Origin of the sequence: Novosphingobium sp. (assembly GCF_049240505.1) — a bacterium.
Lineage (GTDB): Bacteria > Pseudomonadota > Alphaproteobacteria > Sphingomonadales > Sphingomonadaceae > Novosphingobium.
Window position 1 is genome coordinate 1 of sequence record NZ_JBMLSM010000012.1, and the last position, 57,671, is coordinate 57,671.

Here is a 57,671-nt window from a genome sequence, read left to right on the forward strand (position 1 = left end):
GATCCGGTCTTCGTGCGGCGACAGATCAGCCTGCGTGCCAACGGACATGGAACTTGCTGTCATCGCTCGATTTCGCCCCGCATGTGGTTGCTTTTGCAGCCTTGAACCTTTGCCCAAGACCCACGCCTGCGGCAAGCGATGCACCATGCCAAGCGCAGCGCAAGCGGCTTGGCCGCTGCGCCGAATATCCGCCAGCCGGAAATTCAATCCGTTACCGCGCGTCCTCAAGGATCAGCGCGCCTGCGCGGTAGCCCAGCGCCATTGCGGGCGCATTGGTGTTGCCGGTGACGTGGCCCGGCATGACCGAGCAATCGACGACGCGCAACGCCTCCACGCCGCGCACCCGCAGCCGGGGATCGACCACGGCATCGGCATCGCTGCCCATGCGGCAAGACCCGAGGGCGTGCAGGCCGCAACTGGCGAGACGGCGGAAGGCATCGAGCAGCGCCTCATCGCTTTCCACGCCTGCGCCGGGGATCATCTCTTCGCCCACCACATCTGCCAGCGGGGCCGCGCGCACGAATTCGCGCATCTTGCGCGCCATCGCCACGGCGGATTTGCGATCGTGTTCGGTCGAAAGCCAGTTCGGCAGGATGACGGGCGCTGTGGCTGCATCCGGCCCGCCCGCGCGCACCGAAGCCTCGCTCGTCAGCCGCAGGAGCTGGCCATAGATCGTCATGCCGGGCTGGCGCGAAATCTTGTCGAGCGGCACCGGGTTGCCATCGTCAGCCACTTCGAATGTATAGCCGCCCAGATAGAGCTGCGCATCGACGCGGCCATCGGGATGCGCCACGTTGCAGAACGCGCCCACTTCGAATGGTCCGGTGGCCATGATGCCCCCGCGCGTGATGAAATAGCGCGCGACTGCGGCGGCAAGGCCGGGGCCACGCAACAGCCCGCCGGTGCCGCGTTCACCCACCAGCCGGTGCGGCATGGAAAAGCCCAGATGCTCCACCATGCGTTCGCCCACGTCGGGCGATTGCACGAGGGGATCGATGCCCACCGCCTTCAGCCGCGCGCCATCGCCAATGCCCGAACGCTGCAACAGCAGCGGGCTTTCCATCGCGCCGCCGCTGACGATAACCTCGCCCGCGCAGGCAAAGCGGCGCAGCGCGCCATTCACCCGTGCCTCAACAGCCACGGCGCGGCCCTGTTCGATCACCACACGTTCGGCAATCGCGCCGGTCACCACTTCCACATTCGCCCGCTTGCGCGCGGCAGCAAGGAACGTGCGCCCCGAACTCTGCCGTCGCCCCTTGCGGATGTTGTGGCTGTAAAGCCCCACGCGCTCACCACCGCGTTCATTCAGGTCGGCCACGCGCGCCATGCCGCACACCTCGCCCGCTGCGATCATGCGTTCGGCCAGCGGATAGGTGTAGATCGCCGGATCGACATGGACCAGTCCGCCGCTGCCGCGCATCGGCCCCGGCCCTGCCGCGTGATCTTCCAGCGCAAGGAACGCCTTGGTCATCGCCGCGCCGTTCCACCCGGTCGCGCCCAACGCTTCCCATGCGTCATAGTCTGCCGGTTCGCCCCGGCTCCAGATCATGCCGTTCACGGCTGACGATCCGCCCAGCCCTTTGCCCCTGATCCACACTTCGTTGGCAGGCATTCCTTCGGCACGAGGCTGGCTGACAGGATAGGCCCAGATATGATCGGGATTGGTCACCAGTTTGGCCACGCCTTTGGGCAAGGTCACCCAGAAGCCATCGTTTTCGCCGCCCGCTTCCAGCACCAGCACTTTGTGCTTTCCGTCCGCGCTCAATCGTTCGGCCACCACGCAGCCTGCCGATCCTGCACCGACAACGATATAGTCCCACGCTTCTGCCATATCACATCCCTCTCTTTTCGCGCGTTCTGGCACACTGGCAAAAGGGACAACCCTAGCGTTTTGCAGAGTCGGCAAACCGCTCGTCCGCGCGTCTAGTGGCAAAAACCGGAATCGGACGGATCGGGAGAGAAATGCGCGTTATTGCCGAAGGGCTTGTTACCGAAGACACCCCGCCCAGCCTGATCGGCGGGCGTGAGCGCGAGACTGGCCGCGTGGTATTCCCCTGCCCTCCCGGTGAACGGTACGAACCTGTTGCCCTTTCGCGCACCGGCACGCTGTGGTCCTATACCATCCAGCGTTACCGCCCCAAATCGCCGCCCTATGCCGGGCCGGAAGCCTTCCGTCCGTGGGCCGTTGCCTATGTCGAACTGCCGGGTGAAGTGATTGTGGAATCGCGGCTCACTGATGTGGCTTTCGAAGACATCCGCATTGGAATGCCGCTGGAACTGACGATGATCCCGCTCGATCCCGATGCTGTGGATTCCGTGCTGATCCCCGCCTTCAAGCCCGCAGGAGAAAGCGCATGAGCGGCGACGTTTGCATCGTAGGCGTCGGCATCCATCCCTTTGGCCGCACCGATGGGCTTTCGGGCCTTGAACAGGGCGTATTCGCCGTGCGCGAAGCGCTGGCCGATGCCGGGATCGACTGGCCGCAAGTGCAATTTGCCTATGGCAGTTCGGATTCGGCGGGCAATCCCGATACGATGGTGGACCGCCTTGGCCTGACGGGCGTGCAGTTCATCAACGTGCGCAATGGCTGCGCGGCGGGCGGATCGGCGCTGTTTTCGGCGCAGATGGCGATCAAGAGCGGCGAGTTTGACATCGGCCTTGCCGTGGGCTTCGACAAGCATCCGCGCGGCGCGTTCAACGCTCTGCCATCGGAATACAACCTGCCCGACTGGTACGGTGATGCGGGCTACATGATCACAACGCAGTTCTTTGCGGCCAAGATCATGCGGTACATGCACGAACACGGCATCAGCAAAACCACGCTAGCGCGCGTGGCCAACAAGGCATTCCGCAACGCCGTTCACGCCCCCCACGCTTGGCGGCGCGAACCGGTGGACATCAAGACGATCCTCGACGCGCCGCTGGTTTCGGACCCCTATACCAAATACATGTTCTGCTCTCCGGCAGAGGGCGGCGTGGCGCTGATCCTTGCCAGCGAAAAGAAGGCGCGCGAACTGGGCAAGCCGCTGGTCCGGCTGAAAGCTGCGACCATGCGCACCCGTCCGCCCAAATCGTTCGAGGTCTTTGCCCCTTCGATCGATATCGGCGGTGGCACCGCCACGGCCACGCGCATTGCCAGCGCCGATGCCTTCCGCATGGCCGGGATCGGACCTGAGGACATCGCGCTGGCGCAGTTGCAGGATACCGAATGCGGCGCTGAAATCATGCACATGGCCGAAAACGGGTTCTGCCAGAACGGTGATCAGGAAGCGTGGCTGGCCGAAGGCCGGACCGAAATCGGCGGCGCGCTGCCGGTCAACACCGATGGCGGCTGCCTGGCCTGTGGTGAGCCGATTGGCGCATCGGGCCTGCGGCAGGTCTATGAAAACGTCATCCAGCTCCGTGGGCATGGCGGCGGTCGGCAGGTTCAGGGCAATCCCAAGACCGCCTACAGCCATGTCTATGGCGCACCGGGCGTCTCTGCTGTTACGATCCTTGAGCGTTGAGTTACGATGGATATTGATCTCTCCCCCGAAGAACTGGCCTTTCGCGACGAAGTGCGCGCCTTTCTGGCCGAAAACCTGCCTGCCGAGGTAAAGGACGGCGCGGCCTCTTCGCCCACCGTCTTTGTCGAACCCGACATCGGCCAGCGCTGGAACGCGGTTCTGGCTGAAAAGGGCTGGCTGGGGTATCAGTGGCCCAAGGATGTTGGCGGCACGGGCTGGACGCCGACGCAGCGCTATATCTTTGAAAAGGAATGCGCGCTTGCGGGTGCGCCAAACCTTACGGTGCTGGGCCTCAAGCTCGTTGCTCCGGTGATCTACACGTTCGGCACGCCCGAACAGAAGGCCAAGTACTTGCCCCGCATCCTTTCGGGCGAGGATTACTGGTGCCAGGGCTTTTCCGAACCCGGCAGTGGATCGGACCTTGCCAGCCTGCAATGCCGCGCGGTGCTGTCTGCCGATGGCACGCATTATGTGCTGAACGGATCGAAGATCTGGACGACGCACGCGCACTGGGCGAACCGGATGTTCGCGCTGGTCCGCACCAACCCGGAAGTGAAGAAGCAGGCCGGGATCACGTTCCTGCTGGTCGACATGAACCAGCCCGGCGTCACCGTTTCGCCGCTGCTGACGCTGGCGGGCGATCACGAGGTCAATCAGGTCTTCCTTGAAGACGTGATCGTGCCGGTGGAAGATCGCGTGGCCGAAGAGGGCGATGGCTGGAAGCTGGCCAAGTTCCTGCTGGAAAACGAACGCGGCGGATCATGCCATTCGCCCAAGCTGGAATACGATCTGACCCAGATCGAACGCGCTGCCGCTGACGAACCTGACGGGCGCGGTGGCAAGCTGGCCGACGATACCGACTGGAAGCGCCGCGTTGCCAAGGTGCGCCTCGGCATCCAGAGCCTTGAGATGATCGAGCTGAAGATCCTGTCGGAAGTGGCCAAGGGCCGCCCGCCGGGACCGCAGACATCGCTGTGCAAGCTGCTGGCATCGAACCTGCGGCAGGATGTCGATCTGCTGGCGGTTGATCTCTATGGCGCGGCGGGCCTGCAGCTTGATTTCGCACGGCCGTTCTATGGCGACAACGCGCCAGAAGCGATCCATTCAAAGGCTGCGCAAGTTGCTTCGGCACGCTATCTCAACAGCCGTGCCTGGACCATTTTCGGCGGAACCAACGAAGTGCAGATGGGCATCATCGCCCGCACTGTGCTTGGTCTATAAAGGGAAAGAAGGATGCAACTGAGCCGCGAGGCGCTACTGCGCGCCTATCGCCAGATGAAGGTGATCCGCGAATTCGAGGAACGCCTCCACGTCGATATCCAGACCGGTGAAATCGCCGGGTTCACGCACCTTTACTGCGGGCAGGAAGCCGTTGCAGTGGGCGTGTGCGAACATCTTTCGGTCGAGGACAAGATCGTCTCCACCCATCGCGGCCACGGCCACTGCCTTGCCAAGGGCTGTGACGTGAACGGCATGATGAAGGAAATCTGGGGCAGCCGCGAAGGCCTGTGCAAGGGCAAGGGCGGTTCCATGCACATTGCCGATATCGACAAGGGCATGTTGGGCGCCAACGGCATCGTCGGCGCGGGCGCGCCAATCGCCGTGGGCGCGGGCATTTCGTGCAAGATCGATGGCAAGGGCCACGTCGCCATCACCTTTTCGGGCGACGGCGCGTGCAACCAGGGCACGACGTTCGAAGCCATGAACATGGCCGTGGTGACCAAGGCCGCCACGATCTTCGTGTTTGAAAACAACCACTATTCCGAACACACCGGGTTCGAATACGCGGTCGGCACAAACAAGGACATCGCCAGCCGCGCCGAAGCCTTCGGCATGAAGGTGTGGCGCGGTGACGGCACCGATTTCTTCAGCGTGTTCGAAACCATGCGCGAAGTGCTGGAATACGTGCGCGTGCCCGGCAACGGTCCGGCTGCGGTCGAGTTCGACACCGAACGCTTCTTCGGCCACTTCGAAGGCGATCCGCAGCGCTATCGCGGCCCCGGCGAACTTGATCGCATCCGGGCAGAGCGTGACTGCCTGAAGAAGTTCCGCGACAGCGTGACGCAGGCAAAGCTGCTGACCCATGAAGACCTCGACGCGCTCGACGCCGAAGTGCTGGAAGCCATCGAGGAATCCGTGCGGCAGGCAAAGGCCGCTGACCGACCCACCGCCGAAGACGTCCTGACCGACGTCTACATTTCGTATTGAGCGGGAGCGACACGACAATGGCAAAGATGATGTATCGCGACGCCGTCGTATCGACGATCGCAGAAGAAATGGAGCGCGACGAGAACGTCGTGTGCCTGGGCGAAGATATCGTTGGCGGCATGGGCACGCCCGGCGGGCCTGAAGCCATCGGCGGCATCTGGTCCACCTCCACCGGCTTGTTCGGCAAGTTCGGCGCGGATCGCGTGATCGACACCCCGATTTCGGAAAGCGCCATCATGGGCGCGGCAGCAGGCCTTGCGCTTTCGGGCAAACGGCCGATTGCCGAACTGATGTTTGCCGACTTTATCGGCGTGTCGCTGGACCAGATCTGGAACCAGTTGGCCAAGTTCCGCTATATGTTCGGCGGCAAGACCAAGTGCCCTGCGGTCATCCGCATGGCCTATGGCGCAGGGTATAACGCGGCGGCACAGCACAGCCAGGCCGTCCACCAGATCCTCACCGGGATGCCCGGCCTCAAAGTGGTCATGCCCACCACGCCGGCTGACGTGAAGGGCCTGCTGCGCACCGCGATCCGCGATGACGATCCGGTGATTTTCCTTGAACACAAGGCACTTTACGGCGTTTCGGGCGAAGTGCCGGATGACCCGGACTACATGATCCCCTTCGGCCACGCCCGCCTTTCGCGCGCAGGGCAGGATGTGACGATCGTGTCCACCGGCCTGCTGCTGGGCTTTTGTGAAGCGGTGGCCGACAAGCTGGCCGCAGAGGGCATCGGCTGCGACGTTATCGACCTGCGCACCACCAGCCCGATTGACGAGGAAACCATCCTCGATTCCGTGGAAGTGACCGGACGCCTGATCGTGGTCGATGAAGCGCCGCCGCGTTGCAGCCTTGGCGCCGATATCTGCGCGATGGTCGCCGAAAAGGCCTTTGCCAGCCTCAAGGCTCCGCCGCTGTCGGTCAACCCGCCGCACACCCCCATCCCGTTCGCGCGTGAGCTGGAATCTGCCTACCTCCCCTCGGTCGACAAGATCGAAGCGGCGGTGCGCAAGGTTCTAGGTTATCGCTGAGGAGCCGGAACATGGCCAATATCCGCCCGTTCTGTATGCCCAAGTGGGGCATCGAAATGACCGAGGGCACCATCGCCGAATGGATGGTCAAGGAAGGCGACGCCTTTACCAAGGGGCAAGTCCTGTGCCTGATCGAAACCGCCAAGATCACCAACGAGGTCGAAGCGGAATACGATGCGGTCCTGAAGCGCCTGCTGACGCCTGCCAGCGATGAAGCCCACCCGGTTGGCGCGCTGCTGGGCGTCTTTGCCGATGCCGACACCACCGATGCCGAAGTCGACGAGTTCATCGCAGGGTTCAAGCCCGCCGAAACCTCGGTCGCGGCCAAGGGTGGCGGCGGTTCTGCTCCCGCCCCGGCGCCAGCCGCAGCCCCCGCTGCGGCGCCAGCCCGCACGCCCACCAAAATCGTCACCAACCGCGCGATCAGCCCGGAAGCGCTGAAGCTGGCCGAAGCCGAAGGCGTGGACATCGAACCCATCGCCGGATCGGGTCGCAACGGGCGCATCACCTATCAGGATGTGGTGCAGGCGCTCCGCCCGGAACGCGCCGTGTCGTACAAGGGCAGCGCGCAACTGGTGGAGGACACGGCGGAAGCCTTCGCATCCCCCCTCGCCCGCCGCATCGCCGCCCAACACGGCATTGCGCTTGGCACGATCAAGGGCACCGGGGCGCGTGGCCGCATCTCGAAAGCTGACGTTCTGGCGCTGGTCAAGCCGACCACGGCGGCGGCACCCGTCTTCGGCGCAGCGTTCGAACTGGTGGCAAACCAGCCCACGGTTCAGCCGTTCGACAAGGTGCGCAAGGTTGTGGCCAAGCGCCTGACCGAAGCAAAGCAGACCATCCCGCACTTCTACCTGCGCGTTTCGGCGGCGGTCGATGAACTGGTGGCCCTGCGCAAGACCGCCAATCTGGTGCTCGGCACGAAAGCGTCGATCAACGATTACATCGTCAAGGCGGTGGCGCTGGCACTGGTGAAGCACCCGGACGTCAACGTGCAGGTGCATGGCGACAGCGTCCACAGCTTCCCTCATGCCGACGTGGCGATTGCAGTGGCCAGCCCCAAGGGCCTTGTCACCCCGATCGTGCGGCAGGCTGACCGGATGCACATTGCCCAGATCGCGGCCACCACCCGCGCGCTGATCGACAAGGCGCAGGCCGGCAAGCTGGGGTATGAGGATATGGACGGCGGCACTTTCTCCGTCTCAAACCTCGGCATGTTCGGGATCGAGAATTTCGACGCGATCATCAACCCGCCGCAGGGTGCGATCCTTGCCGTGGGCGGCGTGAACCGCGTAGCCGTGGAAGCGGATAACGGCGATATCGCCTTCGAAAGCCGCATCCAGCTTACCATGTCGGTCGATCACCGCGCCATCGACGGCGCATTGGGCGCGCAGTTCCTGCAAACGCTGAAAGGCCTGCTCGAAGCGCCGGAAGGACTGTTCGCATGACCCGCGCCATTACCAAACTCGGCCCCGTCGGCCAGCTCGCCTATCTGCCCACCGATTTCGATGCGGCAGTTCGCTACTGGACCGAAACGATGGGCGTCGGCCCGTTCTACCTGATGGAGAACGTGGCCCTCGGGCATTGCAAATACAAAGGCGTGCCGACGGCTGCGGTCTTCTCCATCGCCATCGCCTATTGGGGTGACGTGCAGATCGAACTGATCCGCGCGGAAAACGCCGAACCTTCGATCTACACCGGCGAGTATGCCGTGACAGACCGCCTGCACCACATCTGCATCTTCGTCGATTCCATCGCCGAAGCCCGCGCGGCCTGTGCCGAAGCGGGCGCAGAGATACTCGTCGAAGGCACCGTGGGCGCCGATGGCGAAGTGATCTATGTGGACGCAGGGGAAGGCCCCGGCCACGTGATCGAACTGCTCCAGAACATGACCGGCGCCGATGCCATCTTCCAGATGATCAAGGACGCTTCGCTGGACTGGGACGGTTCGGAACCGCTGCGGAAATTGGGTTGATCGACTTCACGGCATCGCACCGCGCGATGCCGTGACCGTATTGGACAGCAGACAGGCAATCGTCATCGGCCCCACGCCGCCAGGCACGGGCGTTACTGCCGCAGCATGGGCCATCTCGTCTATCGCGGCATCGCCTACCAGGCGGTCTTTCCGGCCATCCTGCCCCGGAACGCGGGTAATGCCCACGTCGATCACGATGGCACCTTCGCGTATCCAGAACCCGCGCACCAACCGGGGCGAACCTGCCGCCGCGATGACGATATCGGCCTGCCGCGCGATTTCGGGCAGCCCCCGCGTTTCGATGTGCGTCACCGTTACGGTCGCCTCACGCTCAAGCAGCAACATCGCTATCGGCTTGCCCACGATATTGGATTTGCCGATCACGACCGCGTTCAAGCCGCGATAGTCATCCACCACGGTATCCAGCAGTTTCATCACACCCAGCGGCGTACAGGGAACCAGCCCGCCAGTGCCGGTTGAAAGCCGCCCGACATTCACCGGGTGGAAGCCATCGACGTCCTTGGCCGGATCGATGGCGCCCAGCACGCGCGCAGGATCGATCTGCGGCGGCAACGGAACCTGCACAAGGATGCCGTGGATCGCGCGATCGCCGTTCAGCGCCGCAATCAATGCCAGCACTTCGGCTTCCGAACAATCGTGCGGCAGGCGATGTTCAAAGCTGGTGATGCCGACACGCGCGCACCCCTTGATCTTGCGCGCAACATAGACCTCGCTCGCCGGATCGTTGCCGACGAGGATCACCGCAAGCCCCGGCACAATGCCGTGGCGTGATTTCAGCTCCGCAGCCTCCGCCGCCGTCTGCGCATCAAGACTGCGGGCGAGCGCCGAGCCATCAATGATCCTTGCCATCTGCCTTGCCCCGCGCCTCAGCCACCGAAGACGACTGTGCGGTGCCCGTTCAGGAACACGCGGTCTTCCAGATGCGCCTTCACCGCACGCGCCAGCACGCGGCGTTCGACATCGCGCCCCTTGGCAACAAGGTCTTCCGGCATGGCGCGGTGGGATACCACTTCGACATCCTGCGCGATGATCGGGCCTTCATCGAGATCGGCGGTAACGTAATGGCCGGTTGCCCCGATCATCTTCACGCCACGATCGAACGCCTGATGATACGGCTTGGCTCCTTTGAAGCCCGGCAGGAAGCTGTGATGAATGTTGATGCAGCGCCCTGAAAGAAAGCGGGCCATATCATCGGACAAAATCTGCATATAGCGCGCCAGCACCACCAGTTCGGCACCGCTTGCCGTGACGATGCGCTTTACATCGGCCTCTTGCGCGGCTTTCGTATCGCGGGTGATCGGGCAGTGGTGGAACGGGATGCGATCCAGCATCCGGGGATGATCGCCATCGCGCGGATGGTTGGATACGATGCCGACCACGTCCATCGCCATTTCGCCAATGCGCTTGCGATAGAGCAGATCGACAAGACAGTGGTCGAACTTCGAAACCATGATCAGCACCTTGGGCGCAATCGCGGTATCACGCAGCTTCCATTCCATGCCATATTGCGTGGCGACCGGGCCGAAGCCTTCGCGCAGGCTTTCGCAGGCGTGCCCCGCCGGATCGAACACGATGCGCATGAAAAAGCGCTGGTTCGAACGATCATCGAACTGCTCCGCATCAAGGATGTTGCAACCCGCAGCGGCAAGATTGCCGGTTACGGCAGCCACAATGCCGGGCTGGTCGTTGCACGAGAGGCTAAGGATGAACTCGCGGTTCATGCGGGAATACCTTCTTTTCTGGCATAGTCGGCAATCCAGTCGGCAGTCGCATCAAGGCCGCCGAAAGGATAGAAATGGAGGGCAAGGTTGGCCGCACTATCGCGGGAAAGGCCCTGCTCCAGTTCGGAAACGAGGCGATCCGGCCCCGCCAGCCCCATCAGTTTGCCCAGCGAAATGCCGTATTTCCTGAGCACGGCTGTCGTCGCGCCAACGCCGCAGAATGCGGCATAGCGCATCAGGCGGCGGACGCCCGCAGGCCCCGGCACGCCAAGGCGGACGGGGATGGCAATCCCGCGTTCGCGCAAGCCGCCGTACCAGCCAAGCAAGGCCTGCGCATCGAACGAAAACTGCGTGACCAGCGCAGGAGCCATCCCCCGCGTGCCGATGTCATCGATTTTCCGGTCCATGAACGCGGCCAGTTGGCTGGCGTCCAGCACGGGATGGCCTTCGGGATGGCCCGCAATGCCGACAGATTCGATCCCGTTGCGTTCGAAAATGCCCGTGCGCAACATCGAAAGCGTATCTTCGAACGGTCCTTCGGGCCGGGCGGGATCGCCCGCCACAAGAAACACGCGCTTTACGCCTGCATCGCGGGCGCAGCGTTCCACCATGCCGGACAGTTCGGCCATGCTGCGGATACGGCGTGCCGAGATATGGGGCATCGGTTCGAAACCCAGTGACCGGACATGACATGCTGCGGCGATGCGGCCTTCCATGTCCTCGTTGGGCAGAAACGCTACGGCAATCTGCGTGCCCGGCGCAATGCGGCCAGCCGCATTGTCCAGTTCGGGGCGTTCTTTCGCCGTCATTTCCAGCGAGTAGTCTTGAAGTATAGGCACGTGTCTGCTCCCTCCCCAGGCGCTGCCGCCGGGGTGCACGGAAACGAACCGATGCGCGCGGGGGAGCGGTCAGGCCCGCTGCCCCGCTCTGGCGCGATCAGTCCTTACGGTATGCGCTGCGCGCGTGATCGTTGAACGGCGATGCCGCGATGGTCGCCTTGATCCTCTTGAAGCCGAAGTCTCCATCGGGATCATGTCCGGCGCCGGGATGTTCGCCGATGACGATTTCCACTTCGGTTCCGGGGGTTGCCTGCGCATGATTTACCAGACCCAGCGAAAGCAGATTTTCGATCGGGCCGATCATGCCGGTCTGGAAGGTCATGCCAACCATCTCGCCACCTGCCTCAACGCGATAGCGGGCGTAGTTGTTGAGATAATCGAAATCGCCCAGCGCATCGCGCACCGCGGCCTGGTCATATACGAAGGTCACGCGCTGGCGCGGGGTATTGCCCTGCGCGGCTTCCAGCGCATCGCGACCGTAGAAATCATGGTTGAAGGCGATGGATTTGCCATAGCCCAGTTCGAACGGCGAAACGTAGTAGTCCTCGATATTGGGTGAAAAGAAGCTGCCATGCAGCGGCTTCTGCCCTTCATAGGAAAAGACGTTCAGCCATTCGCGGTAACCCTGAAGTTCGGGATCGGTAAAGATGCCGGGCGTCGGCGTGGGTATCCAACCGCTTTCGATGCCGTTGGTGTAATAGGCCTTGCCGCCAACGTGGGCGATGCCGAACTCCTCACCAGCTTTGAGCATGGCCGCCTTGACGTGCGCCGCATCTTCCCACCGACCGATGAATTCATAGCCCGGCATCCCCGCCATGCCGTGCCGGAAAGCGCGGAAGTGGCGGCCGTCCAGTTCGACCGGCGTCGAATGGAAGAACTTCGTCTTGGGCAGCGGACCGCCGAACAGCTTTTCCGTCAGCGCCAGTGCGTGTGGCCCCTGAAGTTGGAAGCGGAAGATCATCGGATCGCCTTGCTTGCGCAGCCCGGAATCGGGATCGACCGTCAATTCGACATCGTAGCGGCCCTTTTCCGCATGATAGCGCAGCCAGCTTTGCGAAGCGGGAACGCCGCTCAGATTATAGCGCTCTTCGCCATCGCGCATGATGATGCCATCGGTCACGATGTGGCCCTCGCGCGTTACCGGCACGAATTGCTTGGCCTGACCGATCACGAAATTTTCGTAATTGTTGGCACTGTAGTCCATAAGCAGACGCAGCGCATCGGGGCCTTCGATCCACAGATCCCACATATGATGGGACAGATCGCTGAGCGCCACGGCATTGCGCCATGCGAGCTGCTCTGCGCGCCAGCCGATATATTCAGGCTCGATCACCGGCACACGCCATGCGGCGGCATTCGGCTTCCAGACGAGGTTTACCGGCGATCCGGCTTCGTCGATGGCGGCTTGCAGACTTTTCGGTTGCATCTTGTGATCCTCATCCGGTGGTTATGAGGATCGTCATAAGGCGTCCACTGTCGCCGATAGAGAGGCAATACCGCAATCTCTTGGTGCGGAATCCGCACCAATCAATCAGGTCTTTTCTGGAACCAGTCATCCAGCCAGCCGATGAAGGCGCGGATGCGGCGCGGCATCTGGCCGCCGGGGGCAGAGGCGACATAAAGCGGGCGCTGCGCTATTTTCTCGTCAGAAAGGATCGGCACAACCGTCCCTTCGCCAAGGAAGCGCGCTGCAACGGTCTGCGGCACAAGTGCGATGCCAAGCCCGGCCGTGGCGGCGCTGCACAGCGCAAACACGCTGTTGGTGGTGCAGCGCACGTTATGACGCGAGGATACTTTCAGACCGCTGGCGAACTCCCAGTCCGCTTCACCCGATTTGACCAGCAGATCGTGTTCCCGCAGCGCTTCGGGCGATGCCGGTATGCCCCGGCGTGCAATGTAATCCTGCGATGCGATCAGGCAGAATCCGATCTCCCCGATCTTCTTCACCCTGATTTCGGAATCGCGCAGGGCATTCGGCTGGATGCACAGGTCGTATCCCTGCTCGAGAAAGGCATGGGGATTGGTCGAAGGCTCTTCGAACTGCACGCGGATGCGCACGTCGGGATGTTCGACGCAGAAACTTGCCGCGGCTTCCGAAAGACCGAAGCTGCCGAGCCAGATGGGGCAGAGGATGGCAATTTCGCCGCGCACCTGGTTGCGGCTTGCGGCGATTTCATCCTCGCCTGTGGCGATATCGGCCAGCACTCTGGAACAGAGCGCCATGTAATCGTAACCGATGGGCGTGAGCGTGACCGCCCGCGTCGTGCGGTGCAGCAGGCGGCCGCCAAGGTAGCCTTCAAGGTCGGCAATGTGCCGCGAAACCAGCGTGCGGGAAAGGCCCAGCTCATCGGCTGCCGCGCTGAAGCTGGACAGGCGGGCCACGGCAAGAAAGCTCTTCATCGTCAGCAAACGATCCATGATCGACTGGCTACACCAGACTTCATGCCCACACCACGGCGCAGAGGTGCTCGCATTGCATTCCAATCGCCCAAGGTGGGATTTGAATAGGCGGACGCTTCACGCCATGCCTTAAGACGGCAGGCAAGGAGAGAGGCGTGACCGCGCAGGCTTTGCATTTCTATATCGGAACCCAGGGCGATGGTCCGGGCCTTGGCGTCTTCCACGGCACGCTCCACCCCGAAACCGGCGACATGGCGTTGCTGGGCCTTGCGGCGCAAGTGCGCCGCCCCACATGGCTCGAACCCGATCACGCACGGGGCCTGCTTTTCGCGGTGAGCGAGATCGGCAACAAGGGCGAATGCGAAGGCGAAGTGTTCAGCTTCGCCCTTGGCGAATCCGATGCGCCGCTGAGGCAGATCGGGCACCAGTCCGCGATTGGCGGGGGCACCACACACTTGTGCATCGACCCGTCAGGCGAGGTGCTGTTTTCGGCAAATTTCGGCGGCGGGCAGGCTTCACGCATCACCATCGGCACGGACGGAACGCTCGGCCCGACTACATTATCGGCACCGCATTCCGGCTCTGGCCCGCACCTACGCCAGAACAAGCCGCACCCGCATGGCGTGGCACTCAGCCCCGATCGCAAGTTCCTGCTGGTGCCTGACATGGGCAACGACCGGATCATGATCCACGCGTTGTCGCCCTCCGGCTTTGCCGATACTGCCCCGACCGAACACCCCCTGCCCGCAGGCTCCGGCCCCAGACTGGCACTGTTCGGGCCGGGCGGGCGATACCTCTATCTGCTCAGCGAACTGTCGGCCGAAGTGTTCGTGCTGGAATGGAACAGCGCCACCGGCACCCTGCGCGATGTGGCGCGCGTGGCGCTGGACCACCCCGATGCCGAAGGAGGGGCGAGCGCAGCAGCCTTCGTCCTGTCAGCCGATGGCCGAAATCTCTACGCTTCCAACCGGCGCAGCCACACGATCTGCACTTTTGCGATAGACCCGCAATCCCGCCTGCCAACGCTGATCCAATCCATCTCCTGCGGCGGTGAACGCCCTTGGGGCGCGGCGCTTTCGCCAGACCAGCGCTGGCTTCTGGTGGCCAATCAGGCGAGCGATACGGTCTGCGCATTCCAGCGATCACCCGAATATGGAACGCTCGAACCCGTAGGCGGCGCAACGATCAGCGTGCCTATGCCCACGCACATCGCATTTGCAGCAGCCTGAAGAGATTGCTTGCTAAAACCATTTTTAGATATATCTTAGACACATCTTAATTCACAGAGAGTCGAGCCATGCGGTTCGAACAGGAGAATATGAAATGACGCAGATTGCAGGACAGCAAGGCGCTGCCGGATCGGGCACGACCGAAAAGAAGGGCGTGTTCCTGATGAACCGCATCGGGCCGTCCAATTCGGCGCTGTGGATCGCGGATGCAGTGACAGGTGAAGAACGCCCGCTTCTGGCCGAACCCCGGTTCGACTATCACGGTTCAATCTCGCCGGATGGACAGTGGGTGTCTTTCACGTCGGAACGCAACGGCGATGGCAACGCCGATATCTTCCGCTGCCGGATGGATGGCAGCGACCTGCAACCGGTGGTGGAAACGCCATCGGTCGAAGACGTTCTCGTGCTCTCGCCCGATGGCACCAAGGGCGCCTATGTTTCCACCGCGAACGGTTATGTCGCCAATATCTGGGTGATCGACCTTGCCAGCGGCGTGCGCACGCAGCTCACGTTCGGCGAAGCAAAGACCGCCGCCAGCCTGCATGACAGCCCCGAAGGCAGCTTCCGCCCGGCGTGGTCGCCCGATGGCCAATGGATCGCTTTTGCATCGGATCGCGAAACCGACTGGTATGGCCATTCCGACGGTCATGGCTGGGAGCATACGCAGGAACTCGGCATCTGGATCATGCGCGCCGATGGCAGCGAACAGCGCCGCATCGTGCACCAGAAGGACTGGACTTATGGTTCGCCCAAGTGGTCACCCGATGGCACGCGCCTCGTCTTCTATTCGATGCACCGCGAACACACCTGGGGTTCGCGCCGCCCGGAATGGATCGGGCGGGTAAAGTCCGAAATCGTTTCGGTCGATGCGTTTACCGGTGAAAACATGGTCCACCACACCGATGGGCCGGACCTGAAGCTGTGTCCCCAGTTCCATCCGAACGGCAAGGATGTTTTCTATTACATCAAGGCTGGCGGCGGCGCGCCCGGCAACATGCGCGGCACCGATCAGGCATGGATTCAGGCCGACGTGCCAACCGGCCTCTATTGCACCGATGGCCGCGAGCCGATCCTGCGCCAATTGCGTTCACCGTGCTGGTCCGCCAATGGCACGAAAGTGGTCTACGAAAAGGTGGACTTCAAGTTTCGTGGGCAGGGCGATGCCCTGTTCAGTTGGGACGAAGAATGGGATTACCGCAACACCGACGTTTATCCCGTGCTTTCGCGCCAGGGCCGCGTGGCCATTACCGAAAAGCAGCAGGGCTGTTCGTCCATTGTCACCTGCAAGCCCGATGGCACTGACAAGTTCCTTGTCTTTGACGCATCGAAGGCAGGCCTTGATCCGCTGCAAAACAAGAAGGGCCTTGCCGGTGCCTTCCAGCCCGCATGGTCACCCGATGGCCAATGGATCGCGTTCGGCATCGGGCCGTGGTTCGATGCCCGCGCCACTGGCAAATCAAAGATCATGCGCGCCCGCGCCGATGGCTCCTTTGCCGAAGCGCTGACCGATGGGTCCACCCATGTCGGCTTCCCCAGCTATTCCGCCGATGGCCGTTATGTGGTGTTCCGGCAGTGGGAAAAGGACGATTGGGGCCTGCGCATCATCGATGTGGAAACGCGCGAAATCCGCGTGCTGACCACCGAAATCGACAACATGCCCGGCTGGTCGCCCGATGGCGAACGTATCGTGTTCACCCGCCAGTTCGGCCCGGCGCACTATCACGTCTGCACCATCCGCCCGGACGGCACCGACTTTCAGCAGTTGACCGAAACCCGCGCCAGCGACGGGCACGGCGTGTGGATGTACGATGGGCGCATCGGCTATTCCACGGGCCTGTATGGCTTCCGCGATGAAGCGGCGATCTATGACTTCACCTTCCAGCCCTATGGCCAGATCATGGTGATGGATGCTGATGGATCGAACAAGCGGCTGGTTTCGGACAGCCTGTGGGAAGATTCGATGCCCTGTTATGTGCCGAAGGAATTCCTCTAGGACAGAAGGCATTGCGGAGTCGGCCTTCCCCGGTTCCGCAATGCTGCACAGGGGTTCGCCGGTGAATGACGCGCCACACCCACCTGGCGCAGCGGGTATCCACGCGCTGCACAAGGTTCATCACGATCAGAGCGAAGCGGCACGGCACCGGCTGCAGGAAAGGCTGGAACAGGCCGCGCGATCAGATGGCTTCATCCTTGCCACAGCCATCAAGCTGACGCTGATCGATGGCGACTATCTGGCTTCACACATCGCCTTTGCCAGCGCGCCGCACCGTGATGCCTGGAGAGCCGAAGCCGCGCGGGGTGATGTGCTTGGCGAAAGGATTACGGACGGACCGGTCGCATGGATCGACTTTACCGGCATTGGACCCGCGATCGCCAAGCCTGCGCCTCCGCCCAAGTGGAAAATGGCCATCCTGTCATGGCTCACGATTTTCCCGACGCTTACGACCTTTCTGATACTGACCTCGCCCTACCTGCACAGTCTCCATCTCGTCGGCCGGATATTCATCAACACTGTCCTGATTGCCCCGCTGATGACGTGGGTGCTGATGCCGACGATGACCCGCATTTTCCGCCCTTGGCTCCACGCCAGCCGATAATGTCAGCGCGGCGGATCATCCCATCCACTGGCTGACCGGCACGGCGGATTCCTCCAGCGGTTGGGCAATCACATCCACCAGCGCTGGCCCATCGTGCCGCACGGCAGCGCGGATCGCAGCATCCACTTCAGCCGGATCGGAAACCATCCACGCCTTCATGCCATAGGCCCGCGCGATGGCAGCATGATCGGTGCGGGTGAAATTGACAGAGAAATAGCGCTGGTCATAGCCGCTTTTCTGGCTGGCCTTGATCCAGCCATAGGATGCGTTGGAAAACACGATGATCGCCACCGGGATGCCATAGCGGACCAGCGTTTCCAGTTCGCCCACGCAAAAGCCGAAGCTGCCATCGCCCATCGCGGCGACCACCTGCGAAGACGGGCTGCCGTGCCATGCCCCGATTGCCGCCGCCAACGAAAAGCCCAGCGCCCCGTGCGCGCGATTGGTGATGAAGCGTCGGCCAGCGCCGTTGAATTCGAAATGGCCGGAGAAATAGGGACAGGGCGTGCCCGGGTCGGCCACGATGATCGCATCGTCGGCCAAGGCGGACTGCAACGCGGCAATGACCCGCTCTGGCCGGATCGGGCGCTCTTCGGAACGGGCCAGCCGAAGGAAATTTTCGCGTTTGCGCTGACGCAGGACCAGCAACCGCTCTGCCGCACCTGTATTGCGCACCTTGCCGGAAAGCTGCCGTGAAAGCTCGGCATAAAGCGCATCGAGGCACAACCGCGCATCGCCTACCAGCGCCGCCTCGCACCGATAGTTCGCGCCTATGACCATCGGATCGACATCGATATGCACGATGCGCACGTCCCTGCCCGGCACGACGCCGTGTTCGGTGGTGGTCGAACCCGCCCGACAGCCGATGAACACCACCAGATCGGCCGCCGCAACGATTTCGCGCGTCTCCGGTGTGCCGCCATTGGTGCCCACGACGCCCACGGACAGCGGATGACTGTCCGCAATCGCGCCGTGCCCGCTGACAGTCGATGCCACCGGCGCATCCAGCAGTTCGGCAATCGTTGCAAGCTGTGCGCAAGCGCCTGAAATGATTACGCCCCCACCCGCGATGAACACCGGTTTTTGTGCGGAAAGCAGCGCTTCTGCTGCGGCTTGCACGCAAGCAACATTCGGCCCGGTGCGATACGCCGGAAAGCGCGCATGTTCGGCCTGCGCCCATACCGTACTTTCATCCACCAGTTGCTTCTGCAGATCATAAGGCAGGCCGATATGCGCCGCGCCGGGGCGGCCCGTGGTGATCGTGCGGAAGGCCTTGCGGAACATGTCGGGGATGTGGCCCACGTGATCTGCCACACCGTTCCATTTGGTCAGCGGCGCAAACAACCCCTTCTGATCGAGTTCCGTCAGCGGATAGCGTCCACGCGCCGTAACCGGCACGTCCGACGTGATAGAAAGCAGCGCGACCGAGCTTTCGTTCGCCTCGATCACACCGGGCAGGATATAGGTCGCGCCGCCTCCACTCGGCCCTTCGCACACGCCGGGTTTGCCGGTTATCCGGGCATAGGCATCGGCCATATAGGCGGCATGGCGTTCATCGCGCGTCAGCACATGGGTGATGCCGTGATCCAGCCGGGCGAGCGCATCGTAAAAAGGCAGGCTGGTATCGCCGCACAGGCCAAAGACATGCGTCACGCCATGCGCCTGCAGCATCCGAACTGCGGCTTCTGCACCGGTTATCTGGGTCATAAAACTCGCGTCCTTGCCTGCCTCGGGCCTGCCCCGATCAAGCACTGTCAATTCACTGCTGGCGCATGTTTCAGGATATTCATTTTGTGCTTTGGGTGAACATTATTGCAAGCCTCCGGCTGGTTAGTGGCGAAGGAAACGGTCATTCAATCCGACATAAGGTGCGCAAAGTCGCAGCAAGTCTGGGGAGAAGATCAATGAAGCGGACTTCATTCATGAATGCATCGGCGTGGGTCGTGATGGGCTATGCGCTGGTTGCAGGCGCAGGTGCCGCACAGGCACAGGCACAGGCGCAGAGCGACGAAGGCAATGCTGCGGCATCCGGTGTCAACGAAATCATCGTGACGGCACAAAAGCGCGCGCAGAACGCACAGGACGTTCCGATCGCAATCACCGCATTGGGCGGCGACGATATCGCCGCAGCAGGCATCACCGGCACCGAGGATCTGCGCTTTGCCGTGCCCGCACTTAACGTGACGCGCGGCGCAGGCGGTTTCGGCCTGCCGCGCATTCGCGGCGTGGGTGCAACCGGCCAGGGCAACGGCATTGAAAACCCCGTCGCGCTCTATGTCGATGGCGTTTACTATTCGGCTTCGACCGGCGTACTACAATCGCTGTTCGATACTGAACAGGTTGCCGTCATCAAGGGCCCGCAAGGCACGCTGTTTGGCCGTAACGCAACCGGGGGCCTGATCCAGATCAGCACGCTCAACCCCAGCCTGACCGAAGCCAAGGGCAAGGCCGAAGTCGGCTATGGCAATTACGACACGGTCCGCGCGGCGGCCTTTGTATCGGTGCCACTGTCCAGCACGGTCGGCGTCAGCCTATCGGGCCAGTATGAAAAACGGGGCGACGGTTTTGGCACCAACGTTTTTACCGGCAACGATGTTCAGGATGCGCGGACATATGCGATGCGCGCCAAGCTGCTGTTCGAACCGACCGATGCCACCCGCATCGTGCTGTCCGGCGATTTCAACGGCACGGACGACAGCAGCCCCGCATTTACAGCGTTTGGCCTGAACTCTCTGGGCCAGTCGGTTCCGGCCGAAGTCATCAGCCGTGGCGGCGATCCGCGCTATGACATCTTTGCCGATGTCGATCCGCAACTGAAAGCGCGGCAGGCAGGTGGCAGCCTCACGATCTCCCATGATTTCAGCGGCGTATCGCTGAAATCCATTACCGCCTATCGCAAGACCGACCTTTTCGTTGCCTTCGATCCCGATGGCACCACAACGCCAACTTTGCGCATCCTGAACGACAATGTGGACAAGAACTTCACGCAGGAAATCAACCTGATTTCCGAAGGCGATGGCCCGTTCAAATGGGTGATCGGCGGGTTCTACATGAACAACAAGGCCGGCCAGTTGCCGGGCCGCACCACCGGCCTGTCGCAGTTCGGCGGCAATGGCTACAACGACGAATTCAATCAGGTAAAGCTCACCTCGTGGAGCGGATTTGCCGAAGGCACCTATACCTTGGGTAGCGACACCAACATCACCGCTGGCATCCGCTACACTGCCGACAAGCGCACGCTGGACGCCACAAGGGTGGGCTTCAACGGCAATACCAACACCACCACCACGATCGTCAATCCTACCGAGGTCCGCAACTTCAACCGGTTCTCCTACAAGGTTTCGATCGACCATCGCTTCTCGGACGAATTCCTGGCCTATGCCAGCTACAACCGGGGTTTTCGCGCCGGGACATTCGTGCCGCAGGCCAATCCGATCACCATTCTCGAACCCGAAATTCTCGACGCCTTCGAAGTCGGCCTGAAATCGGACCTGTTCGACCGCAAGCTGCGCTTCAACCTGTCGGGCTACTACTACGATCAAAGCTCGGTTCAGGTCATGCAGGTGATCGCGGGCGTGCAGAACGTGTTCAGCGCGCGGGGCGGTGCGGAAATCTATGGTATCGACGCCGATTTCTCGCTGAACATGACCGACAATTTCCGCCTGTTTGGTGGCGTGGCGTGGAACCATTCACGCTACCGCAGCTTTACCGACGCCTTCATCTCGATCCCCTTCCCGCTTTCCACCACGCTGGGACCGGCAGGCGCGGCGGCATTCAGCACCACGAATTACAAATACATCGACAGCGTAAGCGGCCAGACGCTGGCGAACACGGTGTGTCAGGGCACTTTCGTTCCGCCCGCGCTGGCCGGAACGCAGGCTGGCCGCGACAGCTTCTATCGCAGCCGCCCGGGCGGCAACTGCCTTCTGCGGGGCGATGCCACCGGAAAGCGCCTGCAGAACACGCCGGACTGGAACGTCAGCATGGGGGCCAGCCTGGATGTGCCGACCGGGATCGGCAAGTTCAACCTTTCGGGCAACATGGGCTATAACGGCGGCTATGTGGGCACCCCGGACGAGCGCGTGACGCAGGACAGCTTCACCGTGGTCAACGCTTCGGTCACATGGCGCAGCAACGACGAACGAGTGTTCGCCCGCTTCTGGGCCAACAACCTGACCGACGCCTATTTCCGGTCGCAGATTGGCGCATCCAACAGCGGCGATAACGGAACCGCTGGCGCGCCGCGCACCTTCGGCGTCACGCTGGGCTTCGAATACTAAGGCTGCCCACGCCCTGACCCATAATGCGCAAAGCCGCCCGGCAATCAAAACCGGGCGGCTTTCGCTTTTTCGATCTACACCTTTTCAGGCCGAACACGCATGGTCTGGAAATGCCAAGGAGAACCAGCCAATGCCCCCGCCCTTCACCCCCAGTCGCCGCTCCATCCTGAAAGCGCTGGGAACCGCTGCCTTTTCGCTCGCGGCACAGCCGGCCTTTGCAAATCATCACGCCGCTGCCGATGCACCGCCGTTCAGGATAACCCTGCTTGGCACCGCAGGCGGGCCACCCCCGCACGTTGGGCGATCGCAACCGGCTTGCCTTCTGGAGATCGCGGGGAAAGCCTATCTGATCGATGCGGGTGAAAATGTTGCGCAGCAATTGGTACGGGCCGGTTGTCCTTCGCCCCGCCTCAGCGCAGCATTCCTGACCCATCTTCACTGGGATCATGTGCTTGGGCTGGACTATCTGATGGCTACCGGATGGATGATGGGCAGACGCGCACCTTTGCCGATCTGGGGACCGCCGGGAACCACGGAATATGTCAACCGCACAGTCCGCCAGATCCAGCTGGGCGAAGACATCTTCCGCGCCCAGGCCACCGACCGCCCTCCTCTGGCGCAACTCTATCCGGCCAGCCAGACAGACAGGACCGCGCCGCATGTCATCTACGAAGACGGCACCGTCACCGTCCGCGCGGTTGAAAACTCCCACTTCTCCCTGATCCGGGCAGAACCGCATTCCTATGGCGCTGACCGGGCGCTGTCCTACAGGTTCGATACGGCGCAGGGGTCGGTCGTGGTGACCGGCGACACCGGCCCGTCAGCCGCGCTGGAAGAGTTTGCACGCGGGGCAGACGTGCTTGTTGCCGAAGTGACGGATTTGCCATCCATGCGCGCGGCCCTGCAGGCCACCGGCACCACCGGCGCCACGCTGGAAACGCTGATGCAGCACATGGAGCATCAGCATCTGACACCCGAGGCAGTCGGCAGGATGGCAAAGGCGGCCGGTGTAGGCAAACTGGTGCTCACGCATTTCGTTGTTGGCCGCAGCTTCGATCCCGATACCTTTGCAGCGCAGATCCGGCCCTATTTCGGCGGGGAGATCATTGTCGGCAAGGATCTGGCGAAGATATCCGTGCGCTGATCAGCCCCCAACCCCGGACAGCAAAAAGCCCGATGAGCATGGCGCTCATCGGGCTTTTTCATTGGGCAATATACCGTTTCAGTGAGCCGCAGCAGCCGTCCTGCCGCCCGCGCCCAGCGTGGCACTGGAAACGATGGTCAGCGCCAGCAGCGCAAGCCCTGCCACCAGTGCTACCGGCACCATCGCCCGGATAGACTCCGCCGCCTGCGCGCCCTGCCCCAGCGCAAGTCCTACGATGATCGGTGCAAAGACAGAACCGAAGCGCCCCATCGCCACGGCAAAGCCCACGCCCGAACCCCGGCCCTGCAGCGGATAGACGCGCGGTGCGACACCATAGAGCGTGAACTGGCCGCCCAGCACGCCCAGCCCCACAAGGAACGCCGCTGCCATCAGGCCGGTTGGCGTATCCACGCGCGCGAACATGAACAGCCCCACGGCCATCAGCCCATACAGCACCAGCATTGGCGTGCGAACGCCCAGCCGGTCAATCGCGCGACTGGCGATTACCCCGCCAACGATGCCGCCCACGTTGATCGCAATGATGGCGTTGATGCCCACCGGAATGGGATACCCCATGCTTTTCACCAGCAGCGGCGTCCATCCCAGCAGGATCGACAGCAGCGCCAGTGTCAGGATGAAGGCTGTCCACAGCAGCAGCGTGGCCGGTGCCCGGCCATCACCGAACAGGGCCTGCGTGGCGGGCATCCGGTCTGAACGGTTGGCCGTGCCGGGACGGCGCGTTTCGGGCAGGAAGCGGATCAGCAATGGCAGCGTCAGCACGGTCAGCACGCCGCCGACAAGGAACAGGCTCTGCCAGCCGAAGTTGGTGACCATCGTCCGCCCCGCCAGCCCCGAAATGATCCCGCCCAGCGGTTGGCCGACGATCATCGTGGTAACCGCGCTCGTCGTCTTTTCCGCCGCACTCAGTTCGGTCATCGTGGCAATCAGCGTGGGCATTGCCCCGCCCAGCCCGATGCCCGCCAGAATGCGTGTGATCACCACCATTTCGTATGTCGATGAAAGCGCGGTGGCAAAGGTGAACAGGCCCAGCGCGGCGACCGATACGATCACCACCGGCTTGCGCCCGATACGGTCCGCCAGCCAGCCACCCAGAACCGCGCCAATAGCCAGCCCGATCAGCGTGGCGCTGAGGAAGAAGCCGATCTGCCCTTGCGAAAGCTTCATCACCTTTTGCAGCGCAGGCCCGGCAGATGAAATGACCTGCAGGTCATACCCTTCGAGCACCGAAACCAGAAAACAGAGCGGCATGGCAAAGGCACCCGCCTGCGCCATCTGCCCCGGCTGTATTGTCTTGTCTGTCATATCGCTCTCCCAATATGGCGAGCATAATAGTGCGTCGGGCACCGGCAAGGACTGCATCGGCAATCTTATGCGGCGTGCATCATTATCAATCGAGATCAAGCCGCTGGCATGGCATAGACCCATCGACCGAGACGAGACACGGAAAGCCGGAGATAGAGACGATCATGGATGACGAACGCAAGACCTGCCGCATTCGGCACGAAACCGCGCGCCGCCGCACGCTGACCGTGGCGGAAAAGGTGCAACTCACCCCGGCTTACCTCTCGATCCGGTTCACCTGTGCAGACTTTGGCGATTTCTCATCCGCTTCGCCCGATGACCATATCAAGCTGTTCATGCCCGGTGCGCCTGCAGGAGGTGGAAAACCGCCGATGCGCGATTACACGCCGCGCCTTTTCGACGAAGCATCGGGCACTTTCGTGATCGACTTTGCGCTGCACGAAGATCCCGGCCCGGCAACCGCATGGGCCATCGCCGCAAAGCCGGGCGATACCGTGGAAATCGGCGGTCCGCGCGGCTCGGTGGTGATTTCGGATGCGTTCGCCGCATATTGGCTGATCGGCGATGAAAGCGCCCTTCCCGCGATCCAGCGCCGTCTGGAAGAATGGCCGGACAAGCAGATTCATGTCCTTGCCGCCGTGTCCGGCGCGGAAGAGGAACTTGCCCTGCAACTGGGTGCGAACCATCGGGTGCAATGGGTGCATCGTCCCGCGCATGAAGCAGCAAGCAGCACAGGCCTGCTTGCCGCGCTGGAGGCCAGCTTCCGGGCCGACAGCGAAACTTTTGTATGGATCGCCGCCGAAGCTGGCGTGACCAAGGACCTGCGCGAGGCCGTGCTGGCGACCGGCCATCCGCTATCGCAGATCAAGGCCTCGGGATACTGGACCTGGGGGCAGGCCGATACCACCGCCAAGTTTGAATAGGTCGGGCCAACTGCCCTGCCTGCATCACATCAGGCAGGGCAATTTCAATCAGGCTGCCTTTGCCTGATCTTCTTCCACCATCCGGTCGATCATGCGCAGGGCCATCATCGGCGCACGATCGATCGCCAGTGCTGTCTTCTGCCGAAGTCCCGTGCGTTCCTGTTCGCGCTGGATGGCACTGGCCATCACGTTGTCTTCATCGAACGTCTTTTCCAGGCTCCCGCGCAGCTTTGTGTTGAACGCATCGTCGCCAACGCGGAAATTGCGGATGTGCAGCCAGAAGAAGTGCGTGGTGGATTGCGTTTCCGGCGTCAGGAACTTGTAGCTGTACGTGCGCACGCCTGCGTTCATCGTCTGATCGCTGCGTTCGGCACCTGCCGGAATCACCGCGATATCGACAAAGCTGGTCGCCGGTAGCTGAAAATGGAAGGCGATCTGCCGGTCCACGCGCCCATCGCCAAAATCGCGGCTTTCGCGGTCGAGCGGCGTAGGCGGAATATTCTCGATCCACCGGAACGCCTTGAGGCCATGTTCCGTCCGGCTGACTTCCACCGGAATGTTCTTCGCGGCGGGATTACCGATCGTTTCCTTGTGCAGGAACGTGGTGTGCGCCGGGTCCATCAGATTCTCGATCTCGATCCGGTAGTTCGCGCCGTGATGCTGATACCCGTTTTCCAGAATTTCCCAGCCCGCTTCGCCATAGGACGGGACCGATGGCATCAAACCCTCATCCGCAGCACCTTCCCCGGTCCACACCCAGACCAGCCCGTAGCGTTCGATCGTGGGATAGGCCCTCGCCCGCGCGGTTGGCGGGATCACATCCTGCCCCGGAATCGAAATGCAGGCACCGCTGTGGTCGAACACCATGCCGTGATACCCACAGCGCAACCCGCCATCGGCACATTCGCCCAGCGAAAGCGGGGCAAGCCGGTGCGGGCACTGGTCTTCCAGCGCGCCTGCGGTGCCATCGGGCATACGGAACAGCACAACCGGCAGGTCCAGAATGCGCCGGGCCAGTGGCCGGGCGCCGATCTCTGCCGACCAGCCCGCCGCGTACCACTGGTTCCGAACGAATCCTTGTGTAAAATCAGCCTTCAACGACATCAGATTGTCTCCCAATATGGCCGAAGAAAAGCACGGATCGGGCCTGTGCAGGCAATACGAATGGCTTGCCGAACGATAGATGTTGCTTCTGAACCCTAAAGTCAGGACCTAACCGGCCACGGCAATTACCGTGTCGAGAAATTCGCGCTGCAGGCCTGTGGGCAGCCAGTCGGCGCGCATGGTCACGCCGATGGAAGGATTTTCGCCATCCAGCGCATAGGGCAAGGCGATCAGCGTGTCGGCCTCGGATTGCAGCTCGAACGATGTGATGATCGTCAACCTGTCGCTCACCGCCAGAAGTTTGCGGATGATGGTCAGCGATGATGTGGCAAGCGAGGATCGCGGCGGCGTGCCCGCTCCGAACAGGGCGTTGAAGCAGGCACGCCGGGTCGAACCTTCGGTGCCCACGATCCAGTCATAACCCGCCAGATCATCGCGGTTCAGCTTCGGTCTGCCGTCCAGCGGATGATCCCGCCGCGCCACGATGCAGAACGGCGTCTCGATCAGACGTTCGCTGCGCAGATCGTCCGCATCGTCTTCCTGCACGATGCCCAGCAGGATATCCACTTCGCCCGCCCGCAGGCGGCGGATCATTTCAGACGTGCTGTCACTCACCACCCTGATATCGGCATCGGGGCGATGATCCAGAAACGCCTTCAGCACATCGGCCAGCAGCAGCACGCCGCCAAACGGCAACGCACCGATCACGATCTGGCGCTGCCTGCCGCCCGCCATCGCGCTCAGTTCGCTAAGGCCGGATTCGATTTCCTGCATCGCCAGCTTCAGCTTGCGGCCGAACGCCATGCCTTCGGGGCGCACGGTCAACCCCACGGCAGCACGATAGAACAGCGGGCGGCCGATATTCCCTTCGATATCGCGCGTGGACCTTTGCAGCGACGCTTCGGTAAGTTTCAGCGCAATCGCCGCATCGGACAGCGTGCTGTGCTCCATGATCCCGATCAGCGCGCGCGCCTGCGACCGGGAAAGGCGATGGACGATGGCGCTTGCCTGTTCCACGCCATCAGCACCACCAATGGCCACCACCGCTGCCGCCAGTTGGGCGAACATGCGCCGGGTGCGCAGGTGCAGGATTTTTCCCGCCTCTGTCAGATAGCTGCCGCTGGCCCGCCGTTCCAGCAACGAAAAACCGACCTGCCGTTCAAGTTTGGAAAGGGCCTGCGTGACCGCGGGCTGCGACAGGTTGCACTCTTCGGAGCCTTGCCGCACGCTTTCCAGCCTGCCCACGCTTTCGAACAGGCGCAGTTGCTGAAAGCTGATCGACGCCGCGAAACTTTCGCCCTCCAAAGGCTTATCCTCTCAAATCCCGGACCCAAAATTGATAGGCCTAATGCCGCCAATCTATGGGATTCCAGTGCCAGTTCAAAAGAAATTCACCGGCTGCACCGATAGAAAATTTATCGGTTGGCACATGGATTGAACTGATCCTCCACGCTGATGCGCTGTAGCAACCGGCGGTGTCGAGGAGAGGATGACATGGAAGTTCGCGGCGAATTGCTGATCGGTGCCCAATGCACCGCCGGAACGGGGCCGGGCTTCCGGTCCTTCGATCCCGCACGCAGGCAGGAAATCGAACCGGAGTTCAGGGCCGCAACGCTGGCAGATGCCGAACGTGCCTGCGCGCTGGCAAGCGCTGCCTTCCTGGCATTTCGCCAGACCGGTGCGGCCTTGCGTGCCGCATTTCTTGAAACCATCGCCACCAATATCGAAGCCGCCGCCGAACCCATCGTGGCCCGCGTGATGGCGGAAACGGGGCTTCCCGAAGCGCGCTGCCGGGGTGAACTGGCGCGCACCACGGGCCAGTTGCGCCTGTTTGCCCGCGTCGTGCGCGATGGCCATCACCTTGATGCGCGGATCGATCCCGCCCTGCCCGATCGCACGCCGCCCCGCGCCGATATCCGCATGGTGCAGCAACCGGTGGGACCTGTCGTGGTCTTCGGCGCCAGCAACTTCCCGCTGGCCTTTTCCGTTGCTGGAGGAGACACGGCATCGGCGCTGGCCGCAGGCTGCCCGGTGATCGTGAAGGGCCACAATGCCCATCCCGGCACGTCGGAACTGGTCGGCCGTGCAATCCAGAGCGCGGTCGCACAGCATCAACTGCCCGAAGGCACGTTCTCTCTGCTGTTCGACGATGGCTTTGCCATCGGCAGCGCGCTGGTAGCCGATCCGCGCGTGCAGGCAGTGGGATTCACCGGTTCGCGCCGGGGCGGCATGGCGCTGGTGGCCATCGCTCAGGCACGACCAAGCCCGATCCCGGTCTATGCCGAAATGAGCTCGATCAACCCGGTCATTCTTCTTCCCGTCGCGCTTGAAAAAAGAGCCGAACAGATCGGTGCAGCCTATGCGGCCTCGTCGATGCTCGGCGCAGGGCAGTTCTGCACCAATCCCGGTCTGCTGCTGGCGATTGACGGACCAGACCTGAACCGCTTCGTGCAGAGCGCCCTTGCTGCGCTGGCTGCAGCCGCGCCGCCCGTGATGCTGACGCCGGGCATCCACGATGCCTATCGCAAGGGCGTGCAACGCCTGTCCCAAAGCGCTGGCGTAGACGCGCTGCTGGCAGGTGAGGCGGACGACGGCATCGTGTGCAACCCCGCCCTGTTCGAAACCGACGCGGAATCCTTCACGGCCAATCCCGCGCTGGCCGAGGAAGTGTTCGGTTCCGCAGCGCTGCTGGTCCGCTGCCGCGATGCGGCACAGTTGCAGGCCGTGGTCGGCAGCCTCGAAGGGCAACTGACCATCGCCATCCACGCCGACGATGACGATATCGATCTGGCCGGGCAGCTCATGCCATTGGCCGAAAGCAAGGCGGGCCGCATCCTGTTCAACGGCTTCGGCACCGGTGTCGAAGTGTGCGATGCGATGGTGCATGGCGGCCCCTTCCCGTCCACCAGCGATGGGCGGACCACTTCGGTCGGCAGTCTGGCCATTGCGCGGTTCCTGCGCCCTGTCTGCTATCAGGACGTTCCGCCCGCGCTGCTGCCCGATGCCCTGCGCGACGAAAATCCCGCAGGCGTCCCCCGCATGATGAATGGCCAGCACAAGGGCGGGCGATAAGTATTGCATCGCAGCCGGCAGAATCCGCGCAACCAGCATTGATGCCCGGTCATCGGCATGGTTGCAGTAAAGATAACCTGGGAATGAGGAGCACCCCGTGGCCGCCAAAGTGTCACTGAAAATCGCCGTAGCCGAACACCCCCACACATCGGCCATCCGGTCCGGCGCCATCGAGATCGAAGGCGTGGATGCAGAGATCGTCACGGTAAAGCCGCAGATCGGCGCGTTCCGCCGGATGGTGCGCGATGTGGAATTCGACGTGTGCGAAATCGCGCCGACGACCTACATCATCGCCCGCGCCTATGGCCGCCCGTTCAAGGCGCTGCCGATCTTCGTGGTGCGCCGCTTTCACCATTCGGGCCTGCTCGTGCGTCCCGATGCCGGGATCACGCACCCCAAGGATCTTGAAGGAAAGCGCGCTGGCGTGCGGGCCTATTCGGTCACCACCGGGGTCTGGACCCGTCAGGTTCTGATCGACGAGTTCGGCGTCGATAACGACAAGATCCACTGGTTCGTCGATGATGAAGAGCACGTCCAGCAGATGCAGCTCCCCGCCAACGTCAGCCACGTTGCCCCCGGCGATTCCCTGGCCGACATGATGGCGCGGGGCGATATCGTGGCAGGCTTTGCCGCAGCCGCAGGCATCGGCCGCACCGGCGCGCCCACGGGTGGCTGGCAGGAAGTCGAGGCCGATTACCCGGACCTGTTCCCCAATGCCGAAGAGCTTGAGGCCGATTACTATCGCCGCACCGGCGTCTATCCGATGCACGGCACCATCGTGGTGAAGGACAGCGTTCTGGAAGAGCATCCGTGGGTCGCGCGGTCGATCAACGATGCCTTCACGCGCGCCAAGGACGATTGGGTGGCCAAGCTGCACGCCGGAACCGCCGAGGGCGAGAATGCGAAGAAATATGCCGCTCTTGCAAAGATCGTGGGCGACGATCCCCTGCCCTATGGCATCGAAGCCAACCGACCCACGATCGAAGCGCTGGAAAAGACCGCATGGGACCAGCGCCTTACGCCCAAGCGCATGACCATCGACGATCTGTTCGTCGATCCTTCGAAGATTTGAGGTTCGGGATATGATCATCGATTGCCACGGCCATTTCACCACCGTTCCGCAACGCTTCCGCGATTGGCGTACCCGGCAGGTTGACGCCGCAAACGATCCTGCCAACGCACCCGATCCGAAGGAAGCGATCCTTACCGACGACGAGATACGCCAGGGCGTTGGCGGCGGGCAGTTGAAGCTGCAGCAGGAGCGCGGGTCGGACCTGACGCTGTTCTCGCCCATCGCCGGGCTGATGAGCCATCATCTTGGCAACGAACGCACCAGCATCGAATGGGCGACCGTTTCGAACAACAACGTTAAGCGCGTGTGCGAACTCTATCCCGACAACTTCGTGCCGGTCTGCCAGCTTCCGCAATCACCGGGCGCGCCGCCCGCAAACTCCGTGCCCGAACTGCGCCGCTGCGTTGAGGAAATGGGCTTTGTCGGCTGCAACGTGAATCCCGATCCCACGGGCGGTTACTGGACGGGCAAACCCTTTACCGACCGCGAATGGTATCCGCTGTTCGAAGCGATGTGCGACCTTGATGTGCCGGGAATGGTCCACGTTGCCGCATCGTGCAATCCGAACTTCCACGGCACCGGCGCGCACTATCTGAATGCCGATACATCGGTGTTCATGCAGATCCTCCAGTCCGATCTGTTCAAGGACTTTCCCACGCTGCGGCTGATCATTCCGCATGGCGGCGGGGCCGTGCCCTATCACTGGGGCCGCTATCGGGGGATGAGCCTTGAAATCGCCAAGCGCCCGCTCGAAGGCCTGCTGGACAACATCTTCTTCGACACCTGCGTCTATCACCACACCGGTGTGGAACTGCTGACCAAGGTCATTCCCACCACCAACGTGCTGTTCGGATCGGAAATGATCGGCGCGGTGCGCGGCACGGACCCGAACACCGGCCACTACTTCGACGATACCAAGCGCTATGTCGATGCCTGCGAAGCGCTGAGCGACGATGACCGCGCGCTGATCTTCGAAGGCAACGCCCGCCGGGTGTTCCCGCGCCTCGATGCGCATCTCAAGGCGAAGGGGCTGTGACGATGGTGATCGACATTCACCCCCACGTCATTTCTGATGACGAAAGCCGCTATCCCCCAGCGCCGCTGTTCGGCAAGCGGTCGGACTGGTCGCAGGAACGCCCGTCAACGGTGGAAACCCTGATCGCGCAGATGGATGCTGCCGGGGTGGACAAGGCCGCCGTGGTCCACAGTTCCACCACTTACGGCTTCGACAATTCCTATGTCGTCGATGCCTGCAATGCCTGGCCCGATCGCCTGCTTGCGGTGGGATCGGTCGATGTGCGGGCGCCCGATGCCTGCGCCGTGATCGCGGATTGGACGGCGCGCGGGCTTGGCGGCCTGCGCATCTTCACCGGCGGCAGCACCAAGGATTTCGATCCCAGCGAACTGGAAGACGAAGCGGCCTATCCGGCGTGGGAACTGATGGGCGAACTGGGCCTGACGATGTGCATCCAGACCGGCCCGGTCGGCCTGACGCAGGTCAGCGCCCTTGCCCGCCGTTTCCCCAACGTGCCGATCATCCTCGATCACCTTGGCCGCCCCGATCCGACCGACGGCCCGCCCTATGCCGCTGCACAAAGCCTGTTCGATCTGGCAGCGATCCCGTCGATCTACCTTAAGCTGACACCGCGCATCATGGGCGATTGCGTGAAAGGCGATGCCGATCCGGCAAGCTGGTTCGGCACGCTGGTCGAACGGTTCGGGGCCAGTCGCATGGCCTGGGGGTCCAACTATCCCACATCGCCCGGCACGCTGGCCGAAATCCGGCAAACGGCGCAGGATCGCCTCGCCTCGCTTTCGGCGGAAGACCGGGAATGGATTTTCGGCAGGACGGCAGCAGCGCTCTACTCACGCCTTGCCTGACGCCTGCGGGCGGTCAGGGCACACAACAATGCAGTTCAGGACTTGAATCATGGCTCAAATCGTCTTCGGCATGGCCGTTCCCCATTCGGGAATGCTTGGGCAGACCCCGGAAGAATGGCTCCACAATGCTCCGCGCGATCAGGCCAACCCCGAACTGTGGTTCCGTGGCCGCACCTGGACTTACCCGGAACTTGAGGCGGAACGCGGCGCGGCATTCGAACCGTTCCTGACGATCGAGGAGCGCACCATGCGCGCCGCGAAATGCGCCGCAGCGCTTGATCACATGCGCGAAGCCTATGCCACCGCCGATATCGACGTGGCGATCATTCTGGGCAAGGATCAGAAGGAAATCTGGCCCGGCATGTCCCCCTCCATCGCGATCTATACCGGGCAGGACGTGCACAACGGACCGCCGCAGCGGCCCGTCTATGCGCCCGATCATCATGTGGTGCATCAGGCCCATCCCGAACTGGCGACCTATCTGATCGGGGCCTTCCAGCAGCAGGGCTTCGATCTGACAGACCTGATCGAATGGCCCGAAAACGTCTGGATGGAACGCCAGATGAAGCAGAAGGCCGATTACCCGGTGGTCCCGCACGCCTACAGCTTTGTCTATCACCAGATCATGGGCGATAATCCGCCGCCGCATGTGCCGGTGCTGATGAACCTGTTCTATCCGCCAACACAGCCTTCGATGCAGCGCTGCATCGATTTCGGCCGGGTTCTGCGCGATGCCATCCTGGCCTGGCCCGAAGACGTGCGCGTTGCCATCATCGCCAGCGGCGGTCTTTCCCACTTCGTCAATGACGAGGAGTTCGACCGCAAGGTGATCACCATGCTGGCCGACTACGATTACGAAGGTCTGGCCGCCATTCCCGACACATATTACCAGTCGGGCACGTCCGAGATCAAAATCTATTCGACCGTCATGATGGCGCTCCAGCACACCGGAGCGCAGATGACGCTGGTCGATTACGTCCCGTGCTGGCGCACCGCCGCCGGAACGGGTGAGGGAATGGGCTTCATGTACTGGGCCACCGAAAAGAAAGACGCACAACATGGCTGACCTGCGCCTCAACGGCATCATCCGCGCATTCGAAGCTGGCAAACCGGCCTTCACCTGCTTTGCCAAGCTGGATCGCCAGACCGCCATCGAACTGACCGACGCGCCCTATGACGGGATCGTCTACGAGATGGAGCACAACCCCTACGATGTCGCGGCGCTGGGGGATTGCCTGCAATACATGCTCAACCGCAAGGCCATCGCGCAAAGCGGTTCGGTCGCCCCATCGGTCACGCCGATTGCGCGCATCCCGGCCAATGGCGCGGAGATGAACCAGTTTCAGGCCAAGCAGGTGCTGGATCGCGGCGTCTATGGCGTGATCGTGCCGCATGTCTGGACGGTGGAGCAGGCGTGGAACGCTGTCGCTTCGTGCCGCTATGCCCGGCCAAAGGGGGCCGCCTTCTATGAACCCAAGGGGCTGCGCGGCGATGGACCCGCCACGGCGGCACGGTATTGGGGGCTTTCGCAGGCGGAATACTATGCCAAGGCCGATGTCTGGCCGCTGGTGCCGCACGGCGAACTGCTTGTCGGCCTGATGATCGAAAGCCCCGAAGCGATCGAGAATCTCGACGATATCCTGTCCAACGTCCCCGGCATCGGCTTTTGCCTGATCGGTGAAGGCGATCTGTCGCAGGCGCTGGGCTATCCGCGCCAGTACGAACACCCCGAAGTGCTGGGCGCAATGGCCCGTATCGTGGCCACCTGCCACAAGCACGGCGTGATCGTCGGCAATCCGCACGTGGGCGCGAAGAATGTCGAACGCCTGCTGGGCGAAGGCTATCGCTTCCTGATGTCCGCGCCTTCACGATCCTATGGCGTCGTCGGCCAGGGCCGCGAGCTGGCGGGGTATTGATCGCCATGAACGGCGCCAACGCCCTTGTCGAAACGCTGGCTGATACCGGCATCGAAATCTGCTTCGCCAACCCCGGCACGTCTGAAATGCACTTTCTGGCCGCGCTGGAAAACCCCCGTATCAAGCCGGTTCTGTGCCTGTTCGAAGGCGTGTGCACCGGCGCGGCAGACGGGTGGTATCGGATGCGCGACAAGCCCGCCTCCACCCTGCTGCACCTCGGCCCCGGCCTCGCCAATGGTCTGGCCAACATCCACAATGCCAAGCGCGCCAGTTCGGGCATGGTCAATATCGTGGGCGAACATTCCGCCGCCCACCTGCGCCACGATCCGCCGCTGACATCGGATATCGAAGGTCTGGCAAGGCCGCTCAGCCATTGGGTGCGCCGTGCCGAAAGCGCGCAGAGCATCGCCTGGGATACGGCCAGCGCAGTGGCCAAGGCATCGGAACATCCGGGCCGCATCGCCACCCTGATCCTTCCGGGCGACACTGCGTGGCAGGACGCAAGCGGCTCCATCGCGCCAAAGATCGCAGCCCCGGCGCGCAAGGTGCCCGATGCGGCGCGCATCGATGCCATCGCCAAGGTGCTGCGGTCAGGCGAACCGGCAATGCTGGTCCTTGCCAACAAGGCCACGCGCGACGGCCCGTTGGAACTGGCTGGCAAAGTGGCCGCAGGCACCGGCTGCCGCCTCGGTTCGCAGTTCTTCACGGCGCGGATCGAACGCGGCGCAGGCCGCGTGCCGCTGGAACGCATTCCCTATGCCGTTCCGCAAGCCATCACGTTCCTGAAGGATATCAAGCACATCATCACGCTGGAAACGCGCGAACCGGTGGCGTTCTTCGCCTATCCGGGCCGCCCCAGCCTGATGAAATCCGCCGACGCCGTGGTTCACACTCTGGCCGATGATGACGAAGACAGCACGCTGGCGCTCGAAATGCTGGTCGATGCGCTCGGCCTTGGCGCAGCCACGCCCACCCGGCAGGCCGCCGCCGAACGGATCATGCCCAGCGGCAAACTGGATGCCATCAGCATTGCCCATGCTCTGTGCGCGGGCATCCCCGAAAACGCCATCGTCGTCGATGAATCGCTCACCAGCGGGCGGGAATCGATGAGCTATACGCTCGGCGCGCTGCCGCACGACATGATCAACAATCTGGGTGGATCGATCGGCTACAGCCCGCCTGTCGCCACCGGCACCGCGCTGGCCTGCCCCGATCGGCGAAGCATCTGCCTCGTGGGCGATGGCAGTGCGATGTACACCATTCAGGCACTGTGGACGCAGGCGCGCGAACAGTTGCCGGTCACCACGGTGGTCTTCGCCAACAACAGCTACAACATCCTCAAGGCGGAATACGCCAACATGGGCGCTGGCACCGCGCCTGGCGAACGCGCGCTCAGCATGATCGATATCGATCGCCCGACGATAGACTGGCTGGCGATGGGCCGGTCGATGGGCGTGCCCGGCGTGCGCGTGGAAACCGCCGAGGATTTCGCAAAAGCCCTGCTCGATGCGAACGGCGAGGCCGGTCCCCGGCTGATCGAAGTCAAACTCTACTGAACGGGATCAAGACAGATGCTGACCCTCAAGGCAAATGTTGCCGAATATCCGCAGACCAAGGCCCTGCTCGACGGGCGCGTCACGTCCGACATTGTGAAGCTGGATTTCTGCGGCCCGGAAAAGGCGCACAACGGCTTCAAGGACATGCTGCGCCGTGGGGCCTATGATTGCGGCGAACTTGCCATCGTCACCTATCTGCAGGCGGTCGCTTATGGCAAACCGTGGGTCGCCCTGCCCGCCCCCGTATCGGGCCGGTTCCAGCACCATTGCGCCGGCTTCAACCGCGAACTGGGCCATCTTGCGCCCAAGGATATCGAAGGGCGCGAAGTCGGCGTCAGAACTTATGCGCAAACCACTGGCCTCTGGGTGCGCGGCGTGCTGCAGCACGAATACGGCGTCGATCTCGACAAGGTTACCTTCAGGACCGTGGGCGAAGGCCATCTTGAAGAATACACCGATCCGCCCAACTGCGTAGCCCTGCCCAAGGGGTCCGACATCGGCCAGATGATGCTTGATGGCGAACTGGCCGCAACGCTCCAGGGCGTCGATCTGCCCAAAGACCCGCGCGTTGAACGCCTCGTGCCCGATCCATTCAACGCGGCAAAGGCGTGGTACGCCAAAAGCGGCATCGTGCCGATCAATCACCTGTTCGTGGTCCATGCCGATATCGCGCGCGAACAGCCCGATGTGGTCCGTGAACTCTATCGCATGATCGGCGAAAGCCGCGATCAAACCGAGGGCGGCCTGCCCGATCCCTTCCCGCCGATGGGCTTCGAAGCCAATCGCGCCGGGATCGAGCTTGCCATCCAGCTTGCGTTCGAACAACGCATCATCCCGCGCAAGCTGAGCATCGAGGAACTCTTCGACCCGGCCATGCAGGCGCTGAACTGATTGGATGGCGCAACAGCGATGATGGCAAGATGATGGAGGCGCAATCGGGCCATCCTTTCGCATTCAGGAACTATCGGCACTTCTGGACCGCGCGCCTGTTTTCGATGCTGGCGCAGAATTGCGTCAGCGTCATTCTGGGCTGGCAGGCCTATGAAATTGCCCGCCGGACCATGAGCCTTGAAGGCGCCGCAGCCCAATTGGGCATCATCGGCCTGATCCAGTTCCTGCCGATTGCCACGCTTTCGCTTCACGCAGGCCTTGTGGCCGACCGGCACGACCGGCGCTTCATCGTGGGCGCGTGCCTTGCGATACAGGCCTGCGTCTCGGTCGCGCTGGCGGTGCTGACGGCAAGTGGCCAGATCACGCTTGGCAGCATCTTTGCCATTGCTGCGGTTCAGGGCGGCGCCCGCGCCTATTATCTGCCTGCCATGAACGCGCTGGGGCCAAATTGCGTGCCAAAGGCCGTTCTGCCGCGCGCCGTGGCGTTCTCCACGCTTTCGGGCAGGTTCGGCGCCATTCTCGGCCCCGTTCTGGGCGGAGCCTTGTTCACCGTCGCTCCGGCCCTGCCCTATCAGGCCGCCGTGGCCATGCTCCTCACATCCCTGTTGCTGGTGCTCACCATCCGCAACATTGACCGCCCACCTGTGGTCGCCCGGCCCAACCCCTTGCGGGAAATCGCCGCAGGGCTGCAATACGTGCGGCAAAGCCGCGTTCTGCTCGGTGCGATTTCGCTCGATATGGTTGCCGTGCTGGTGGGCGGCGCCACCGCGCTGCTGCCGGTCTTTGCCAGAGAAGTGCTGAATGTCGATGCCGATGGCCTCGGTGTGCTGCGCGCCGCGCCTGCGCTTGGGGCGATTGCCACCGGGCTGTGGTGCGCGCGCCATCCGATCGATCGCAACGTCGGCCCGAAGATGCTGGCATCGGTCGGCGTCTTCGGCCTCGCCACGATCTGCTTCGGCCTTGCCACCACGATGCCGCTGGCTCTCATCAGTCTTTTTGCCATCGGCGCGTCAGACATGGTTTCGGTGGTGGTGCGCCAGTCGATCATCCAGATCCGCACGCCAGATGAAATGCGCGGCCGCGTGGGTGCGATGTCCGCCCTGTTCATCTCCACGTCCAACGAACTGGGCGAGGCGGAATCCGGCTTTGCAGCGGCGCTGTTCGGCCCCGTCATCGCCGTGGTCGGCGGCGGCATTGGCGCGGTGATCATCGCGATTGCGTGGGGCAAGCTGTTCCCCGCCCTCGCCCGCGCAGACCGCCTTACCGAACCGGCTTAGCGCCCCTTCACCCGTTGCGCCCCCTCATCCGTTGCGCGTGGTGGCCAGTTTCTCGAACGCCCAGGCCGAACTGCACATGTCGGCAAGGTCGCGCTGTGCCACCCAGCCCAGTTCCTCGCGCGCAAGGTCCGGCCCGGCATAGCACGATGCCACGTCGCCGGGGCGGCGCGGGGCGATCTTGTAGGGCACCGCCACGCCATTCACCGCTTCGAACGTGCGCACCAGATCAAGCACCGAATGTCCGTTGCCGGTGCCAAGATTCCACACCGAAAGCGTGCGTTCGTCCGCCCCGATCCGGTCCAGCGCAGCCAGATGCCCCTGCGCCAGATCGATGACGTGGATGTAATCGCGCACCCCCGTCCCGTCCGCCGTATCGTAATCGTCGCCGAACACCGAAAGCTGCGGCAAACGCCCCGAAGCCACGCGCGTCACAAAGGGCATCAGGTTGTTCGGCAGGCCGTTCGGGTCTTCGCCGATCAGCCCGCTGGCATGGGCGCCTACCGGATTGAAATAGCGCAGGATCGCAATCCGCCATTCAGGGGCCGACGCCGCGAGATCCTCCAGCATCTGCTCCACGATCAGCTTGGTCCGGCCATAGGGATTGGTGGCCGAACGCGGATGCGCTTCATCCAGCGGCAGGTATTGCGGCGCGCCATAAACCGTCGCGCTCGATGAAAACACCAGCTTGCGCACGCCAGCCTGCTTCATCGCCTGCAACAGGCACGCCGTGCCCCACACGTTGTTCTCGTAATAGTCCAGCGGCTGCGCCACGGATTCGCCCACGGCCTTCAGCCCGGCAAAGTGGATCACAGCATCGATGGCATGATCGGCAAACACCCGGTCCAGCGCGGCACGATCGCGAATATCGCCCTCGACCATCACCGGCACGGCCCCGGCGATCTGTTCCACCTGCACCGCCACATCGGGCTTGCTGTTGGCGAAGTTATCCAGACAAACGACCCGATGCCCCGCTTCGATCAGCGCCACGGCGGTATGGCTGCCGATATATCCTGCACCACCCGTAAGAAGAATGTTCATGCCTGAAGTCACCAAGTTATCTGCCTCATTACCCGCACATACCACTCAGCGCGATTACGGCAATTTGCATACGATTGTAGAATGCCATCGCGTCTCCACGCAAATGCGTTTATGCGATTTGGGAATGCCGGTGCGGCTGTCAGATGAAATGCGGCCCACCACGATCAGGTACGGCACTGCGGAAGAAAAAGTGAATGGTTGCAACGATCAAGGATGTGGCCACCGCGGCAGGCGTGTCGTTCAAGACGGTGTCGCGTTTCATCAATGGCGAAACAAACATCCGGCCAGCCTATCGTGAGCGTATCGAAGCAGCGATCCGCGAACTGAACTACCAGCCGACGCTGGCCGCACGTCAGCTTGCCAGCCAGAAAAGCTTCATCATCAGCCTTGTCGTTGCCGATGTGCTGTTCAGTTACAACGCCCGCATGATGCTGGCTATCGCCGCCGAATGTCGCCGGGTCGGGTATCATCTGATGACCGAAGTCCTGGGCGGCGAGTTTCTTCAAGGTCCGAACACCAACCGGATCAATCTGTCCGCGCGCCCGGATTGTGTAATCCTGATCCCGCCCTTTCCAGATGACGTGAACCTGCTCCGCCAATTGGAGGAACAAGGATTGCCCGTCGTGCGGATCGCGGCAATCGGCGATGGTTACGGCACGACGATACGGATCGATGATGAACCTGTCACGATGGAGCTGATGCAGCACTTCTTCGATATGGGGCACAGACGCATCGCCATGATTGCTCCGCCCCTGCCGGAGCGCGCTTCAGAATCCCGCGTGCGCGGCTATAGACGCGCGCTTGAAGAGGCAGGGATTGCTTTCGACCCGGCATTGCTGGTGCGCTGTCCGTTCAGCCTGGCAACCGCTGTTGACGCAACGACCGAACTGCTTGCACTGCCCGATCGGCCGACGGCGATCTTTGCTGCCAGCGACACGATGGCGCTGGGCGCTATGGCGCGCGCCCATCAGCTAGGTTATCGTGTGCCCGACGATGTGGCGATTGCAGGTTTTGATGACGCGCCTGAGAGCCGCTATTCGTTTCCGCCCATCACCACGATCCGGCAACCCATTGAAGACATGGCCCGCGCCGCAGTGGTGGCCGCGACGAAGCGCGGCGGCCCTGCACCCGAAATCCGCCAGCGGCTTAAACTGCGGGGATCGACCACCGGTGACAGGATGATTTGCCGGGAAACGAACTTCGCCTGACGCCCGCGCTAATGTGACTGCGTGCCAAGCGCTGCCACGATCCGCGCGTGTTCATGGCGATCTATGCGATAGCGCATCAGCGGTATGAGCGCGATGAGCGAAAGCCCTCCCCCAATTGGCCCATACAGCAGACCGACCGCGAACGTTTCCGCCTCGTCCAGACCATCGGAGGGTGAGAATTTCAACAGATCGAGAGCCAGGCCGGTGAAAGCTATGCCCAGACCGTTGGCCAATTTGTTGGCAAAGGCCGTTGCCCCGTAAAACGTCCCCTGCAGGTTGGAGCCGTAGAGCAGCCTGTGCTCATCGGCGATGTCCCCAATCATCGAATTGAGCGTTGCCCCGGTCAGCCCAAGGGCCAGCCCTCCCATCACGCTGGTAATGCTGAGCATCATGGCGATCTGAAACTGCGCAAATGGCAATGCGCCGAAAAGATGAAGTGTAACCGGGCCTGCTTGCACCATGATGAACCCGATCAGGCCTGCACAGGCCACTGTCTTCTTTTCAAACCATCGAACGATCCATCCTGCCACCGGGGCCGCGCCAAGCAACCCCGTGAAAGACGCCAGAAGAACGCAGCTGACTTCGGTCTGGTTGAGTTGCCAGAATCGGATCTTGGTATAAAGATTCAACATGTTGCCGATGCTGAAGCCGGCAAAGAACACGCCTGAACCCAGCACCAGCAAACGAAACGTCGGATTGCGGACAGCCTGCACGAACGAGACCAGCAGCGATAGCCCCGCGTTCTTTCCCCCGCTGGTCCCCGGACTGCTTGTCGGCTTCAGGCGCCATGCCGCGATGGAACCGGACACCCCGCCTGCCGCAACAACGCAGGGCAACAACACGGCGAACCGTTCGAAGGCTGCCGGATCGCCCGCCTCCGCGCCCGTCACTTCCCACGCAAGGCCGCCCAATACTGCAATCAGTCCGCCACAGATATTGCAGAACCAGCGCAACGCAGTGAGCCGGGATCGCCGTTCATAGGGCAGCGCCATGTCTGCACCCAGCGCGAGATGCGGCAACTGAAACATCGAAAGGGAAAGGCGCGCAACGATGGCAAGCACGGCCAATTGTGGCACAAGCACATGAACCGGCGCATCGGGCAGCGCGAACACGCCGTGGATCGACCATATGGCGAACGGCAACGCCATCAGCATGAACGGCAGCCGCTTGCCGAAGCGCCCTCTGAGATTATCGGAAGCCGAACCGATCAATGGTGCCGCGATGGCATCGACTACAACCGCGGCAGCCAGAATGATCGCAGCCACATCAACCGGAATTTTCGTGGCGGTAGACAGATAGAAGAACAGGAATGTGTTGAGGGCGTTGAACATCACGCCATCGACCAGGCCGCCCGCAGCATAGGTCAGTGCAAGTCCCCGTGACGGGAAACGGTGCCTCATTGCCCCGCAGGCTGCAGATTCGCCGCCCTGCATGGTCCTCTTCAATTCCCCTGCGTCTGATCTCGATGGCCGACGCTCGACGCGATACCGTAAAGTCACCCAACGGGGAAATGGTAAACTTCGAAAAATGGGACGGGAGCCGCAACTCCCGCCCACTTAAGATATTGAAGTCTAGAACTTGTAGCCCAGCGTCGCGCCGATATACCGGAACGCGCCCTTGGGCAGGAAGCCCGTGAGATTGTTCGGAGTAAGGTTCTGCGCGGTAAGCGACGAGCCGTGACCCATGCCGGTGTAGTAGCGCTCCTTCGTCAGGTTCTTGACAAAGATCGAAGCGCTGAAGCCCGTATCGACCGGCTTCACCCCGATCGTCGCGTCGATTGTCATGTATCCCTTCTGGACCAGAAGCGGGTCCTGTTCCAGCGCGAAGCCCACTTCGCTCTGATACGCCAGATTCATGTCGGCAAAGATGACGTGATCGGCACCCAGTTCGGTTTCATACCGCGGGTTCACCGTAATGCGCCATTCGGGCGTATTGGGCAGGATACCGCCGCGAACATTCTGGATGCGTCCAGACAGGACGCCTGCCTGGTTGCGCTGACGGAAGCAGGTGTTGGCAGGCTGCGCTGCGCCAAATGCCACCGTCACGGCGGCGAGCTGATTTTGCAGCGGACAGCCAATCCCGTCGGCATCGAAACGGGCGTGCACATAAGCCACACCGAACCCGACCGAGAAGTGATCGTCGGGACGCACGGTTGCCTCGATCTCGACACCCTTGGTCTTGGCCTTGCCGGCGTTCGTCACCACGAAGTTGAAGGTGCCCGTCGATTGATCCGACCGGTTCGCCTGCACTTGCAGGTTGCGATAGTCGGCAAGAAATGCCGCGACGGAGATCGTCAGCTTGCGATCGGGCGTGCTGCCCTTGAAGCCGACTTCATAGGCGTTCACCGTTTCGGGAAGAACGACCGGGTTGTTGTTGAACGTCTGGTTGAATTCCGTGCCAAGGCTCTGCCCCTTATACCCACGATTGTAGGTGGCATAGAGCTGTGCGTTGCGATTGAATTCGTACTGCAGACCCGCACGCCCGGTAACAACATCGTCGGTTGCCTTGGCCGTGCCGCTGGTCAGCGTCGCGCCGGAGAACATGGGGATATCGCCCGCAAATGGCGCTGCGGCATTCTGTGCGCCGTTGACCTGCAGACTTTCATGTTGCGCGCGTAGCCCGGCGATAACCTTCAGCCCGCCGACCAGCGCATAATCGAGTTGGCCGAAAATCGCATAGTTCTCGTTATCGAGATGGGCGAAGTGGCTCCCAGATGTCGCAACACGATTGCCGACCGGGCACACCGCGCCCAACTGCAGCGCGTTGGTGTTGCACGTTATCGTGCGGCGCACGAACGAGCGATCGAGGTTCAGGTTGGCATAATACAATCCGATCACATAGTTCAGATCGTTCTTGCCGGTCGACGCAAGGCGTAGTTCCTGGGAGAACTGGTTCAGGCTGAACGGACCGCCGTTGACATCGAACTGCGCATAATAAGGCGCCGCAGTTCCACCGGAATAGATCGGTTCAGGCGTGTTGAGAGCATCGACATCGACGTTGTTGTCGAACTTGAACTTCTGGTAGGCCGTGATCGACGTGATCGCGGCGCTGCCAAGATCGTAGTTCGCCTCCAGCGAATAGGTCTGTTGCGACGTTGCGCTCAGCGTCTCGAGGTTCGAACCGACCTCGGTGTTGTTCGGACCCGCTACGACCGGGGCCTGCAGGATGGCCAGCGTCGGATTGTCGGTGCGGATTGCAACCTGCTGGCAGCATGTCGCATCGTTCTTGCTGTAATCAGCCGTAGCGAGAAGGTTCAGCGCGCCAAGGTCGAACTCCAGCTTGCCACGCACGCCCCACGATTCATAACCGTTGGTCTTGCGATCAAGGACCACGTTGCGGATGTAGCCTTCGTCCTTGTTGTAGAATCCGCTGACGCGCACCCCGATCTTGTCGTTCACCGGGGCCGAGACGGTGCCGTTGAGGTGATACTCGCCCATCTCGGCAATCGATGCGTTGATGCGGCCGCTAAGCTCCTTGGTGGGCCGGGCCGTTGTAATGCTGATCACGCCGCCGGTGGCATTCTTGCCAAACAAGGTGCCCTGCGGACCACGCAGAACTTCGATGCGTTCGATATCGGCAAGATCGGAAAAGCCCTGCGCCTGCCGGGCCATGACCACGCCATCCATGACCACGGAAACCGACGCTTCACCGCCCTGGCCGAAAACCTGGGTACCGATCCCGCGGATGCGGAAGGTCGAATTCGACGGGTTGTTGCCCTGGGTATAGGTCAGCGACGGTGAAACCTGCGTCAGGCTTTTCGTGTCGGTGATGCCACGGGTGGCAAGCGATTCGGCGCTGACGGCGGTGACTGCCAGCGGAACGTCCTGAAGGCGTTCGGCGCGGCGCTGCGCGGTCACGACGATTTCCCCCGGCGCTGGCTCGGCCGCAGCAGTCTCTTCCAACGGAACTTCGGCAGTCTGGGCAAGGGCCGGAGCCGAAATTGCAATCGCGGCGATGCCGGACAGCAACAGATAACCAGAACTCTTACGCACAATCACTCTCCCTGTTTTGTACGCGGCCAGATAGGCCGTCGGAGAGATTTGTAACGCATAAAATCAACGTTGTCACAAAAATTTGACAGCCCTGTCCAAATTGCTAAGACCAAGGTGCCGAGAGGCTGTCGGCACCGTAATTTCCGACCATCGGCGTCGCTTATAAATCATAACTATATCATGGAGATGATGGGGTGAACTGGGCAAAGTGGCGCAAAAACACCGCGCAGCCGGAAAGCAGGACGGGCAAAGCCGCGCTGCTTCTCACAGCTGCGGCGCTGACAATGCCAGCGATGGCTGCGGCAAAGGATTCCGGCCACTCTTCGCGTCCAAAAAACATCGTTGTCATAGTACTCGATGATGTGGGCTTTTCGGATATCGGCGCGTTCGGATCGGAAATCCGCACACCGGCGATCGATTCGCTCGCTGCGGGCGGGCTGCGGTTCAACCGATTCGATACCAAAGCCGTATGCTCGCCCACGCGCGCCGCATTGTTGACCGGCCGCAATCCCCAAACAGTGCGAATGGCGGATCTGCCCGCCCACGTTCTCGACCCCACCGATCTTACCCGCGACCGGGGCGAACTGCCTTCGAACGCGCGCACCATCGCGCAGGTTCTTCGTGCCTCGGGCTACGAGACGCACGGCTTTGGCAAATGGCATCTGGCGCCGGAAACCGAAGACGGCACGCCGGGCAAAAACGGATCGTGGCCGCTGCAGCGCGGGTTCGATAGCTTCTATGGCTTCTTCCTGGGCTGGACCGATCAGTACCATCCCAAGCTGATCGAGGGTAACCGCCGGATCGCCGCACCGGAGACGCCGGGCTACCATTTCTCGGTCGACATTACCGACCGTGCCATTGCAGCCCTTCCTGCCCCGCAAACGGGCCAGAAGGCGCGCCCCCGCTTCATCTATCTCGCCTATGGTGCAGGACACGCGCCGATTCAGGTGCCGCGCCCCTGGATCGATGCCTATGCAGGCGTCTACGAAAAGGGATGGGATGCCATGCGGGCCGATCGGCTCGCGCGTCAAAAGGCGCTTGGCATCGTGCCGCAGGAAACACAGCTTCCGGCGCGCAACCCCGGCGACCGCGCATGGAATGATCTCACGCCAACCGAGCAGACGGTCTTCGCGCGCTTCATGGCCACCTATGCCGGCTTCATCAGCCACACCGACGCGCAGATCGGCAGACTGGTCCAGCACCTGAAAGCGACGGGGCAGTTCGACAACACCCTGATCGTCTTCATGAGCGACAACGGCGCAGCTTCCGAGGCAGGGCAGGCCGGCAATTTCGAGCGCCTCTATGCGCCGAACAAGCTAACGCCCGAACAAATGCTGGCGCGGCTCGATGAATTGGGCACCGACAAGACCCAGTCCGAATACCAGCGCCCCTGGGCAATGCTGGGGGCCACCCCTTTCCGACGCTACAAGCTTTGGCCGCAGGCCGGGGGCGTGCGCACGCCGATGATCGTTTCCTGGCCCGGCGTGGTGAAGGACAAGGGTGCCATTCGCCGTCAGTATGTCGATGTGGTCGATATTGCGCCGACCTTGGCCGACGCCGCAGGCACACGTTTTCCGGCAAAGATCGGGACGACAGCCGAACTGCCACTGGCAGGTCGATCGATACGCAACATCGTGAAATCCGCCACTGCCCCCGGACGGGATGTCCAGTATTTCGAACTGCGCGGCAATCGCGCGATCACCAGTGGCAAATGGCGCGCCGTATCGATCCATCGCCAGGGGCAGGACTTCGACAAGGACGTCTGGCAACTGTTTGATACCGAGGCCGACTTTTCGGAATCCACGGACCTTGCTGCGCAGTATCCCGCAAAACTTGAAGACCTGAAGCGCCTCTGGTGGCGCGAGGCACGCAAGTATTCCACCCCTGCCCTGGCCGAGGCGCCTGAACGCTTCCGTATGCGCGAAGCCTTTGACGACAGCCCCGACCGGCCTGTCCTGCCCCAGCCCAAAACATCTGCAGAGACCGAACAATGACTCACACCCGTCGGAATTTCATCCGGGCAAGCCTTGCCTCCGGCATTGCCGCAACCGCATCGGTCACCAACGGCGCGGTCGCGCGTGCAGCCACCTCGGCACGCCCGAACATCGTCTGGATCGTGAGTGAGGACAACAACCCCTATATCGGCGCCTATGGCGACAAACTTGCCCAGACACCGGTAATTGACGCGCTGGCGCGTCAAGGCATCCTCTATCGCAACGCCTTTTCCAACGCTCCGGTCTGCGCGCCTTCCCGCTTCGGAATCCTGACGGGCGTCCTGCCCGAAAGCTGCGCTCCGGCCAATCACATGCGCGCCGATGCCAAGGCTGCGGGCATTCTGCCGACCTATCCCGACCTTCTGCGCAAGGCGGGATATTATGTCACCAACAACTCGAAGACCGACTACAACTGCGACATCGATCCCGATGCGATCTGGGACGACAGCAGCGCAAAGGCCCATTGGAAGAACCGGCCCGAAGGCAAGCCGTTCATGGCCGTGTTCAATCTGATGACCACCCATGAATCCCAGAATTTCAACCCGACGACCGGCAAGGTAAAACCGGCCGACGTTCGTGTGCCGGCCTATATGCCGGACACACCGGTCCTTCGGCAGGATATTGCGGGATATTATCACCGCATGGAGATCATGGACGGGCAGGTCGGCTCACTCCTTGCCGAAATCGAAGCTGCAGGTCTGGGTGAAGACACGATCGTCTTCTATTACTCCGACAACGGCGGCGTCCTGCCGCGCTCCAAACGCTACTGCTATGATTCAGGCCTGCGCTGCGCTCTCGTCGTGAAGTTCCCGGCAAAGTGGGCACACCTTGCCCCGAACCGGGCAGGAAGCACCATTACCGAACCGGTCAGTTTCATCGATCTGGCACCGACGGTTCTGTCGCTTGCAGATGTGCCGGTTCCCAGCGTGATGCAGGGCCGCGCATTTCTGGGCAGAACCGCCTCCGCGCCAAAGAAGTATGCCTTCGGAATGCGCAACCGCATGGACGAACGCTATGACTTCGTGCGCACTGTCACCGATGGCCGCTGGCGCTATGTCCGCAATTACATGCCGCACCTGCCGCTGATGCAGAACCAGGCTTTCGCGTGGCTGGCCAAGGGCTATCAGGAAATCGACCGTTTGCGGATGGAAGGCAAACTTTCGCCCTTGCAGCAGCGCATGTTCCAGGAGCGGACGTTCGAGGAGCTTTACGACACGAAGGCAGACCCGGACGAGGTCGTCAACCTTGCCGGGAAGCCGGACCATGCGCAGCATCTCAAACGCCTGCGCGGTGCACTCGATGCCCATATGAAAGCCATCAACGATAACGGCTTCATCCCCGAAGGGTCCGCAATCGAAGGCTATATCCCCAGCCGCGTGGCCGGAGCCTATCCACTCGATCGCCTGATGGCACTGGGCGAAGTGGCTGCCGGGGGTGATCGGCGCAAGGCAGGAGTCCTTCGCGCGGCGCTGGGCGATGCCAACGAGGTCATCCGTTATTGGGGGGCCACCGGATTTGCTGTTCAGGGCGCCACAGGTGCAGATGTGACGCTGCTGGAACGGATCGCCCGGACCGACGCGGTTCCGCAGGTTCGGGTCGCAGCCTGTGATGCACTTTCCCGTAGCGGCGCCAGCGATGTGGCGTGCAAGATCCTTGCACCGCTCTTGGCCGAAGATCAGCAAAGAGCCGTCAGGCTTCAGGCGCTCAACGTGCTGACCCGGATGGGTGAAGCAGCCCGGCCAGCGCTTCCCCAGATTCGTGCGCTCACAGGTTCATCGGATGAATACTTGCCCAACGCTTCCAGGTATCTCTCGCAGAGGCTGGATGGCACATTCGACCCGGCAAAACCCGTTTACGATCTTGAGGCCCTGATGGGCCGCGGCGCCAAGATCGGCCTGAGCCCGAAAGGCTGACGCAGACATGAAGAAGCATCTTGGCGGAAGCCTGAAAGCCATCGCCGCAACGGCCCTGCTGTGCACGGCACTGCATCCGCTTGCTGCACAACAACGCGCGCAAGCCGTATCGAGTTCGCCAGCCCCCGCTGCACAGGCACGCAGGCAGGGGCCGCCCAACGTCATTCTCATCCTCGCTGACGATTTTGGCGTGGAAGGCGTCAATGCCTATGGCGGCGAATACAACACGCCGAACATCGATCGGCTTGCCGCCGAAGGCATCCGCTTCGACAATGCCCATGCCACGCCGCTGTGTTCTCCTTCGCGCATCCGCCTGATGACCGGCATGGAAAGCGCACGAAACTATGAAGCGTTCGGCTACATGGCGCCCGGCACCCGCACGTTCGGCAACATGATGAAGGATGCAGGCTATACCACCGGCATGGTGGGCAAGTGGCAGCTCATGGGCAACGGCTTTGATGGCCGCAAGGGCATCACGCCCGAAGCAGCCGGATTTGATGAAAGCTACCTGTGGCAACTGCAGGCACTGACCCCCAAAGGCTCCCGCTACTGGGGGCCCACCCGCGCCACCAATGGTCGGCCCAAGATCAACGAGGAAGGCTTCGGGCCTGATTACGACAGCAAGTATGCGCTCGATTTCATTTCCCGAAACAAGGCGCGACCGTTCTTCCTCTATTACTCGATGGTGCTCACGCACGACCCCTTCGTCCAGACGCCAGATTCCTTGACCGCCACGGGCGCCAAGGCCCGCTTTACGGGCATGGTTTCATACATGGATCGTCTGGTTGGCGATGTGATGGCCAGGCTGAAGGCCGAAGGGCTGGACGAGAATACCGTGGTGATCTTTACCGGCGACAACGGTACGAGCCGTCAGATCACCTCGATGCGATCGGGCCACCTCGTTCAGGGCGGCAAAGGCACGCCAACCGTCAATGGAACCCACGTTCCGCTGATCGTGCGTGCCCCCGGTGTGGTCAAGGAAGGCTCCGTCAGCAGTGCCTTGGTCGACTTTTCCGATGTGGTCCCCACGCTGGCCGATATTGCAGGGGCGCCAGACAAGGCGGGCAACGTCGATGGCGTAAACCAGTGGCCTGTCATCACGGGCAAGATTCCGGCCGCCCGCAAATCCATCTTCATGCACTACGCGCCCGTCTGGCAGTTCGAACCGGTGCGTTTTGCATTCGACGCGGGCTGGAAGCTCTACGGCGATGGGCGATTTGTGGCGATCGATCCTGTGGCCGGGACCGAAACCGAAGTCCCCGCCTCTGCGCGGAAGGGCGAAGCGGCGCGACACTATGCAGACCTGCGCAAACAACTTGATCAGGCGGGCGATGGCCCGCTCAACCCCGAACGATATCCGTGGTGCGCCACACAGGAATCGTTGAAGCCCGGCACGCCTTCAACCGTGGCAGGCTGCGCGCGAATGCCAGGAGGTGACGAATGACCATATCGACCAAAGCCGGGAAAATCGGAAAGTTCGCAGCCGCAGCCCTGCTCACAGGGGCTGCGCTCAGCGGTCTGGCCGGTTGCGTCGGCACCGATGCGTCGGCGCCTGCCCGCAATGCTGCGCAAGCGCCCGTTGCACACCGGCCAAACGTGCTGGTCATCCTTGTGGACGATCTCGATTGGGCCGACGTTTCGACATACGGCCGCAACGATGTGCCCACGCCCAACATCGATCGCATCGCACGCACCGGCGTAGGTTTTTCGGACGGCTATGTCGCGGCATCGGTCTGTGCGGTATCGCGGGCAGGCCTGCTTACCGGCAAGATGCCGCAAACCTTCGGCTTCACGTACAACATCAATGACGAAGGCGATGAAGGTGCCGGTCTTCCGCTTGACCAGCTGACACTGGCAGAGCGGCTGAAGCCAATGGGCTACCGGACCGGAGCCTTCGGCAAATGGCACCTCGGTGCAGACCGCCAATTCTATCCCACCAATCGCGGCTTCGATGAATTCTACGGTTTTCTGGCAGGCGAAACGGTTTTCGTCGATCCGCGCACACCGGGCATCGTCACCACGCCGACCAAAGCCGACAAATACCCGCTGACCGAACGCAAGCGGAACGGCATTACCGTCGAAGGGCCAGGCGCAAGGCCCGTCAACGATTTCGACAAGTACATGACCGACGAGATCACCCGCCGGGCGGTCGAATTCGTCGATCGTTCTGCTGCCAAACCGGGCCAGCCGTTCTTTGGCTATGTCGCCTACAATGCGCCACACTGGCCCTTGCAGGTGCCGCAGAAGTGGTACGATCGGTTCGCCCATATCAAGGATCCGGTGCGCCGGACCTATGTGGCGATGATCGCGGCGATGGACGATGGGGTCGGCCAGATTCTCGACAGGCTGGAAGCCACTGGCCAGCGTGACAATACGATTGTCGTGTTCCTGTCCGACAACGGCTGCCCGGTGCAGTTCGGTTTCTGCAACCCTGCCCATCCTTTCGGAACAGGCAAGTTCACCTATATCGAAGGTGGCGTGCGCGTGCCTTTTGCCATGTCCTGGCCGCGCGGGCTGCGGCCTGCGGGTATCGTCGATACGCCGGTCAGCGCCATCGATATCGTCCCGACCGTCCTCCACGCTGCCGCGCCGCGCAGCGTTCTGCCCCAAGATCTCCACGGCGTAGATCTGGTGCAAACCGTCGTGTCACCGCCAAAGGAGCCGCGAACGCTGGTCTGGGGTCAGGAGCCGGTCTATGCGGCACGGCGCGGGTCCATGAAAGTCTGGATATCGCAGGATCGCAAGCAGTCCTATCTCTACGATCTTTCGAAAGACCCTGCCGAGCTGACCGATCTGTCCAGCCGGGACGCGGCCAGCAAGGCCTCGCTTGCTGCAGCGATCGAAAGTTGGAGATCGGGGCTGCCCAAACCCCTTTGGAAGTTGCATATGACGCGCACCGGCACGTTCTTCGAAGGTCGTGAGACGCAAATCGTCTACTGATTTCGCAATGCCCCCGGAATGCGCTCGGCTCTGGACAGAAAGACAAGGTGACATGACAAACAAGACAACAGCGCTCGCGACCGCTGCAATGACAGCGCTGGCAATATCGCACGCCAGTGCACAGGAAGCCCCTGCGGTTGATATGAAAGCCGCCGACGCGCGGGCGGCGGCAACGGTCAGCCAGATGACGGCGGACGAAAAGGTCGTGCTTACGCATGGCATCATGCCCCTGCCGCTTGGTGGCCCTACCCCGCCCATGCCGAAAGACGCGATTCCGGGCGCCGGTTACATTCCGGGCATAGAGCGCCTCGGCGTTCCCGCGCTCAAGGAAACCGATGCCAGCCTTGGCGTGTCCTATGTGATGGGCATCCGCAAGGACGGCGCCACGGCGCTGCCGTCCGGCGTTGCGCAGGCGGCTTCGTGGAATCCCGATCTGATGTACCGAGGCGGTGCGATGATCGGTTCCGAAGCCCGGGCCAAAGGTTTTAACGTGCTGCTCGCAGGCGGCGTGAACCTGATGCGCGACCCGCGCAACGGCCGTACCTTCGAATATCTTGCCGAAGATCCGCTGCTGTCGGGTATGCTCGTTGGCGCCGCGATCCGCGGCATCCAGTCGAACCATATCATCTCGACCATCAAGCACTTTGCGCTGAATGGCCAGGAAACCGGCCGCAAGTACGTCGATGTCAAGATCAGCGAAAGTGCCGCGCACGAAAGCGACCTGCTCGCTTTCAAGATCGGCATCGAACAGGGACAGCCCGGCTCGGTGATGTGCGCCTACAACCGCGTCTGGGGTGAACAGGCCTGCGCCAACGAATGGCTGCTCAACAAGGTCTTGAAGGGCGAATGGGGCTACAAGGGCTTCGTGATGTCCGATTGGGGCGCCGTGCCCAACCTCGAATCCGCCATGAAGGGTCTGGACCAGCAATCGGGCGAACAGCTTGATCCGGCAGTCTTCTTTGGCGACAAGCTGAAGGACAAGGCCGCAGCCGACCCGGCATGGAAGGCGCGTGTCGATGACATGAACCGCCGGATCCTCACCGCGATCTACGCTTCGGGGCTGGACAAGAACCCGGCAAACCCGGGCGGCAAGATCGATTTCGCCGCCAACGGCATGGTTGCCGAGGACGTGGCAAAGCAGGGCATCGTTCTGTTGAAGAACAACGGCGCGCTGCCGCTTGCCAAGACGGCAAAATCCATCGCCATCATCGGCGGCTATGCCGATGGCGGCGTGCTTTCAGGCGCCGGTTCCAGCCAGGTCCACGGTGAAGGCGGACCGGCTGTAACCAAACCCGTGGCCGGCAAGGGCGTATGGGCTGGCTTCATTGCACAGCAATATCACCGCTCCAGCCCGATGGACGCGATCCAGTCCTTGGCGAGCCAGGCCAAGGTTACCTTCCGCGATGGCCGCTATATCGCGGATGCTGTTGAAAAGGCAAAGCAATCGGAAGTCGCCATCGTCTTTGCCACCCAGTGGCAGACCGAAGGCCTCGATGTGCCGGACCTGTCGTTGCCGGATGGTCAGGACGCACTGATCGCAGCTGTTGCCGCAGCAAATCCCAACACCATCGTCGTGCTGGAAACCGGCGGTCCGGTGAAGATGCCGTGGCTCGACAAGGTCGCAGGCGTCATCGAGGCGTGGTATCCCGGCGCGCGCGGCGGCCCCGCCATTGCCTCGGTGCTGTTCGGCGATACCAACCCTTCGGGCCGCTTGCCCCTCACCTTCCCCGCCAGCGAAGCCCAATTGCCGCGCCCCAAACTTGACGGCAGCGATTGGGTCGAACCGGACTTTTCGGGCAATCCTTCGTCGGGCAGCGATAAACTCGTCGCTGATTACGATATCGAAGGTTCCGACGTCGGCTATCGCTGGTTTGCAAGGAACGGTGCCAAGCCACTCTTCCCCTTTGGATATGGCCTTTCCTACACCACGTTTGAAACCACCGGGCTAAAGCTCAAGGGGCTGTCGGCCAAATTCACGGTCAAGAACACGGGCCAGCGCGAAGGCGCTGATGTCGCGCAGCTTTACCTCGTGTCACGCAATGGCGAGGCAAAGCGCCGTCTCGCAGGGTTCCAGCGCGTCAACCTTCCCGCAGGCGGATCGCAGACGGTCAGCGTGACGATCGACCCGCGCATTCTTGCCGATTGGAAGGATGGTAGCTGGACGATGCCGTCGGGCGAATATGCCTTTGCGCTCGGCAAGGACGCCGAAACGCTTTCCACGCCCGTCAGCGTCAGGCTGACAGCGCGCAAGTGGAAAGACTGATACGAAATCCTCCCTCGTCGCTCTTACCGGAGCGATCAGGCACTCGATCGGGGAGATGGCTTGCCGTCTCCCCGTTTTTTTATGCACCGATGGGATGCGTCCCGCTGCCAGCGCACGGAATCAGGCGCTATGCCCCTCCCCCGGATCGGCCGTGCCGTCAGGATCGGGTTCAACGCGCATGGCCGCCAATATCCCGCGCCGAATGAAGGCTCTATCGATGATGTCCAGCCGGTCTGCCGGTTCGGGCAGAAAGGCGAAAGTGAAGAACACCCCGCGCAATGTATAGCCAAGGCGCGCGGCGGCTTTCTGCGGGTCGGCAGCGCCAATCGTCTGGAAAATGCGCTCGTCCAGCTTCTCGCGCGCGGCGAACAGATCCTGCAGCAACCGGTTCGCTTCCTTGTCCCGTCGTGCCAGCAGGAAGCATTCATAACGCGCAAGCTGCGTTGTCTCGCTGATGTTCCGGCGGACATTCTGAACCAGATCGTGGAAAAACGACACGGCATCGTCGAGCGTGAGCGTCTGATTTGCAGAAATCAGTTCGCCGATGCTCGTATCGTAGCGGGTAAAATCGTTCTGAAACAACTCTCTGACGACAGCGCCAATAAGATCTTCCCGACGACGGAAATAGGCCGACGTGGAGCCATCGGGCAGCTTCAGATGCTGATCGATGGCACGATGGGTCAGCCCCTTGCTCCCGTGCATACCCAGGATTTCCAGCGCCGCTCGCGCTATCGCCTGGCGCCGCTGCCCCCGTTCCGGGCGGACTTTGGGGGCAGACACATCAAGATCGTCGTCGTTCACCATCACAGATCAATAGCGATCAGGATAGGAACCCTTCAAGCTCTCTGAAGCGCCGTTGACCCGGTAAGGCAGCATTTGCGCGTTCCACTGGTCCCACAGGTCGCGCATGGCGGCAAGGCGTTGCGGTTCGGCCAGCGCGCGCTCGGCACGTTCGCGTTCGTCTTGCGCCAGATTGAACAAGTGTTCCTTCCCGCCAAGTTTCACGTATTTCCAGTCGCCCTGCCGCACGGCGGCCTGCGCACTGGCATTGAAACGCCAGAACAGCGTGCGCTCCACAGCGGCTGCGTCGCCCACCATCTGGCGCGAAAGATCCATCCCGTCGAACCTGCCGGCCTTTGCCACGTTACCCCCGGCCATTGCCAGCAGCGTCGGCAGAAAGTCCATCGACGCCATGACCTGATCCGACCTGCTCCCGGCAGCGATCCGCGCTGGCCAGCGCATCATCAGCGGCACACGAATACCCCCTTCCAGCACTTCGCCCTTTTGCCCGACGAAGGGCCACGTTTCCGAAAAGCGCTCACCCCCGTTGTCGCTGGTGAAAACGACGATCGTGTTGTCCGCCTTGCCGGTGCGATCCAGCGCGGCAAGCACCTTGGCCACGTTCTGGTCCATGATTTCGACCATCTCGCGATACTTGCCGAGGCTTCCGCCATCGTTGTGCGTCGATGTGCCGATAACCTTTGCCGCAGCGGCGTCTTCGCGCCCTTCCCACGGCCAATGCGGCGCGTTGAAATGCAGGCTCAGAAACAGCGGCTTGTCGCCTGCGGCCTCAATGGTTCGGACAGCCTCGTCGCCGAATGTGTCGGTCAGGTATCCCCCGGCCTCGGTGCGGGCATTGTCGCGCGCCAGACCGATGCCGACTTCCTTTCCACCAACGACCATGCGGTGGCGGAAATAGTCCGCCGCCCCTTCGACGATCCCCAGAAACTCGTCATACCCGTGCTGAAGCGGACCATGCACGCCCGGTTCGCCAAGATGCCATTTCCCGATCAACTTGGTGTGATAGCCCTGCGCCCGGAACACCGATGCCAATGTGGGCCGATCCGACGGCGGCCCCAGATCGGGCGGAGCATTGGCCGTGACCGGCTCTTCCAGCCCCAGCGCAAAACGCTGGGCATAGCAGCCAAGCAGCAGCGCCGTGCGCGTCGGCGAACAGATCGGCGTGCTCGAATACCCCTGTCGCAACATGATGCCGCCTGTGGCGATGCTGTCGATCGCCGGGGTCTTGATATGGTGCGATCCGGTGCACGAAAGATCGGCATAGCCCATATCGTCGGCCATGATGAAAACGACATTGGGTTGCGAACCCTTTCGGCCAGATGCAGCGCGTAACGGGGCTGCTGCCAGGGCGACAGCGGCAGTCATGCCTGCCATGACATTGCGGCGGCTGTGAAACGTGGTCATGCAGGCCTCCTCAACGACAACCGACATCGAAGCTGGACAAGTCTCGCGCCAGATCAACCGCCCCGCCATAGCTTTCACCGATACCTGCGCGCAAAGCCGGTTCCGACAGGCGCAATGGCCCCGGCGGTATCGCAAAATGCGTCAGCACAAGGTGCCCGACCTGCGCATCGCGCGCCATCTTGCCCAGATCGGGCGCTGTCAGGTGATGCGTGGAAAGGTGCTCGCGCATCTGCGCAAAGACGGCAGGCGGCATGTCAGGCCGCCGGACGCGAATGGCGGCCACGATCTGTTCAAGATCGATGACCTCGCTGACCAGCATGTCTGTTTTCGCTGCCAGTTCGGCCACCGCCGCACTCGGCCCCGTATCGCCGGTATATGTTATCGACCGCCCGCCCAGATCGAAGCGATAGCTGAGCGAAACCGGCGCATCCGTTTTCACCGGTCCATCATGGTCGAAATGGCTGTTGGCCGCCGTCCTGACCACCAGATCGCCCAGGCGAACCGTCGCTCCACTGGCCAGTTCAACCACGCGAACCGATGCCGCCGGGTCGAGCGTTGCCGTGCCCAACCCAAACCCGACGCGGGCCTGCGGCTGCATCGTTTTCAGAACGCCGTCCACTATTTCCCGCGTGCCTGCAGGCCCATAGACCGTCAGCACGCCGGGGAACGTGTTCATCCACCTGAGGCCGATTACTGCGGCAAGTCCCCCGGTGTGGTCCATGTGGTGATGGCTGATGAACACGGTCTGCACCCCGCCCAGTTCCAGCCCGGCCTTCGCCAGTTGGCCGACCGTGCCATCGCCGGTGTCGACCAGGATCTGCTGGCCGCCTGCCACCAGCAGATTGGATGGTTCGGATCGTTCGGGCGTCGGCACGGGACCGCCCGCCGTGCCCAGCGTGGTCCAGCGCAGCGCCGGGCAGATTTCGCCAGCTTGCGCCGGTCTGGAGGGGAGGACCACCAGACCGGCGACAAGTGCGCCCAGCGCGAGCGAACGAAGCAGGTTCATGCGCAACACCTCAGAAATCCGCGCTCAATCGCGCGCCCCATGTGCGCGGGGCGCCCACCGTCGTCACCGCCATGCCAAGGGGCGATTGCTGGGGGAACAGATAGCGGCGCTTGTTTTCCAGATTGAGCGCGTAAACGCTCAGCGACCATCCGGCGTCAGGATCGCGAACGGTCAGGCTGGCATCGGTGGTCCAGTAGGCCGGAATGCGTTCGAAGGCCAGAAACTCGAACCCGCCCCATTGGGAATCGCGCCATGCGGTATCGACCCGGCCAACCAGTTCAACCGCGCCGCCGACCGGCACCACCTGCTCTATGCCAAGATTGACCGTCCACTTCGGCGCAAACACGCCCTGGTTGCCCGAACAGTTGAAGTCTTTCACCTGCTGGCCACCGGCACGCACCGGCGTTCCCGCAGGATTGGCGGCAGTCGCCGGATAGCGCGCGCTGCCATAGGTTACCGCGGTGGACGGACAGCCCAGATTGTCACGCGGGGCAGCGGTATAGAGATGCAGATCCTTGTACGTGGAATCGAGATAGGCAACCTTGCCCGACAACGTGGTATTGCGCATCGGCTTGACGATCAGGTCCGCTTCCACGCCCTTGATGTCCACTCGCCCCGCGTTCTCGTTGGAATTGACCAAGGTGCCGCTAGTATCCACGGTGAAGTACGTGATCTGTTGATCGCGGTATTTCCACCAGAACGCTTCCAGATTGAGCTGGACCTTGTTGTCGAAGAACCGGTTCTTCGACCCCACGGTGAAGCTGTCGAGGAATTCCGGCTCGTAAGTCGGATGCCCTTCGGCAAGCTGCATCCCCCCGGCGCGATAGCCGGTTTCATACGTGGCGTAGAGCAGGCTGTCGGGCGTCACGTCGAATTCGGCCGAGGCTTTCCACGTCCAGCGATCGAACACGCGCGTGGCGTTGACGGGGCTGTAGGTCTGCTGAATCGCGCCACGGCCATTCAGCAGCGGGAACACACGCGGCGCGCCCGGCGTGGTCAGCAGCGTTGATGACGGTGCGATCCAGTTGTTCGAAATCAGCCAGTCCAGCGCGGCGCGTGGATCAAGAGCATTCGGATAGCGCGGCAGCGCCGTGGCATCATTCGCGCCCGAACAGCGCGCGATTGCGCCGTTGGCAGGGTTCAGGT

The 57,671-nt window shown here is 62.2% G+C and carries 45 protein-coding genes (1 of these 45 running past the window's edge); 28 read left to right on the plus strand and 17 right to left on the minus strand.

What is annotated here, in order from left to right; all coding sequences use genetic code 11:
• Positions 1-211 precede the first annotated feature (211 nt).
• Positions 212-1,831 carry a GMC family oxidoreductase gene (locus ACOVQ0_RS01260; RefSeq protein ID WP_421879105.1) on the minus strand — a complete coding sequence of 540 codons (1,620 nt, stop codon included), beginning with the start codon at positions 1,829-1,831 and terminating at the stop codon, positions 212-214.
• Between the two features lie 131 nt (positions 1,832-1,962).
• Between ACOVQ0_RS01260 and ACOVQ0_RS01265 the strand changes: the two genes are divergently transcribed.
• The 7 genes from ACOVQ0_RS01265 to ACOVQ0_RS01295 are packed head-to-tail and all read left to right on the plus strand — an operon-like array spanning position 1,963 to position 8,720.
• The gene (locus ACOVQ0_RS01265) at positions 1,963-2,358 is read left to right on the plus strand and encodes a Zn-ribbon domain-containing OB-fold protein (protein ID WP_421879107.1); all 396 of its coding nucleotides are present in this window, start codon (positions 1,963-1,965) and stop codon (positions 2,356-2,358) included.
• Positions 2,355-3,506: a thiolase family protein gene (locus ACOVQ0_RS01270; protein ID WP_421879110.1), complete on the plus strand. Its 1,152-nt coding sequence runs from the start codon at positions 2,355-2,357 to the stop codon at positions 3,504-3,506. The genes ACOVQ0_RS01265 and ACOVQ0_RS01270 overlap by 4 nt, the downstream gene beginning before the upstream one ends.
• Before the next feature lie 6 nt (positions 3,507-3,512).
• On the plus strand, positions 3,513-4,727 hold the full coding sequence (locus ACOVQ0_RS01275; protein WP_421879113.1) for an acyl-CoA dehydrogenase family protein: 1,215 nt from the start codon (positions 3,513-3,515) through the stop codon (positions 4,725-4,727).
• Between the two features lie 12 nt (positions 4,728-4,739).
• Positions 4,740-5,714: a thiamine pyrophosphate-dependent dehydrogenase E1 component subunit alpha gene (locus ACOVQ0_RS01280; protein ID WP_421879116.1), complete on the plus strand. Its 975-nt coding sequence runs from the start codon at positions 4,740-4,742 to the stop codon at positions 5,712-5,714.
• A 17-nt stretch (positions 5,715-5,731) separates the two neighbouring features.
• Positions 5,732-6,745: an alpha-ketoacid dehydrogenase subunit beta gene (locus ACOVQ0_RS01285; protein ID WP_421879119.1), complete on the plus strand. Its 1,014-nt coding sequence runs from the start codon at positions 5,732-5,734 to the stop codon at positions 6,743-6,745.
• Positions 6,746-6,756: 11 nt separating this feature from the next.
• Positions 6,757-8,193, plus strand: a complete 1,437-nt coding sequence (locus ACOVQ0_RS01290; protein ID WP_421879123.1) for a dihydrolipoamide acetyltransferase family protein — start codon at positions 6,757-6,759, stop codon at positions 8,191-8,193.
• On the plus strand, positions 8,190-8,720 hold the full coding sequence (locus ACOVQ0_RS01295) for a VOC family protein (RefSeq protein ID WP_421879125.1): 531 nt from the start codon (positions 8,190-8,192) through the stop codon (positions 8,718-8,720). Before ACOVQ0_RS01290 ends, ACOVQ0_RS01295 begins: the two co-directional genes overlap by 4 nt.
• A 6-nt stretch (positions 8,721-8,726) precedes the next feature.
• Here ACOVQ0_RS01295 and folD read toward each other — a convergent pair whose 3' ends face one another.
• The 5 genes from folD to ACOVQ0_RS01320 form a co-directional block, all read right to left on the minus strand.
• Positions 8,727-9,590: a bifunctional methylenetetrahydrofolate dehydrogenase/methenyltetrahydrofolate cyclohydrolase FolD gene (folD, locus tag ACOVQ0_RS01300; RefSeq protein ID WP_421879129.1), complete on the minus strand. Its 864-nt coding sequence runs from the start codon at positions 9,588-9,590 to the stop codon at positions 8,727-8,729.
• Between the two features lie 17 nt (positions 9,591-9,607).
• Positions 9,608-10,462 carry a formyltetrahydrofolate deformylase gene (gene purU / locus ACOVQ0_RS01305; RefSeq protein ID WP_421879132.1) on the minus strand — a complete coding sequence of 285 codons (855 nt, stop codon included), beginning with the start codon at positions 10,460-10,462 and terminating at the stop codon, positions 9,608-9,610.
• Positions 10,459-11,301 carry a methylenetetrahydrofolate reductase gene (locus ACOVQ0_RS01310; protein WP_421879135.1) on the minus strand — a complete coding sequence of 281 codons (843 nt, stop codon included), beginning with the start codon at positions 11,299-11,301 and terminating at the stop codon, positions 10,459-10,461. Before ACOVQ0_RS01310 ends, purU begins: the two co-directional genes overlap by 4 nt.
• 97 nt (positions 11,302-11,398) lie before the next feature.
• Positions 11,399-12,727 carry an aminomethyl transferase family protein gene (locus ACOVQ0_RS01315; RefSeq protein ID WP_421879139.1) on the minus strand — a complete coding sequence of 443 codons (1,329 nt, stop codon included), beginning with the start codon at positions 12,725-12,727 and terminating at the stop codon, positions 11,399-11,401.
• Between the two features lie 101 nt (positions 12,728-12,828).
• Entirely contained in the window at positions 12,829-13,701 is an 873-nt protein-coding gene (locus tag ACOVQ0_RS01320; RefSeq protein WP_421879142.1) for a LysR family transcriptional regulator, read from the minus strand.
• A 155-nt stretch (positions 13,702-13,856) separates the two neighbouring features.
• Between ACOVQ0_RS01320 and ACOVQ0_RS01325 the strand changes: the two genes are divergently transcribed.
• The 3 genes from ACOVQ0_RS01325 (at position 13,857) to ACOVQ0_RS01335 (ending at position 17,527) form a co-directional block, all read left to right on the plus strand.
• Positions 13,857-14,930, plus strand: coding sequence for a lactonase family protein (locus tag ACOVQ0_RS01325; RefSeq protein WP_421879145.1), 1,074 nt, complete (start codon positions 13,857-13,859; stop codon positions 14,928-14,930).
• 94 nt (positions 14,931-15,024) lie between these two features.
• A complete protein-coding gene (locus tag ACOVQ0_RS01330) occupies positions 15,025-16,923 on the plus strand; it encodes a hypothetical protein (protein ID WP_421879149.1) in 1,899 nt (632 codons plus the stop codon).
• A gap of 40 nt (positions 16,924-16,963) precedes the next feature.
• On the plus strand, positions 16,964-17,527 hold the full coding sequence (locus ACOVQ0_RS01335; RefSeq protein WP_421879152.1) for a hypothetical protein: 564 nt from the start codon (positions 16,964-16,966) through the stop codon (positions 17,525-17,527).
• Positions 17,528-17,542: 15 nt separating this feature from the next.
• On the opposite strand, the gene ACOVQ0_RS01340 is transcribed toward ACOVQ0_RS01335, so the two are convergent.
• On the minus strand, positions 17,543-19,234 hold the full coding sequence (locus tag ACOVQ0_RS01340; protein WP_421879155.1) for a thiamine pyrophosphate-binding protein: 1,692 nt from the start codon (positions 19,232-19,234) through the stop codon (positions 17,543-17,545).
• Positions 19,235-19,431: 197 nt separating this feature from the next.
• Here ACOVQ0_RS01340 and ACOVQ0_RS01345 point away from each other — a divergent pair, with 197 nt between their 5' ends.
• Both ACOVQ0_RS01345 and ACOVQ0_RS01350 read left to right on the plus strand, forming a co-directional pair.
• Positions 19,432-21,807: a TonB-dependent receptor gene (locus ACOVQ0_RS01345; protein WP_421879159.1), complete on the plus strand. Its 2,376-nt coding sequence runs from the start codon at positions 19,432-19,434 to the stop codon at positions 21,805-21,807.
• 130 nt (positions 21,808-21,937) lie between these two features.
• Positions 21,938-22,951 carry an MBL fold metallo-hydrolase gene (locus ACOVQ0_RS01350; protein ID WP_421879162.1) on the plus strand — a complete coding sequence of 338 codons (1,014 nt, stop codon included), beginning with the start codon at positions 21,938-21,940 and terminating at the stop codon, positions 22,949-22,951.
• 78 nt (positions 22,952-23,029) lie between these two features.
• On the opposite strand, the gene ACOVQ0_RS01355 is transcribed toward ACOVQ0_RS01350, so the two are convergent.
• Positions 23,030-24,274 carry an MFS transporter gene (locus ACOVQ0_RS01355; RefSeq protein ID WP_421879165.1) on the minus strand — a complete coding sequence of 415 codons (1,245 nt, stop codon included), beginning with the start codon at positions 24,272-24,274 and terminating at the stop codon, positions 23,030-23,032.
• A gap of 164 nt (positions 24,275-24,438) precedes the next feature.
• Here ACOVQ0_RS01355 and ACOVQ0_RS01360 point away from each other — a divergent pair, with 164 nt between their 5' ends.
• Positions 24,439-25,197 carry a siderophore-interacting protein gene (locus ACOVQ0_RS01360; protein WP_421879168.1) on the plus strand — a complete coding sequence of 253 codons (759 nt, stop codon included), beginning with the start codon at positions 24,439-24,441 and terminating at the stop codon, positions 25,195-25,197.
• Positions 25,198-25,245: 48 nt separating this feature from the next.
• On the opposite strand, the gene ACOVQ0_RS01365 is transcribed toward ACOVQ0_RS01360, so the two are convergent.
• Both ACOVQ0_RS01365 and ACOVQ0_RS01370 read right to left on the minus strand, forming a co-directional pair.
• The gene (locus tag ACOVQ0_RS01365; RefSeq protein ID WP_421879172.1) at positions 25,246-26,301 is read right to left on the minus strand and encodes a Rieske 2Fe-2S domain-containing protein; all 1,056 of its coding nucleotides are present in this window, start codon (positions 26,299-26,301) and stop codon (positions 25,246-25,248) included.
• A 108-nt stretch (positions 26,302-26,409) separates the two neighbouring features.
• Positions 26,410-27,606: a LysR substrate-binding domain-containing protein gene (locus ACOVQ0_RS01370; protein ID WP_421879175.1), complete on the minus strand. Its 1,197-nt coding sequence runs from the start codon at positions 27,604-27,606 to the stop codon at positions 26,410-26,412.
• 189 nt (positions 27,607-27,795) lie between these two features.
• Here ACOVQ0_RS01370 and ACOVQ0_RS01375 point away from each other — a divergent pair, with 189 nt between their 5' ends.
• From ACOVQ0_RS01375 to ACOVQ0_RS01415, 9 genes are all read left to right on the plus strand, one after another.
• Positions 27,796-29,373 carry an aldehyde dehydrogenase (NADP(+)) gene (locus ACOVQ0_RS01375; RefSeq protein ID WP_421879178.1) on the plus strand — a complete coding sequence of 526 codons (1,578 nt, stop codon included), beginning with the start codon at positions 27,796-27,798 and terminating at the stop codon, positions 29,371-29,373.
• Positions 29,374-29,470: 97 nt separating this feature from the next.
• Positions 29,471-30,445: a PhnD/SsuA/transferrin family substrate-binding protein gene (locus ACOVQ0_RS01380; protein ID WP_421879181.1), complete on the plus strand. Its 975-nt coding sequence runs from the start codon at positions 29,471-29,473 to the stop codon at positions 30,443-30,445.
• A gap of 10 nt (positions 30,446-30,455) precedes the next feature.
• On the plus strand, positions 30,456-31,481 hold the full coding sequence (locus tag ACOVQ0_RS01385; RefSeq protein ID WP_421879184.1) for an amidohydrolase family protein: 1,026 nt from the start codon (positions 30,456-30,458) through the stop codon (positions 31,479-31,481).
• 2 nt (positions 31,482-31,483) lie between these two features.
• Positions 31,484-32,326, plus strand: coding sequence for an amidohydrolase family protein (locus ACOVQ0_RS01390; RefSeq protein WP_421879288.1), 843 nt, complete (start codon positions 31,484-31,486; stop codon positions 32,324-32,326).
• Between the two features lie 49 nt (positions 32,327-32,375).
• Positions 32,376-33,392, plus strand: a complete 1,017-nt coding sequence (locus ACOVQ0_RS01395) for a protocatechuate 3,4-dioxygenase (protein WP_421879187.1) — start codon at positions 32,376-32,378, stop codon at positions 33,390-33,392.
• A complete protein-coding gene (locus ACOVQ0_RS01400; RefSeq protein WP_421879190.1) occupies positions 33,385-34,242 on the plus strand; it encodes an HpcH/HpaI aldolase family protein in 858 nt (285 codons plus the stop codon). The genes ACOVQ0_RS01395 and ACOVQ0_RS01400 overlap by 8 nt, the downstream gene beginning before the upstream one ends.
• Positions 34,243-34,247: 5 nt before the next feature.
• Positions 34,248-35,798, plus strand: coding sequence for an acetolactate synthase large subunit (locus ACOVQ0_RS01405; RefSeq protein WP_421879193.1), 1,551 nt, complete (start codon positions 34,248-34,250; stop codon positions 35,796-35,798).
• 15 nt (positions 35,799-35,813) lie between these two features.
• The gene (locus ACOVQ0_RS01410) at positions 35,814-36,689 is read left to right on the plus strand and encodes a phosphate ABC transporter substrate-binding protein (protein WP_421879196.1); all 876 of its coding nucleotides are present in this window, start codon (positions 35,814-35,816) and stop codon (positions 36,687-36,689) included.
• Between the two features lie 29 nt (positions 36,690-36,718).
• A complete protein-coding gene (locus ACOVQ0_RS01415) occupies positions 36,719-37,966 on the plus strand; it encodes an MFS transporter (protein WP_421879199.1) in 1,248 nt (415 codons plus the stop codon).
• A 24-nt stretch (positions 37,967-37,990) separates the two neighbouring features.
• Here ACOVQ0_RS01415 and galE read toward each other — a convergent pair whose 3' ends face one another.
• A complete protein-coding gene (gene galE, locus ACOVQ0_RS01420; protein WP_421879202.1) occupies positions 37,991-39,004 on the minus strand; it encodes a UDP-glucose 4-epimerase GalE in 1,014 nt (337 codons plus the stop codon).
• A 194-nt stretch (positions 39,005-39,198) separates the two neighbouring features.
• Between galE and ACOVQ0_RS01425 the strand changes: the two genes are divergently transcribed.
• Entirely contained in the window at positions 39,199-40,212 is a 1,014-nt protein-coding gene (locus ACOVQ0_RS01425; RefSeq protein ID WP_421879205.1) for a LacI family DNA-binding transcriptional regulator, read from the plus strand.
• A gap of 8 nt (positions 40,213-40,220) precedes the next feature.
• Here ACOVQ0_RS01425 and ACOVQ0_RS01430 read toward each other — a convergent pair whose 3' ends face one another.
• Both ACOVQ0_RS01430 and ACOVQ0_RS01435 read right to left on the minus strand, forming a co-directional pair.
• Positions 40,221-41,612, minus strand: a complete 1,392-nt coding sequence (locus ACOVQ0_RS01430; RefSeq protein WP_421879208.1) for an MFS transporter — start codon at positions 41,610-41,612, stop codon at positions 40,221-40,223.
• Positions 41,613-41,783: 171 nt separating this feature from the next.
• Positions 41,784-44,204, minus strand: a complete 2,421-nt coding sequence (locus ACOVQ0_RS01435; RefSeq protein WP_421879211.1) for a TonB-dependent receptor — start codon at positions 44,202-44,204, stop codon at positions 41,784-41,786.
• A gap of 194 nt (positions 44,205-44,398) precedes the next feature.
• On the opposite strand from ACOVQ0_RS01435, the gene ACOVQ0_RS01440 reads away from it, so the two are divergent.
• From ACOVQ0_RS01440 to ACOVQ0_RS01460, 5 genes are read left to right on the plus strand one after another with little or no spacing between them, the layout of a single operon-like run.
• Positions 44,399-46,198 (plus strand): arylsulfatase, encoded by a 1,800-nt coding sequence (locus ACOVQ0_RS01440; RefSeq protein ID WP_421879214.1) that lies wholly within the window; start codon positions 44,399-44,401, stop codon positions 46,196-46,198.
• Positions 46,195-48,111 (plus strand): sulfatase-like hydrolase/transferase, encoded by a 1,917-nt coding sequence (locus ACOVQ0_RS01445; protein ID WP_421879216.1) that lies wholly within the window; start codon positions 46,195-46,197, stop codon positions 48,109-48,111. Before ACOVQ0_RS01440 ends, ACOVQ0_RS01445 begins: the two co-directional genes overlap by 4 nt.
• 7 nt (positions 48,112-48,118) lie before the next feature.
• Entirely contained in the window at positions 48,119-49,555 is a 1,437-nt protein-coding gene (locus ACOVQ0_RS01450) for a sulfatase-like hydrolase/transferase (RefSeq protein ID WP_421879219.1), read from the plus strand.
• Positions 49,552-51,051, plus strand: coding sequence for a sulfatase (locus tag ACOVQ0_RS01455; protein WP_421879223.1), 1,500 nt, complete (start codon positions 49,552-49,554; stop codon positions 51,049-51,051). Before ACOVQ0_RS01450 ends, ACOVQ0_RS01455 begins: the two co-directional genes overlap by 4 nt.
• A gap of 52 nt (positions 51,052-51,103) precedes the next feature.
• Entirely contained in the window at positions 51,104-53,314 is a 2,211-nt protein-coding gene (locus ACOVQ0_RS01460) for a beta-glucosidase family protein (RefSeq protein WP_421879226.1), read from the plus strand.
• A gap of 120 nt (positions 53,315-53,434) precedes the next feature.
• Here the strand turns inward: ACOVQ0_RS01460 and ACOVQ0_RS01465 are convergent, their stop codons facing one another.
• The 4 genes in view from ACOVQ0_RS01465 to ACOVQ0_RS01480 are tightly spaced (at most 10 nt apart) and all read right to left on the minus strand, a layout consistent with a single transcriptional unit that may run on beyond the window.
• On the minus strand, positions 53,435-54,118 hold the full coding sequence (locus ACOVQ0_RS01465) for a TetR/AcrR family transcriptional regulator (protein WP_421879229.1): 684 nt from the start codon (positions 54,116-54,118) through the stop codon (positions 53,435-53,437).
• Positions 54,119-54,124: 6 nt separating this feature from the next.
• Positions 54,125-55,519 (minus strand): sulfatase, encoded by a 1,395-nt coding sequence (locus ACOVQ0_RS01470; RefSeq protein WP_421879232.1) that lies wholly within the window; start codon positions 55,517-55,519, stop codon positions 54,125-54,127.
• A 10-nt stretch (positions 55,520-55,529) separates the two neighbouring features.
• The gene (locus tag ACOVQ0_RS01475; RefSeq protein ID WP_421879235.1) at positions 55,530-56,525 is read right to left on the minus strand and encodes an MBL fold metallo-hydrolase; all 996 of its coding nucleotides are present in this window, start codon (positions 56,523-56,525) and stop codon (positions 55,530-55,532) included.
• Positions 56,526-56,535: 10 nt separating this feature from the next.
• Positions 56,536-57,671: the end of a TonB-dependent receptor gene (locus ACOVQ0_RS01480; RefSeq protein WP_421879238.1), read on the minus strand. Its footprint extends 1,390 nt past the window's final position; 1,136 of the gene's 2,526 nt are visible here — the last part of the coding sequence; its start codon lies off the right edge, out of view — the gene reads right to left on this strand; the stop codon is at positions 56,536-56,538.

Coding starts and splice junctions, on each gene's coding strand:
- purU (WP_421879132.1), bottom strand. CDS start 10,462: ATGAACCGCGAGTTCATCCTTAGCCTCTCGTGCAACGACCAGCCCGGC.
- ACOVQ0_RS01285 (WP_421879119.1), top strand. CDS start 5,732: ATGGCAAAGATGATGTATCGCGACGCCGTCGTATCGACGATCGCAGAA.
- ACOVQ0_RS01290 (WP_421879123.1), top strand. CDS start 6,757: ATGGCCAATATCCGCCCGTTCTGTATGCCCAAGTGGGGCATCGAAATG.
- ACOVQ0_RS01415 (WP_421879199.1), top strand. CDS start 36,719: ATGATGGAGGCGCAATCGGGCCATCCTTTCGCATTCAGGAACTATCGG.
- ACOVQ0_RS01390 (WP_421879288.1), top strand. CDS start 31,484: ATGGTGATCGACATTCACCCCCACGTCATTTCTGATGACGAAAGCCGC.
- ACOVQ0_RS01425 (WP_421879205.1), top strand. CDS start 39,199: ATGGTTGCAACGATCAAGGATGTGGCCACCGCGGCAGGCGTGTCGTTC.
- folD (WP_421879129.1), bottom strand. CDS start 9,590: ATGGCAAGGATCATTGATGGCTCGGCGCTCGCCCGCAGTCTTGATGCG.
- ACOVQ0_RS01350 (WP_421879162.1), top strand. CDS start 21,938: ATGCCCCCGCCCTTCACCCCCAGTCGCCGCTCCATCCTGAAAGCGCTG.
- ACOVQ0_RS01335 (WP_421879152.1), top strand. CDS start 16,964: ATGCTGCACAGGGGTTCGCCGGTGAATGACGCGCCACACCCACCTGGC.
- ACOVQ0_RS01320 (WP_421879142.1), bottom strand. CDS start 13,701: ATGAAGAGCTTTCTTGCCGTGGCCCGCCTGTCCAGCTTCAGCGCGGCA.
- ACOVQ0_RS01355 (WP_421879165.1), bottom strand. CDS start 24,274: ATGACAGACAAGACAATACAGCCGGGGCAGATGGCGCAGGCGGGTGCC.
- ACOVQ0_RS01410 (WP_421879196.1), top strand. CDS start 35,814: ATGCTGACCCTCAAGGCAAATGTTGCCGAATATCCGCAGACCAAGGCC.
- ACOVQ0_RS01270 (WP_421879110.1), top strand. CDS start 2,355: ATGAGCGGCGACGTTTGCATCGTAGGCGTCGGCATCCATCCCTTTGGC.
- ACOVQ0_RS01470 (WP_421879232.1), bottom strand. CDS start 55,519: ATGACCACGTTTCACAGCCGCCGCAATGTCATGGCAGGCATGACTGCC.
- ACOVQ0_RS01375 (WP_421879178.1), top strand. CDS start 27,796: ATGGAAGTTCGCGGCGAATTGCTGATCGGTGCCCAATGCACCGCCGGA.
- ACOVQ0_RS01275 (WP_421879113.1), top strand. CDS start 3,513: ATGGATATTGATCTCTCCCCCGAAGAACTGGCCTTTCGCGACGAAGTG.
- ACOVQ0_RS01280 (WP_421879116.1), top strand. CDS start 4,740: ATGCAACTGAGCCGCGAGGCGCTACTGCGCGCCTATCGCCAGATGAAG.
- ACOVQ0_RS01455 (WP_421879223.1), top strand. CDS start 49,552: ATGACCATATCGACCAAAGCCGGGAAAATCGGAAAGTTCGCAGCCGCA.
- ACOVQ0_RS01260 (WP_421879105.1), bottom strand. CDS start 1,831: ATGGCAGAAGCGTGGGACTATATCGTTGTCGGTGCAGGATCGGCAGGC.
- galE (WP_421879202.1), bottom strand. CDS start 39,004: ATGAACATTCTTCTTACGGGTGGTGCAGGATATATCGGCAGCCATACC.
- ACOVQ0_RS01340 (WP_421879155.1), bottom strand. CDS start 19,234: ATGACCCAGATAACCGGTGCAGAAGCCGCAGTTCGGATGCTGCAGGCG.
- ACOVQ0_RS01405 (WP_421879193.1), top strand. CDS start 34,248: ATGAACGGCGCCAACGCCCTTGTCGAAACGCTGGCTGATACCGGCATC.
- ACOVQ0_RS01450 (WP_421879219.1), top strand. CDS start 48,119: ATGAAGAAGCATCTTGGCGGAAGCCTGAAAGCCATCGCCGCAACGGCC.
- ACOVQ0_RS01395 (WP_421879187.1), top strand. CDS start 32,376: ATGGCTCAAATCGTCTTCGGCATGGCCGTTCCCCATTCGGGAATGCTT.
- ACOVQ0_RS01365 (WP_421879172.1), bottom strand. CDS start 26,301: ATGTCGTTGAAGGCTGATTTTACACAAGGATTCGTTCGGAACCAGTGG.
- ACOVQ0_RS01465 (WP_421879229.1), bottom strand. CDS start 54,118: ATGGTGAACGACGACGATCTTGATGTGTCTGCCCCCAAAGTCCGCCCG.
- ACOVQ0_RS01315 (WP_421879139.1), bottom strand. CDS start 12,727: ATGCAACCGAAAAGTCTGCAAGCCGCCATCGACGAAGCCGGATCGCCG.
- ACOVQ0_RS01460 (WP_421879226.1), top strand. CDS start 51,104: ATGACAAACAAGACAACAGCGCTCGCGACCGCTGCAATGACAGCGCTG.
- ACOVQ0_RS01330 (WP_421879149.1), top strand. CDS start 15,025: ATGACGCAGATTGCAGGACAGCAAGGCGCTGCCGGATCGGGCACGACC.
- ACOVQ0_RS01265 (WP_421879107.1), top strand. CDS start 1,963: ATGCGCGTTATTGCCGAAGGGCTTGTTACCGAAGACACCCCGCCCAGC.
- ACOVQ0_RS01295 (WP_421879125.1), top strand. CDS start 8,190: ATGACCCGCGCCATTACCAAACTCGGCCCCGTCGGCCAGCTCGCCTAT.
- ACOVQ0_RS01400 (WP_421879190.1), top strand. CDS start 33,385: ATGGCTGACCTGCGCCTCAACGGCATCATCCGCGCATTCGAAGCTGGC.
- ACOVQ0_RS01445 (WP_421879216.1), top strand. CDS start 46,195: ATGACTCACACCCGTCGGAATTTCATCCGGGCAAGCCTTGCCTCCGGC.
- ACOVQ0_RS01475 (WP_421879235.1), bottom strand. CDS start 56,525: ATGAACCTGCTTCGTTCGCTCGCGCTGGGCGCACTTGTCGCCGGTCTG.
- ACOVQ0_RS01345 (WP_421879159.1), top strand. CDS start 19,432: ATGAAGCGGACTTCATTCATGAATGCATCGGCGTGGGTCGTGATGGGC.
- ACOVQ0_RS01360 (WP_421879168.1), top strand. CDS start 24,439: ATGGATGACGAACGCAAGACCTGCCGCATTCGGCACGAAACCGCGCGC.
- ACOVQ0_RS01430 (WP_421879208.1), bottom strand. CDS start 41,612: ATGAGGCACCGTTTCCCGTCACGGGGACTTGCACTGACCTATGCTGCG.
- ACOVQ0_RS01385 (WP_421879184.1), top strand. CDS start 30,456: ATGATCATCGATTGCCACGGCCATTTCACCACCGTTCCGCAACGCTTC.